Origin of the sequence: Streptomyces sp. CC0208 (assembly GCF_003443735.1) — a bacterium.
GTDB lineage: Bacteria > Actinomycetota > Actinomycetes > Streptomycetales > Streptomycetaceae > Streptomyces > Streptomyces sviceus.
The window spans coordinates 2,516,839-2,574,509 of record NZ_CP031969.1; the positions used below are offsets into that span (position 1 = coordinate 2,516,839).

Below are 57,671 nucleotides of genomic sequence, written 5' to 3' on the forward strand. Positions count from 1 at the left end.
GCGCTCGTAGGCCGCGCGGTGCAGGGCGGTGTGCCTGTCGAGGAGCCGGGCGAACGCGTCGGACGCGGACTCCGCCTCGGTGTCGGACTCGGGGACCAGATCACGCAGGGCCTCGGCGTGCGGTGCGGTGTCCAGTTCGCCGGTGTGGCGTACGACGCGGGTCAGCAGCAGGACCGACTCGGCGCCGGTGACGCGGGCGCCGGGCGGGACGAGCGCGGTGCGGCCGCCCGTGGGGACGACCAGGGTGATGCCGGTGTAGCGGCGGTCGCTGTCGGGGTAGCGGACGCGGAGGGTGAGCAAGGCCCCCTCGGCGGCGCGGACGATGCTCTGGCCGACCATCAGGCCGTGGGGGGCGCCGGGAAGCCGGTGGTCCAGCGAGACGACCAGGTCCGCCGCCCGGACGTGCTGGACGATGACGTCGTCCGCGCGGGAGACGAAGACCTGGCCGCGCCACTCCTCGCACTCGGTGCGCAGGACACCGGTGGTGAAGTCGACGGACCGGCGGTAGCCGGAGGTGGGCGCGCTCGGGCGGCGCAGCCGGATCTGGAAGGCGGGGTGGAAGGGCTGCACCCACTGGAGCGGCCGGCCGTCCGTGAAGCGCTCGGCGGCGTCGAGCTCACCGGCGAGCAACCGGTCCTGGAGTGCGGGGAGTTCGGCGGCCAGGCGGGGCGGGCGGGCGTGTTCGGAGCCGTTGGGACGGACGAGGGTGTGGTGGGTGACGACGACCCGCTCGTCGTCCGGCGCGCCGAACAGGAGGGCGCCGTGGTGGCCGTTGCCGCTGAGGAAGCCGTCCTCCCAGCGGGTGGCGGGCGCGGGTTCCCAGGTGCCGTGGATCACGTTCATGAGCGCAACACCACCACGTCGCGACGCCCGAGCACGACTTCGTCCCGAAAGGTGGTCCCGGTGAGCAGATCGTGGTGCGTGCCCGGTACCGGGACGGTGACCGCGTCCCGGCCGTGGTTGAGGACGAAGAGCAGGTCACCCCGGCGTACCGCCTCGACGAGGTCGGGCAGGCCGTCGAGCACCGGGCGCGCCCCGGCGTCGTACGCGATACGGCCGAGGAGGTCGCGCAGGGCGCCCGGTTCGGGGAGCGTCGAGAGGTACCAGGCGCGGCCCCGGCGGAGGACGGCGGGGAGTCCGTCCAGCTCACCGCCCTTGTAGACGGCCTCCGTCGTGGAGTCGTCGGCCTTCTCGATCTCCTCCGACCACAGCGTGCCCCGGAATCCGTCGCAGTCAGCCGTCTCCCCCTCCTCCAGCGGCCACCACTCGTGCAGGGTGCGGATGCCGAACAGCTCGCGCAGCCGGGCGTCCATGCCGCCGGGACGCACCCGGTCGTCCTGGTCGGCGACGCCGGTGAGGAAGCCGGAGACGAGGGTGCCGCCCTGGCGGACGTAGGCGAGGAGGTTGTCGACGGCCGCGTCGGTGAGGGCGTAGAGCTGGGGGACGACGACCAGCTTGTAGGCGGTGAGGTCGTGGTCGGGGTGGGCGAAGTCGGTGGCGAGGTGGGCCTCCCAGAGGGCGCGGTGCCAGGCCTTGAGCACGTCGGCGTGATCGACCCGGGTGGAGGGGCGACCGTCCTGGGCACCGGCCCACCAGGCGTGCCAGTCATGGAGGACGGCGATGTCGCTGAGGGAGTGACTGCCGGTCACCTCACCCGATATCCGGGCCAGTTCGGCACCGAGCCGCTTGACCTCCTGGTAGGTGCGCCCCTCCTCCCCCGCGTGGCTGACCATCCCCGAGTGGAACTTCTCCGCGCCCTGCCGGGACTGGCGCCACTGGAAGAAGCAGACGGCGTCGGCCCCGCGGGCGACGGACTGGAGGGACCAGAGGCGGTTCAGGCCACGGGGCTTGGGGTGGTTCACGCCCCGCCAGTTGACCGGCCCCGCGGCCTGTTCCATGAGCATCCAGGGGCCCCGCGCCTGCGAGCGGGTCATGTCCTGCACGAGGGCGCCTTGTTGGGCCCCCAGGGGATCGCGCGGGTCGGGATAGAGGTCGACGGAGACGACGTCCTCCTCCTCGGCCCAGCGCCAGGCGTCCTGGCCGACCCACAGCGGCATGAAGTTGCTGGTCACGGGGATGTGCGGGGTGGCCAGGCGCAGGATGTCCCGCTCGGCGAGGCAGCACTCCAGGAGCATGTCGGAGGTGAAGCGCTTGAAGTCCAGCACCTGGGTGGGGTTCTTCATGTAGTGGGCCTGGCGGGGTGTGTGGATCTCCGCCCAGTCGCCGTAGCCCTGGCTCCAGAAGGCGGTGCCCCAGGCGGAGTTGAGGGCGTCGAGGGAGCCGTAGCGATCCCGCAGCCAGGTGCGGAAGCGGGCGGCGGCCTCGTCGCTCCAGTCGTAGGTGCAGTACTCGTTGTTGATGTGCCACAGGGTGAGGGCCGGGTGGCCGCCGTAGCGGGCGGCGAGGTCCTCGGTGATGGCGGCGGCGTACCGGCGGTAGGTGGCGCTGGAGTGCGAGAAGTGCTGGCGCCCGCCCCAGTACTCGGTGCGGCCGTCCTCGGTGACGGGCAGGGTGTCGGGGTGGAGGTGGCCCATCCACGGCGGCGGCGAGGCGGTCGGGGTGGCGAGGACGACTCCGACGCCGTTCTCGTGCATGAGGTCCATCAAGCGGTCCAGCCAGCCGAAGTCCCGCTCTCCCGGCCGGGGTTCGAGCTTCGCCCAGGAGAAGACACCGAGGGTGACGGAGTTGACGCCGGCGGCCTTCATCAGCCGGACGTCCTCGTGCCAGGTCTCCTTGGGCCACTGCTCGGGGTTGTAGTCGCCGCCGTAGAGGATGCGGCCGCGGGTGGCGTCGCCCAGCGACGGCCTCTTCTCGGCGGCCATCAGACGGGCTCCCCGTACTGGATGCCCCGGCCGTTGGTGGCGATGTAGACACGGCCGTACAGCCTCGGGTCGGCGGCGATGGTCGCGCCGATCCAGCCCCACTGGTGCCGGTCGTCGTTGACGCGCACCCAGGTCTTCGCGCCGTCGTCGGAGCGGTACACGCCGGTGACCGCCTCCGTGGCGCCGACCTGGTAGACCGCCGGGTAGTCGGCGCCCTTGGCGGCCTTGCCGAAGGCGAGGGTGTGCGAGGCCCAGCAACTGGTGAGCTTGGTGAAGGTCGCTCCCCCGTCGGTGGACCGGTACAGCCCGTTCGTCTTGGCGCTCAGCCACAGGTCGCCTGAGCGCCCCGGGGCCGCGGCCAGCTGGAACTGACTGTCGCCGGAGGGCAGCCCGCTCGCCCGCCCGCTGAAGGTGCGGCCGCCGTCCGTGCTGGCGAACAGGGTGCCGGTGTCGGTGTCGTACGCGTAGAAGCGCGCCGGGTCGGCCGGGTCGGCGAGCGGGGTGGCGCCCTTGGGGCAGGTGGCGACCTCGGACCAGGTCGCGCCGTTGTCCGTGGAGCGCTGGGCCGGGTACTTGGTGCCGTCCCAGTGCACGAAGGTCCACAGCAGCACGCTGCCGTCCGCGTTGGTGGCGATCGGTCCCGGCGCGTCCTTGGCCGGGGCGGGCTGGGTCGCGAAGGGCGCCCAGGTCTTGCCGCCGTCGTTCGAGAAGGCGCCGTTGCCGTGGTCGCCGAAGCCCGTGCGGACGACGTACGACGGTCTGGCCGCCGCCTGGGCGAGTCCCGTCGCCGACCCGAACACCGGGTTCGAAGCCATTCCCCGCGAAGGCGAGGCGGTCAGCCGCTCGTGGTACATCACCCCGATGTCCCCGAGGCCGCTGAGCAGGTGCGCCTCGCCGGTCGGGGGCGAGATGAGCAGACGTACGGAGGTCTCCTCCAGGCCGCGGATCTGCGGGGCCCAGTGCTTGAGGTCCCGGGTGCCGTAGAGGGTGGCGCCGGTGCCGTAGACGACGTGCTTCGAGTCGTACGGGTCGACGGCGACGGCCTGGATCCACCAGCCGAACTTGGGCTTGTCGGCGCCGAAGGTGAGGAACGGGGTCTCGGAGACGTCGAGGACCGCGGAGTCCTTCAGGGACGTCCAGGTGCGGCCGCCGTTCGTGGTCCGGTACAGGGTGTCCACCGCCGCCCAGCGGTTGTTGGTGGAGACGACCACCGTGCCGGGGCGGCGGGCGTCCACGGAGACCCCGCCGTACCCGAAGGTGTCGGCGGAACCGTCGCTCGTCGTCCCGCCCGGCTTCACGGGCGTGACGTCGGTCCACCTGCCGCTCGCCGTGGCCAGCTTGTGCACGCTGCCGTCGGACTGCCCGTTGGGCCCGGGGGCGTTGGCGTAGGTGACGTACAGCTCGCGGGTGTGGCAGTCGTAGGCGGCCCGGATCGGCACCTTGGCGTTCGTGCCGGAGGGCTGTCCGGCGACGGCTTCCCAGGTGGTTCCGTCGGAGGTGCGGTACAGGTTGGCCGACGTCCCGTCGGAGTCGCCCCAGCCGGCGTACAGCGTGCGTCCGGCGGCGACGAGGAGGGTGACGCCCTGGCCGCCGGCGGTGGGCGCCCCCGGGAAGGTGTTCGCGGTAACCCAGGTGGCGCCCCGGTCGGTGGACTTGAGCAGCCCGTCGTGCCGGGTCCCGAGCCACAGCGTGTCGCTGTCCCGGGGGTCGACGAGCAGCCGCTCCCCGGTTCCCCGCCCGTCCTCGTTCCCGCCGAGCTTCACGGAGAGGTCGGTCCGGGCCCAGGTGGCACCGCGGTTCTCGGAGCGCAGTACGGCGCCGTTGCCGGCCCACGACTGGGCGTAGGTGCCGAGCGCGAGGTAGACCCGGTCGGGGTGGGCGGGGTCGACGGCCATGGCCTCGACACCGAGGAGGTTCCAGTCGTCCCACCCGAGGTCGTCGTTGAGCGGGGTCCAGCGCGCGCTCCGGTCGTCCCACCGGTAGGCCCCGCCGATGTCGGTCCGGGCGTAGGCGAGCCCGCGGACGGAGGGGTGGAAGAGGACGCCGGTGACGAAGCCGGTACCGCCGATGGCGACTTGGCGCCAGCGGTAGGAGGGGGTGGCGGCCGCGGCGGCTCCCGGGAAGGCCGGAACCGCGGTGATCGCAGCGGCGGCCACGGTCCCCGCAAGAACGGCACGCCGACTGATCCTGGACGAAAGCATGACAAACCTCGCTCTGAACTAAGGGGAAGCGAACGCCCCTCAGGGGCGCGGGGAACTGCGCGACAGGCCAGGACGGACCAGCGGCCGCCAAACGATCGGAAACCCCCGTTGACTAGGCGCCGGTCACCCCTTCACCGCACCGGTCAACATGCCCTTCTTGAAGTGCCGCTGGACGAACGGAGAGGCCACCGCCACCGGGATCAACGCCAGCACCATCACGGCCATCTGCAGCCCCAGCGCCGACAACTGGCCGGTACGCACCGCTTGTTGCAGCCCGGTCGGCGCTTCCGTGTTCTTCTGCACGAGCTGAATGAGCACGTTCTGCAGCGGCATCATCGACTGGTCACTCAGATAGATGGACGCGTTGAACCACGCACTCCAGTACCCCACGGCGTAGAACAGCGAGATCACCGCCAGCACTGCCCGCGACAGCGGCATGACGATGGTCAGCAGGATCCGCATGTCACCGGCCCCGTCGATCCGCGCGGACTCGGTGAGTTCCGGCGAGATCCCCATGAAGAAGGCCCGCAGCACCAGGATGTTGAAGACGCTCACCGCGCTCGGCAGGATCAGCGACAGATAGGTGTCGGTGAGCCCCAGCGACTGCACCAGCAGGTAGGTCGGGATGAGCCCGGCCCCGAAGAACATCGTCGCCATCATGGTCATCAGGAAGAATCGGTGCCCCAGGCTCCCCGGCCGCGACAGGCCGTATGCGGCCAGCACCGACACCGCCATCGAGAACAGCGTGCCGACGAGGGTGACCCCGATCGACACCATGATGGCCCGGCTGACCTGCCCTCCGCTGAGCAGTTCCTTGTAGTTGACGAAGGTGATGCCCTGCGGGATTACGACGAGTCCGCCGACCCGGTCGATCACCGGCTTCGGGGAGAGGCTGGTGACGATGACGATCCACAGCGGACCGAGCACACCCAGGCAGCACAGGAGGAGAAGGCCGCCCTTCGCGGTGAGTCCGGCCTTGTTCGGGGCCTCCTCCCACGCGGGCCGTGCGGGCGCCTTGAGGCTGCGGACGAGCGTCGTGTTCAGGCTCACTTCTGGTACACCCCCTGCTCGCCCAGCAGGTGCGCGAACTTGTTCGCGCCCAGGACGAGACACACTCCGATGACTCCCTTGACGAGGCCGACCGCGGCCGCGTAGCTGAAGTCGCCGTTCTGGATACCCATGTTCCACACGTAGGTGTCGAGGACCTCGCTGGCCCCGGCCCCGACGGCGTATCGCTGGAGCAGGAACTGCTCGAAGCCGACACTGAGCGCGTCACCGACCCTGAGGACCAGCAGCAGCGCGATCACCGGGCGCAGCGCGGGCAGCGTCACGTGCCACATCCGGCGCCAGCGCCCGGCGCCGTCCATGGCGGCGGCCTCGTACAGGTCGGTGCTGACCGCGGCCAGCGCGGCGAGGAAGACGATGATCCCCCAGCCGGCGTCCTTCCAGACGGCCTGCGCGGTGACCAGGTACTTGAACAGACCCGCGTTGGTCATCAGGTCGAAGCCGCTCCAGCCGTGGTCCTCCAGGGTCTGGGCGATGATGCCCGCGCCGCCGAAGATCTGCTGGAACACGGTGACGACCAGGACCCACGAGAAGAAGTGCGGCAGATACATGATCGCCTGGGCCACGGCCCGGACCCTCGGCCGGATCACGCTGTTGATGAGCAGCGCGAGGGCGATGGGGACCGGGAAGAACAGCACCAACTGGAGCCCGAACAGCACGATCGTGTTCTTCGCGGCGCTCCAGAACAGCGGGTCGTCGATCATCCGCGAGAACTGCTCCACCCCCACCCAGGGGCTGTGGAAGATCGCGGTGACGCCGTTGCTGGAGATGTACGGGTCGTAGTCCTGGAAGGCGACGACGTTGCCGAGCAGCGGGACGTAGTTGAAGAGCAGGAGCAGGAGGATGACGGGCAACGTCATCAGGATGAGTGTGCGGTCGCGGCGCAGCCGGACCATGAAGGGAACCTTGCTCGCCTTGGCCGCCTTGTGCGGCACCCGCTCCTTCGCCACCGCGGCGGCGACCGCGGCCGTCGGTTCCTCGACGGCCGCGGGGGGACGAGTCCCGTCGGGCCTGCTCCCGGCCGTGAGAGACATCAGTGGCCGCTGCCGTTCTTGTCGATGAGCTCCTTGTACCAGTCGCGCAGCTTGTCGCCGCCGGAGGACTTCCAGGTGGAGATGGCGGCCTGGACGTCGGACAGCTTGCGGTTGCCGCGCACGTAGTCGAGTTCCAGCTGCTCGAACTGGCTGGAGAGGTTCGCGTAGCGGGTCGGCTCCACGATGTTCATGCCGAAGGTGGACGTCTTCTTCATGAAGGCACCCATCCGCTGCTGCCACTCGACCTGCTTGCGTGCGGTCTCGGGGAAGTCGGGGTGGGCGTAGTAGGCGGCCGGCGCGGCCAGCATCACCCAGGCGTTGAGCACCTCGGAGTTGCCGAGGTCGTTCTTGACGGGCACGCCGTTCTTGACGGTGTAGTGGGTGCCCTCGACACCGTAGTCGACGAGCATCCGCTCCTTGGTGCCGTAGGGCGCGGCAGCGAAGTCAGCGGCGGCAAGAGCGTTCTCGATGGTCGCCTTGGAGGCGCCCTTGCGGATCATCGACCAGATGCCGGCGGGCTGTGCCGCCCACAGCTTCGGGTCACCGCCGTCGGCGCCGAAGATGTCCATGCCCTCGATCTCGAAGTCCGGGTTGGAGGCGGCCTGTTCGGCGGTCTTGCCGTACCAGCTGGCGATGTTGTCGTTGTAGACGAGAACCTGCCCGGCGGTGAAGCGCTGACCCTGGTCTCCGGTGCGCGCCTTGTCGTCGGGGTGGACCACTCCCGCGTCGAAGAGCTTGCGGACCCACTCCAGGGCTTCGAGGTACTCGGGCTGCTCGACACGATAGGTCAGCTTGCCGTCGTCGCCGATGTTCCAGCCGACCGTCCCGGAACCGCGGACGCCGAAGATGTTCCACGCGGTCCAGCTCATGTCGGCGCAGGCCCAGACCTTGGCCTTGGCGCTGGTGGCTTCCTTCGCCCAACTGAGGAACTCGTCGGGCGACTTGGGGACCGAGTAGCCCTTCTTGTCAAAGATGTCCTTGCGATAGAAGGGGGTGATGAAGCCGGCGGTGGCCGAGGGCATCGGGATACCGCGCAGCGCGCCGCCGAAGATGCCCATGCGCCAGGCGTCGGAGGGGATCGCGGCCAGGTTCGGGTACTTCTTGACCTTGTCGCCCGCCAGGTAGGGGCCGAGGTCCATGAACTTCGCGGTGACGGCGTTGGCGATCTTGCCCACCAGTTCCCAGCCGGGCACGACCACCATGTCCGGTATGGAGCTGGAGGCGAGGACCGCGCCCAGCTTCTCTCCGTAGGTGTTGCCGTCCTGGTTCTGCCACGTGATCTTGGTGCCCGCGGCCGCGTCGAGCGCCTTGTAGTAGGCGCAGCCGGCCTTCGGCGGGGAGCCCCAGAACGGGGACATGATCTTGAAGGGGGCGCCGGTGCCGAGCTTCTCCGGGACCGAGGCCTTGAGAGCGGCGAGGTCTACCTTGCCGGTGTAGCCGGCGGCCGAGCCGTTCTTCGACGGCAGGTCCGGGTTCGCGACCGTGCTGGCGACGAACGCCGGGAGCAGCTTGTCCGCGGCCTTGCCCGACGTGGTCCCCTCGCGCTCGCCACCGCCCGAATCCCCGCAGGCGGCAAGCAGCGGCATCCCGCCCGCCACCGCGGCGGTGGCGACCGCCGTCGAGGCGAGGAAGCTTCTCCGGCTGGGCCCGGACGGACCGGAGGAGGGGGAAGCGGCGTTCGGCGTCATTGCGTCAACCCTTCATGGCGCACCAGGACACCCGGCGGTGGAGCCGTCGGCTGCGGTGTCTTGAGTGGAACTGGCTGAGCTGAAGCGATGCTTCGACCGTGTGACGGAATCCGTAGTCGAAGCGCTTCGATGTTGCTGTGAGGTTAAGTGAACACCCAGGGGTACACAAGGGTCGATCCCAAGATTCCTGCGCGGTAGGAGAGGTGACCTTTTCTTATGCACCGCTTGAAGTGACGGTGTCGATCTCTTGACACCCACCCGGGTGCCGAATGAGCATCGAAGCGCTTCGAAAGCATCGAATCGATCCATCGCAAGGGGATCCCCACGTGACCGCACACCCGCCGCACACTCCGCCGTTTCGCGATCCGCACCTGTCGTTCGCGAAGCGCATCGACGATCTGCTGTCGCGGCTGACCCTCGACGAGAAGATCGGATTCCTGCACCAGTTCGTCCCGGCCGTCGAACGGCTCGGCATCGCCGCGTTCCGCACCGGCCAGGAGGCGCTGCACGGCGTCGCGTGGATGGGCCCGGCGACGGTCTTCCCGCAGGCGGTGGGCCTCGGCGCGACCTGGAACACCGATCTCGTACGGCGGGTCGGCGAGGCGGTGTCCAAGGAGGTCCGGGCGATGCGCGCCCGCGACGACAGGGTCGGCCTCAACATCTGGGCCCCGACCGTCAATCTGCTCCGGCACCCGCTGTGGGGCCGCAACGAGGAGGGCTATTCGGAGGACCCGAAGCTCACCTCGGCCATCGCCACCGCCTACACCCACGGGCTGCGCGGCGACCACCCCACCTACTGGCGCACGGCCCCGGTGCTCAAGCACTGGCTGGCCCACAACAACGAGACGGACCGGGCCACTTCGTCGAGCTCGGTGCGTCCGCGCGTGCTGCACGAGTACGACCTGCGTGCCTTCCGCGAGACGGTCGAAGCGGGCGCGGTGGCCGGTGTGATGCCGGCGTACAACCTCGTCAACGGCCGCCCCAACCACGTCTCGCCGTATCTGCGTGAGCACCTGCGTGCCTGGACGCAGGAGGAGCTGCTGGTCTGCTCGGACGCGGGCGCACCCTCCAACCTGGTCGATCACGAGCACTACTTCGACACCCACGAGGAGGCCACCGCGGCCTCCCTCAGGGCCGGCGTCGACAGCTTCACCGACCACGGCACGGACAGCTCGCAGATCATCGCGCGCATCCAGGGGGCCCTCGACCAGGGCCTGTTGACCGAGGCCGAGATCGACACCGCGGTCCGCCGGCAGCTCTCGGTCCGCTTCCGCCTCGGCGAGTTCGACCCGGAGCACGACCCGCACGCCGACGTCCGGGACTTCGACACCCCGGCGCACCGGGCGCTCGCCCAGGAGGCCGCCGAGCAGGCGATCGTGCTGCTCAGGAACGACGGCGTGCTCCCGCTCGCCCCCGACACCCGGCTCGCCGTCGTCGGCCTGCTCGCCGACGAGTGCAAGCTGGACTGGTACAGCGGCACGCTCATCCACCGCTCCACCCCGCTTGAGGGGCTGTACGAGCGGTTCGGCGCCGAGCGGGTGGAGTTCGCGGAGGGCGTGGACCGGGTCCGGCTCAAGACCTCCGCCGGGACGTTTCTGCACGTCCTGGCCGCCGAGAACGCCTCCGAGAACGACGAGGACGCGACGCGCGGCGCCCAGGGCGCCCTGGACCCGGCGCTGCTCGCGGGGCGCACGGACCTGCCCCCGCTGACGACCGACGCGACCGGTACCGAGTTCGCCCTGATCGACTGGGACGAGGGCGTCCTCACGCTGCGCGCCCCCGACGGCCGCTATCTCTCCGTCGCCGAGGACGGCTACCTGCGCGCCTCCGCCGACCAGCCCGGAGGCTGGGTCGTCCAGGAGACCTTCCGCCTGGAACCGCACGGCAGCGGTCACCTCCTCAGGCACCTCGGTACGGGCCGCCACGTCACTGTCGCCGCGGACGGAGTGAAGGTTGCCGCCGAAAACGACGGGAACGACGGGAACGCGGAAACCTTCACGCTGATCATCGCCGAACGCGGCGAGGACGCAGTGACCCGGGTCACGTCCGAGGCGGACGTCGTCCTGGTCGTCGCGGGCAACGACCCGCACATCAACGGCCGCGAGACCGAGGACCGCGCCTCCCTGCGGCTGCCGGCCCACCAGGAGCGCCTGCTGCGGGCGGCCCGCGCCGCGAACCCCCGGACCGTGCTGGCCCTGGTCTCGGCCTACCCGTACGCCGTCGACACGTCGGACCTGGCCGCGGCCCTGTGGACGGCCCACGGCGGCCAGGCGGCCGGTACCGCCCTGGCCCGCGTCCTGGCCGGTGACGTCTCCCCCGCCGGCCGCCTCCCGCAGACCTGGTACGAGAGCGACGCGGACCTGCCGGGCCTGCTCGACTACGACGTCATCGGCAGCCGCCAGACCTACCTGTACTTCGAGGGCACACCCCTGTTCCCGTTCGGGCACGGGCTGTCGTACACGTCCTTCTCGTACGGTGACCTGGACGTGCGGATCGACGACGGGACCGCGCACGTCTCGTTCACGATCACGAACACCGGTGACGTCACCGCCGACGAGGTCGCCCAGCTCTACACCCGGGCGATCGACCCGGCCCTCCCCCGCCCGCGCCGTGAGCTGGTGGCCCACCGGCGGGTGACGCTCGCCCCGGGCGCCGAGGAGGAGCTGTCCTTCGAAGCCCCGCTGCGCGCCTTCGAGTTCTGGGACGTGGCGCAGGGCCGGTGGCGACGGGAGCCGGGCCCGTACGAACTCCTGGCCGGTGCCTCCAGCGAGGACATCCGGCTGCGCACGACGGTGCTGCTCGACGGCGAGCCCGCCGCACCACGGCCCGTGCTCCAACGGAGCCTGGAAGGAGCGGACTTCGACGAAGGGAGCGGTGTCGAGATCGTCGACCGGACGAGGACGGCGGGCGACGCGGTGACGGCCGGCGACGGCGGTCACGGCGAACTGGTCTACCGGGACTGCGACTTCGGCGACGGCGTCACCGAGGTGCGGGTGACCGTGTCCGGCAAGGGCTCCATCGAGCTGTCACTGGACGGGGGCGCGGTGCTCGCCACCTGGGAGGTGGCGGAGTCCGACTCCGGACCGTACGACTACACCACCCTCGGCGCCGGGATCGCCGCCGAGGGCGTGCACGACGTGCACCTCGGGCTGCGCGGCCCGCTGCGGCTCGCGCACGTCGGCTTCTCCGGTTGAGGGACCGGAACGGCTGACGGCAAGAAGAGGCCCGGCACCGGAAGGCATCGGTGCCGGGCCTCTTCGGGGACCCTATATGAAAATGATTCCCGTTAGCTAGAGGGCGAGCCCCGTCAGCACCAGCACCCGCTCGTACGTGTAGTCGTCCATCGCGAACCGCACGCCCTCGCGGCCCACACCGGACTGCTTGACACCGCCGTACGGCATCTGGTCGGCACGGTAGGAGGGCACGTCACCGATGACCACGCCGCCGACCTCAAGAGCGCGATGGGCGCGGAAGGCGGCCTGCAGGTCGTGGGTGAACACCCCTGCCTGGAGGCCGTACTTGGAGGCGTTGACAGCGGCGAAGGCAGCAGCCTCGCCGTCCGCCTTCTGCACGGTGAGGACGGGTCCGAAGACCTCCTCGCAGGAGATCGTCGTGTCGGCCGGGACGTCGGTGAGGACGGTCGGCGCGTAGGAGGCGCCGTCGCGGTCGCCGCCGGTGAGCAGGGTGGCGCCCGCCTCGACGGCCTCCTTCACCCACGCCTCGACGCGCACCGCCGCGTCCTCGCTGACCAGCGGGCCGACATCGGTCCTGTCGTCGCCCGGGTCGCCGGTGACCTGGGCCTCGACGGCGGCGACGATCCGCGGCAGCAGCCGGTCGTACACCGACGCGTCGGCGATCACCCGCTGCACGGAGATGCAGGACTGGCCGCCCTGGTAGTTGGAGAAGGTCGCGATGCGGCTCGCGGCCCAGTCGAGGTCCTCGTCGCTCGCCCAGTCGCCGAGGACGACCGCGGCGCCGTTGCCGCCCAGCTCCAGGGTGCAGTGCTTGCGGGGCACCGAGTCCATGATCGCGTAACCGACCTTCTCGGAACCGGTGAAGGAGATCACCGGCAGCCGCTCGTCCTGGACCAGGGCGGGCATCCGGTCGTTCGGGACGGGCAGGATGCTCCACGCGCCGGCGGGCAGCTCGGTCTCGGCCAGGAGGTCGCCGATGATCAGCCCGGACAGCGGGGTCGCCGGGGCCGGCTTCAGGATGATCGGCGCGCCGGCCGCGATCGCCGGGGCGATCTTGTGGGCGCAGAGGTTGAGCGGGAAGTTGAAGGGCGCGATCCCGAGCACGACCCCCTTCGGGAAGCGCCGGGTCAGCGCGAGCCGGCCCTGGCCGCCGAGGTCGGTGTCCAGGCGCTGGGCCTCACCCCCGTTGAACCGCCGGGCCTCCTCCGCGGCGAAGCGGAACACCGATACGGCACGGCCGACCTCCCCCCGGGCCCACTTGACCGGCTTGCCGTTCTCGGCGGAGATCAGCCGCGCGATCTCCTCGGTGCGCTCGACGAGCCTGCGGCTGACGTGGTCGAGGGCGGCGGCGCGGACGTGGGCGGGAGTGGCGGCGAACTCGTCCCGTACGGCGTACGCGGCGGCCACGGCCTCCTCGATCTGCTCGTCGTCCGGCACGGCGACCTTGCCGACGAGCCGGCCGTCCCACGGGGAGGTGACGTCGAAGGTGTCCTCGCCGGTGACCTGGCGGCCGGCGAGCCAGAAGGCGTGGGTGGAAGTCATGTCCCCACGGTAGGGCCGGGAGGGCGGGATCGAATTTGTCCGGGGTGTAGCAGTGAGGCACCTGGACACTCCGGTTCGGCACTCCCGGTGAGGCCTACTCCGCCGAGGCCGTCTTCAGCGCCAGCCACAGCTCCATGCGTACGTCCGGATCGTCCAGGGAGCGGCCCAGGATCTCCTCGACCCGGCGCATCCGGTATCGCAGGGTGTGCCGGTGAACGCCCAGGTCGGCGGCGGCCGCGTCCCACTGGCCATGCCGGGAGAGCCAGGCCCGCAGCGAGGCGGCCAGGTCGCCCCGGCCGGTCGCGTCGTGCTCGTACAGCGGCCGCAGCAGCCCGTCCGCGAAGGCCCGCACCGCGTCGTCGGCCAGCAGCGGCAGCACCGATCCGGAGGCCAGCTGTTCGTGCTCGACGTACACCCGGCCCCGCCGCCGGGCCACCGAGAGTGCCTGCTCGGCCTGCTTGTAGGCGGCCGCTGCGGCGATCGGTCCGGCGGGGGCCGAGACGCCGACGACCAGTTCGTCCTCGTCCCCGGCGCCGGCCTGCTCGCGCGTCCGCGCCGCCTCCAGCGCCACCGCGTACTCCGCGCACGCGGTGACGGCGGCCCCGCCGTCCGCGGCCAGCACCACCAGCCGCTCCCCCTCGGGCACCACGAGCACGCTCTCCCCGGAGCGGGCCGCCGCGGACTCCACGATCTCGGTGAGCGCCCCGAGCGGATCGCCGTTCGTGTCGGCGGCCGCGGCGAGCGCGGCGGCGGACGGGACCCGGGCGGGGGTGTCGGCGGCGATCCGCACCGACGACACGACCGCCGTCTCCGCCACGACAAGCCGGAAGGGCGCGTCCAGGAGCCCGCCGTACAGGTCGCCCGCGACGGTGCGCGCGTGCTCCGGCTCACCCGCCAGCAGCATCCGCAGTACGGCCGTCCCGATCCGTTGCTCGGCGGCCTGCAGCGAGCGGGAGCGCTCGGTGGTGAGCGTCAGCAGTGCGATCGCCGAGTGCACCGCGTAGCGCTCCGCCGTACCGAGCGCGGCGGCCGTCCCCACCGCCAGCGCGGCCCGCGGCCGCCGACCGGTGCCCAGGGAGTGCAGCTCCACACGGTCGTCGTTGTCACCGGTGCCGGACCCCCCGACCACGGAGGAGGCGGGCGCGGGCCGCTCCCGCAGGCGTTCCACGTCGGCGGTGAGGCGCGCGGCCCGGCGCCCTGCCCACTCCGGCGCGGCGGCGACGACGGCGCCCGAGGCGTCGTAGAGCGCCGCCCAGCCGTCCACCTGGGAGGCGAGCGCGGCGAGCAGCCCTTCCGGGCCGTCGGTCAGCGCCTGCCTGGTCAGTTCGCGCTGGGCGGCGAAGCCAGCGGTGACGGACCGGTACTGGTCGGCCGCGATCGCCGCGGACACGGCCTTGCTGATGGCGAGGAAGGGGGTGCGGCGCGGCACTTCGAGCAGGGGGAGCCCCTCGTCGCGGGCCGCGTCGAGCAGGGCCTCGGGGATCTCGTCGTAGTTGACCCCGACGGCGAACCCGAGTCCCACCACACCGGCCCCGGCCAGCCGCTTCACATACCGCCGCATCGCCTCCGGGTCCTCCGCGTCCAGCTTCAGGGCGGTGATCAGCAGCAGCTCCCCGCCCTCCATGTAGGGGACGGGATCGGCGAGCTCGCTCACGTGCGCCCAGCGGACGGGGACGTCCAGCCGGTCCTCGCCCGCGCGCACGGTCAGCTTGAGCGCGGAGTGGTGGACCAGCGAGGCGAGGGTGGGTGGCATGGGGCCCTGGGCCTTCGAAGAGGTGTGCGGAGGAGCGAGCGGAGGAACGTGCGGAGGCGAGTGATCTTTTGGCCGCCGTGTATGAACGACCTGTGACGATTCTGCCTCACCGTACGGTCCTCAGGTCACGTCATCCCCGCAGATCCACCAGCAGTGGCGGCGCGTGCTCACCCGTCACGGTGGTCAGCGACAGCACCGCGTGCCCGGGGGGCACCGCGTGCGCCAGCTCGGAGGCGGACCACCGTTCCCGCTCGACCTGCCGTACGGTCACCGCCCGCGCGGTCGGCGCCTTGCCGGTGATGACCTGGCGCACCGCGTGCAGCACCTTGCCGGCCGGGGTCTCGGCGATGATCTGCCGGTCGGTGACGTCCCGCGCCTCGATCCACTCCTTGCCCCACACCTCGGCGAAGTCCTGCCCGTCCCACGGGGTGAGCCCGGACAGCGCCATGCGGCACCCGATGGCGCCGAGCAGGGGCCCGCGCAGCGGTCGCGGTACGTCGTCCAGCGTCCGCAGCGTCAGCACCACTCCCGCGTTGCCGGACCGCAGCCGCTGCACTCCGCGTACCGCTTCGGGGGTCACGATCCCCGTGGCGTCGTCGACGACCAGGCAGGCGAACAGCGAGCGGTCCTCGCGCACCGCGACGCTCGCCGTGAACTGCGCGAGCACCAGCCGCGCCAGAATCCGGGAGGCGTCGGCGTGTCCGCGCTGGGGCAGGTCGATCCGGACCCGGACGGGGTGGTCGAGGGCCTTCAGCGAGAACGGCCGCGACTGCCCGGACGGGTCGGAGCCCGCACTGTGGAAGAACGACGCGAACGCGGGCCGGTCGAGCAGCGCGATCCGGTCCGCGAGGATGCCCCCCACATCCCCCGGATTCCCCATCTGCCGCTCCCGCGCGTCGAGTTCCCGCAGCAGCGACTCCTGCCCGGAGTCCTCGAGCCCCTTCCGCAGCGCGGCCATCGGCCCGGGCGCCCCGTCGAGCAGCTGCCGCAGCTCCGGTACGGAGGGGAAGCGGCCGTGGACCGCCCGGAACGGCCCGAGGAGCTGGGCGAGCACGGTGGTGGACCGCCGGGTGTCGCCCCCCTGGTGCGGCTCGGCGAGGTCCCCGACCAGCGCCTCGGCGAGCACGGCCGCGGCCTCGTCCGGATCGGTCGTGCCCCCGTACAGGTCGAGGTCGTACACCGAGTCCGGATTCCCGATCTGTACGACGACGTCGTAGGCGTCGGCCGGTCCGAGCCCCGCGCCCGCGGCACCGACCACCACGACGGCGGCCCGCCCGGCGAGCGCGTGCAGACACAACGACTCGGCGATCGGCCTGATGACGGTCCCGGTCTTCCCGGACCCGGCCGGCCCGACGGCGAGCAGCGAGGTCCCGAGCAGCTCGGGGCCGAGCCCGAGCCCGGCCCCCCGGTAGGCGTACGGGTTGCGGGCGTCGTCTGCGGTGGTCCCCAGCCGCACCTGGCCGGTGAGGAGATCATGCCGGGCGAGCCGGGCGGGCAGGTCCCGCTCCCCGGACGGGTGCAGACAGGCGGCGGCGCCCTCCTGGAGCACGGCACCGGTGAACGTGGCGAGGCTGAACCGACCACTGCGCACGCCCTGCCAGGCCCGCGCGATCCGGGCATGGTCCACGTCCCGCATCAACCCGGCCCTGGCCTCGGCGGCAAGCCGCTCGGCGGCATCGACGGCACCGGCGGCCCGGAGCTGGGGCCATTCGGCGGGGTCCTGCTCGGGGGCGGGCGGCGACTCTTGAGCGGGAGCGGCCGGACGCCAGGCGGGGGGGCCGTAGCGACGCCAGACCTCGCCCCAGCGGCTGATCTTCCCGAAGACCATGAAGATCGCGGTGAAGAAGAGTCCTTCATAGACATACGAGAGGGAGCTCAGCCACCCGGCGCGCCCCAGTGTCCACGAGTCCGGAGCCATCACGAACCAGGGCCACAGCCAGAATCCGCCCAGGTATCCGTTGTACAGCAGGGAGCAGAGAAGCCATCCGCAGAGGAACCCGATCACGGCACCGCTGAGCAGCTGCCGCGTCGGGATTTGCTCCGGCTCCTTCTCAGGCCTGGGACGATGACCGAACCGCCACACACCGGGCGCGGCCTCAGGGCGCGGGGCCCGAAGCCAGCTCAGAAACGCCGAACCGTCCGGCAGCGGGGGCACTCCGGGCGCCTGGGACGGCATCGGCGGCATCCCCGACCGTGCCCGCGGCACAGGATTCGCATGCGTACCCCGCGCGTCCTGCGTCCCGTCGCTGTCCATCGCCCCTGCTCCCTGACCAGCCGTTCCGTCCACCGTCAGCGGCCAATCTAACGCCCCCGCCAGGGGAGTTCACTGCTTACGTGGCCGGGCGTCGTGGCCGGCGCCATGTCCACCGCGGACAACCCGTTCTCCGGACAACGCCCACATGGAGCATGCCCACCCCCCCGTCCCCGGCCTAGCCTGCGAGAAGAGAAGTAAGCGCCCGCACCACCCCAGGAGCCCCTCATGACCGCACTTCCGCAGGAGCGCCGCGTCGTCACCGCCATCCCCGGACCCAAGTCGCAGGAGCTGCAGGCCCGCCGGGTCGCCGCGGTCGCGCAGGGTGTGGGGTCCGTACTGCCCGTCTTCACGGCGCGCGCGGGCGGCGGGATCATCGAGGACGTCGACGGGAACCGGCTGATCGACTTCGGTTCGGGCATCGCCGTGACGTCCGTCGGCGCCTCCTCCGAGGCCGTCGTGCGCAGGGCCTCCGCCCAGCTCGCCGACTTCACCCACACCTGTTTCATGGTCACCCCGTACGAGGGCTACGTGGAGGTCGCCGAGGCCCTCGCCGAGCTCACCCCGGGTGACCACGCCAAGAAGTCGGCCCTGTTCAACAGCGGCGCCGAGGCCGTCGAGAACGCCGTCAAGATCGCGCGGGCGTACACCAAGCGGCAGGCCGTCGTCGTGTTCGACCACGGCTACCACGGCCGCACCAACCTCACCATGGCGCTGACCGCGAAGAACATGCCGTACAAGCACGGCTTCGGACCCTTCGCCCCCGAGGTCTACCGCGTGCCCGTCGCGTACGGCTACCGCTGGCCCACCGGCCCCGAGAACGCCGGCCCCGAGGCCGCCGCCCAGGCCATCGACCAGATCACCAAGCAGGTCGGCCCGGATAACGTCGCCGCGATCATCATCGAGCCCGTTCTCGGCGAGGGCGGCTTCATCGAACCGGCGAAGGGCTTCCTGCCGGCGATCAGCAAGTTCGCCGAGGACAACGGCATCGTCTTCGTCGCCGACGAGATCCAGTCCGGCTTCTGCCGCACCGGCCAGTGGTTCGCCTGCGAGGACGAGGGCATCGTCCCGGACCTGATCACCACCGCCAAGGGCATCGCCGGCGGTCTTCCGCTCGCCGCGGTCACCGGGCGCGCCGAGATCATGGACGCCGCCCACGCGGGCGGCCTCGGCGGCACGTACGGCGGCAACCCGGTCGCGTGCGCCGGCGCGCTCGGCGCCATCGAGACGATGAAGGAGCTCGACCTCAACGCGCGTGCGAAGGCGATCGAGGCCACGATGAAGGCCCGGCTGACCGCGATGGCCGAGAAGTTCGACATCGTCGGCGACATCCGCGGCCGCGGCGCCATGATCGCCATCGAGCTCGTCAAGGACCGTACGACCAAGGAGCCGAACCCGGAGGCGACCGCCGCGCTCGCCAAGGCCTGCCACCAGGAGGGCCTGCTGGTCCTGACCTGTGGCACCTACGGCAACGTGCTGCGCTTCCTGCCCCCGCTCGTCATCGGCGAGGACCTGCTGAACGAGGGCCTCGACATCATCGAGCAGGCCTTCACCCGCATCTGACGTCACAGGCAGGCCTCGCATCCGTTGGGATTCCGGGGCTGCGGTGGCGAGAGGCAGAGGGTGTGAAGAAGGTGTGCGAGGTGGTCGTGAGGACGGGATTCTGCCTGTCGTACGCCGTCGCCCTGCCGTAGGTTCTACCCAGATGAGAGATACACCCCGCCCACAGGGGACTGTGGGTGACATCAGGACGGGGCCTCCCCAGCTTCGACCTGGTCGTGCCCTCGCGCACACAACTGGAGCTTCCGGCTCCGGATCTCCTCACCGATCGGACAGTCGCCCGCCCCAAACCCCCCGGGGCGGCCGACGAACCGATCTGATCGGCCGCCCCGGAACCACCCCCCCTGTTCCGGGGCGGCCGGCCTTCCTCATCCTCCTTCTCGGAATTCCGGCCCTCCTCTTCGCCCTGATCACCTGGCAGGTCGTCGAGGACGGGCCGCTTCTGCGTGTCGACGAGCGGATCAGCCGCGCCCTGATCCATCCGGACCGTGTCTCGGCGGGACTCGCCGACCTGGGCAATGTCGAGGTCGCGCTCCCGGTCCTGGTCGTGGCTCTGCTCTGGTCGGCCCGGCAGGCCCGCCGCGCCGGAACGGACCGCTGGTGGCTGCCGTCCACCGCGGCGGCCGCCTTGATGGCCCTGGTCCCGGCCCTGGTGGTCCCCCTGAAGGAACTCACCGACCGCCCGGGCACGGTCGTGTCGCCCGGGACCGGCTACTACCCCTCGGGCCACACCGCCACGGCGGCCGTCGCGTACGGCGCCGCCACCCTCCTGGTCCTGCCCTGGCTCCGGTCCGCCCGGACCCGCCGCGCACTCGTCATCGGCTACGGCCTTCTCGTCCTCGGCGTCTCCTTCGGCCTGGTCCGCCGCGGCTGGCACTGGCCCCTGGACGTGGTGGGCAGCTGGTGCCTGTGCACAGTGCTGCTTCAGCTCCTGGCGATGGCCTTCAGGCGCTACGGTCGAAAGCCGGCACAGGACGAGAGCACATAGCCGGTCGCGAGACGGCGGCCGGGACCGGGGGGAAGCACCATGCCCGACGAGCAGCACAAGGTGACGGTCACCTTCGAGAACCACGACTTCGCACTGACGCCGTCACCGGGCGAGGTCGTCCTCCCCCTCTACGGCAGCAAGATCCACCACGATCCACAGTGCGGCCATCTCACCGACGGCGACGCGCTTCCCCGTTTCCCGGACCCGGACCGCCTGCTGTGGCGGCGACTCATCGACTCGGCACCGTCCCACGACACGGCTGCCCGCACCGCGTTCGCCAAGTCCATCGGCCTCCTCGGCGGCTCGGGACAGCCCCTCACCAGCGCGTGCAGCTGCGTGCTGCGCCCCATCTCGCCGCACCAGGCCGCGACGATGCGGCCGTGGCCCCTGGACGAAGCGGTCCGCGCCTTCGACAGTGACCGCTTCGCGGGGGAACTGCGCGCAATGAAGGAGGCGGCCGAGGACGTACGCCGTGACTTCCCCTGGGAGGACTGGCCGACCCTGCCGCTGGAGCGGTACGCCCTCGGGCAGGGGGACAGCGCGAACACCCGGCCGTACTGCTATCTGCTGGAGTTCGGCAGCAAGGCACTCGGCAGCATCGCAGGCGGCTCCTCGACCAAGCACCTCATCTACCAACGCAGCCAGGACGGTTCCTGGTGGCACGACTCGCGCTACGCCGACGAGCAGGAGGCCTGGCAGGCCGTACGGTCCGGGATCGTCGCGGCCGTGACCGCCGCCCGCGACGGCCGGATCGCCGACATCGACACCATCGACGCGGTGCGCTCGGGCCCCGCCCTGGTCGCCAAGACGCTGCGGATCTACGCGCCAGAGGTCTCCCTCGCGGTCTACGGCCACGATGTCGTACGGCACTTCGTCCACCATCTCACCGGCGAGCCCGTGCCCAAACTGGACCGGTTCGCGCTTCACGCGCGGCTGAGGGAGGTCATCGACGCCGATCAGCGGTTCGCGGACTGGTCGTACGACCTGGTGGTGCTGTTTCTGTACTGGTGGACCAACCCGGTCCGGACGCAGCAGATCGTCAAAGTCGCGCCCGGCACGAACGGCTCGTTGTGGGACGAGTGCCGGGACGGCGGTTTCATCGCGGTCGGCTGGGACGAGGTGGCGGACCTGCGCTCGTTCGCCGACAAGGACGAGTTCCTGGCAGCGTTCGCCACCGCCTACGCGGACGAGTACAACGGCTACCAGTCGAAGATCTCCGCGAAGGCCAACGAGCTCTGGAAACTCCAGAGCCTCAGGCCCGGTGACCTTGTGGTCGCCAACAGGGGCACGAGCGAGATCCTCGCCGTGGGCCGGGTGGGGGGAGACGGCTACAGCTGGCGGGAGGACCGCCCGCACTACCGGCACACCGTCGAGGTCGAATGGGACGAGAGCTTCGCGGGACGGCTGGAGGAGCCCGAGAGGTCCTGGGCGACCGTCACCGTCAGGGACGTCTCGGCCCAGGTGTGGAGCAGGATCCGGCGGGCCAAGTCGGTGCCGTCCGTCGAGGACGACCCGGTCTCCGACCCCGCCGACGCCGCTCTGACCGCCCGCCCTCTGGACGCCGGGCTGACCCCGCTCGCCGAGGCGCTCGACCGGCGGGGACAGGCGGTGCTCTACGGTCCTCCGGGCACGGGCAAGACGTACACCGCCCTGCGTTTCGCGGTCCGTTGGCTCGGTGAGCTCTGCGGCGACCTGCCGGGGGTGGACCCGTACGCCGAGCCCGGCGCCCCGGCCTTCCGGCGCACGCTCGACGCGTTGACCGCGGCGGGTCGGCTGACCACGGTCGCCTTCCACCCCGGCTACGGCTACGAGGACTTCGTGGAGGGCTTCCGCCCGGTTAAGGGCGGGTCCGGCGGTCTCATGCTGGACCGGGTCGACGGGGTGTTCAAGCGGGTGTGCCAGGCGGCCGCCGCCGATCCCGGCCACCCGTACCTGGTCGTCGTGGACGAACTGAACCGCGGCAACCTGCCGAAGATCTTCGGCGAGTTGATCACCCTGCTGGAGAAGGACAAGCGGGGCTGCCAGGTGCTGCTGCCGCTCAGCCAGGAGCAGTTCACTGTGCCGGACAACGTGTACCTGGTCGGCACCATGAACACCGCCGACCGCTCCATCCGGATGCTGGACGCGGCCATCCGCCGTCGCTTCGCCTTCCTGGAGCAACTCCCCGATTCCGCGCCCCTCCAGGGGTGTCATGTGGAACAACTACACCTCGCCGACCTGCTCGACGCCCTCAACCAGCGCATACGAGCCCACCTCGACCGCGAGAAGCAGATCGGGCAGGCCTTCTTCCTGCCGAACGGCGCTCCGGTCGACACCGTGTCCGGGCTGGCCGCGATCGTCCGCGACGAGATCCTGCCCCTCCTCCAGGAGTACGCCTACGACGACTACTCCCTGCTCGCCGCCTTCCTCGGCGAAGCGCTGGTCGATCTTGAGGCGCACACCGTGCGAGATCTCAGCGACGAGGGGCTGGTCACCGCCCTCTACACCGAACTCCAGCTCAAAGCGGGGGCGGTGGAGTAGTCCCGTGGCGACACTGCGGGATAGCGGACCGCTCCGGATCGATCTGCGGGAGTACGAGACCACGGTCGTCGAGGGGGTCCGGCTCGGCCCGGCCGACCGCTCCCTGTGCGCGAGCGAGCAGCTCGCCTCGCGCCTCACGGTCCGGGAACTCGCGGGCGGGAGGCTGGAGGTGACCGCGGGCCCCTGTGTCGGGGTCGTCCGGTTCGACGCCTGCGAGATACGGATCCTGCCCAAGTACCTCGGCGGCGAACTCGACGTGCTGCGTATGCTGGAGTACACGGCGGGCCGTGGGTTCCCGCCGCTCGACGCCACCCGCACGGTGCGCGAGGGCGCCCCGCATCTGCGGGATCTGGTCGCCCTTCTGCTGACCGAGGAGTGCGAACGTCTGCTGTCCCGCGGAGTGCGCCAGGACTACGTCACCACCGAGGACGACCTGCCGGCCGTACGCGGCCGAATCCTCCCGAGCCGTCAACTCCTACGGCACTACGGTCGGCTGGACCGGCTCGCCTGCCGGTTCGACGAGCACGACACCGACATCGTGGACAACCGTCTCTGCGCCGCCGCGGTGGATCTCGCAGCGCGCACAGCCCGCAGTCCTGCCGTACGCGCACGGGCCCGCCGCGCAGCGACCAGCTTCGCGCGAGTCGCTCCCACACGACTGGGTGACCTCCGGACCGCGCTGGCCGGGCTCGACTACCACCGGCACAACACCCACTACCGGAGCGCCCACCGCTGGGCTGCCCTGCTGTTGTCCGGCGGCGGTATCGCCGACCTCCTGGCCCCGGGCCCGCTCGCTTCACGGGCCTTCCTCGTGGACATGAACGTCCTGTTCGAGGTGTTCCTCACGCATCTGCTGCGCGAGGCGGCCACCGGCACCGGACTCACCGTGCGCGACCAGACCCGGCACCGGGGAGTGCTGTACGACGAGCGAACGGAACGTCCCTACGGGGAGGTCCGCCCCGACGTCCTGGTCACGGGGACCCTCGACGGTGAGCCGCTGCGCCGTCCGGTGGACCTGAAGTACAAGCTCTACGACAGCAGGAAGCTGAGCCCCTCCGACCTCTACCAGGCGTTCCTGTACGCGCACGCGCTGGCCCGGCAGCCCGCCGGCGGCCCGCCGACGTGCGTGCTGATCCACCCCGGGAGCGGCTCGGCGACACGGGGGAACATCGCCGTACGACGCTGGGACGGCACCACGTCGGCCCGGGTGCGCTCGGTGTCCCTGCATCTTCCTTCGGTGCTCGGCGCCCTCGGGGACGCCGAGCGGGCGTCGACGCTCGCGAATTTGTGGGCGGCGGTCCTGGAGTGACCGTCAGCCGAAGTAGCCGTCGAAGGTCTTCCGGAACTCCCCGCCGGAGTAGCGGTCCCAGTTGACCGACCAGGTCATCAGGCCGCGCAGGGTGGGCCATGTGCCGTGGGTGGGGTAGGAGCCGCAGTTCGTTCTTTTCGTCAGGCAGTCCAGGGTCTTGGTGACCTCCGTCGGGGAGATGTAGCCGTTGCCGGCGTTCACAGAGGCGGGCATGCCGATGGCCACCTGGTCGGGGCGCAGGGGCGGGAAGACGTTCTCGGGGTCGCCGGCGACCGGGAAGCCGGTGAGGAGCATGTCGGTCATGGCGATGTGGAAGTCGGCACCGCCCATGGAGTGGTACTGGTGGTCCAGGCCCATGATCGGACCCGAGTTGTAGTCCTGGACGTGCAGCAGGGTCAGGTCGTCGCGCAGGGCGTGGATCACAGGGAGGTATGCGCCGCAGCGCGGGTCCTGGCCGCCCCACTTGCCGGTGCCGTAGTACTGGTAACCCATTTGGACGAAGAAGGTCTCCGGGGCCATCGTCAGCACGAAGCGGGCCCCGTACTTCGCCTTCAGCGTCTTCAGCGCCGAGATCAGGTTCACGATCACCGGGGTCTTCGGGTTCCTGAAGTCCGTGTCGTCGGCGTTCAGCAAGAGCGAGTGGCCCTCGAAGTCGATGTCCAGGCCGTCCAGGCCGTAGGTGTCGATGATCGAGGAGACCGAGGAGACGAAGGCGTCCCGGGCCGCGGTCGTGGTCAGCTGGACCTGGCCGTTCTGGCCGCCGATCGAGATCAGCACCTTCTTCCCGGCAGCCTGTTTCGCCCTGATCGCCGCCTTGAAGTCGGCGTCGGACTCGACGTTCGGGCATTCCGTGACAGGGCAGCGGGTGAAGCGGATGTCCCCGGAGGTGACCGAGGTGGGTTCGCCGAAGGCCAGGTCGATGACGTCCCAGCTGTCGGGGACGTCGGCCAGGCGCGTGTAGCCGGCGCCGTTGGCGAAGCTCGCGTGAAGGTAGCCGACCAGGGCGTGGGCGGGGAGGTCCGGGGAACTCCCGGCCGTCGTGGTCACGTTGAGGGGGCCAGACCTTGCCGACTCCCCCGCCTCGTTGACCGCCGCGACCTGGAAGCCGTACGCCGTCGAGGGCGCGAGGCCGCTCACCGTAGCCGAAGTCCCGCTCGCGGTCTGGACCTTGACTCCGTCCCGGTAGAGGGCGTAGCCGGTGGCGCCCGTGACCGCCGTCCAGGACAGGGTCACGCTGGAGGACGTGATCGTGCCCGCCTTCAGCCCCGCGGGCGTGGCCGGCGGCTGCCCGACCTCGACGCCCGGCCCGGTGAGGGACACGTCGTCCGCGCCGTACGCGCCCGTCCCGTACCACCCGTGCGTGTAGATGGTGACCTTGGTGGTGGACGGGCCGGTGCGGAAGGTGGTGGTGAGCCGCTGCCAGTCGGGGGCGGACTGGGTCCAGGTGGAGACGTCGGTGGTGCCGGTGCCGCTCGTGCCCAGGTAGACGTAGGCGCCGCGGACGTATCCGGACAGTGTGTACTGCGCGTCGGGCCGCACGGTCACCGTCTGGGCGCACTGGGCGTAGTCGCTGCCGGCCGGGGTCGCCTGCAGCGCCGAACTCCCACTGTGCACAGGACTGTTGACCGTCGTACCCGAGGAGCAGGCCCAGCCGTCGAGTCCCGCCTCGAAGCCTCCGTTCTTCGCCAGGTCCGCGTCGGCCGCACGGGCGGCCGACGAGAGCGCGGCGACGCCGGGCAGGGCCAGCAACGTGGCCGTCAGCGCGGCGAGGACAGGTCTGATGGGTCCGGTGCGTTCCACAAGGGCCTCCGGGCATGGGGGATTTGGAGGGTGAAGCGCGCCCAACTTGGTCCAGACCAATTCGAGTTGTCAAGACCTCCCGTCAGCGTTTCGGGCCCGTCAGCTCAGCCGTCGCCCTCCGTCGCCAGGCCCGCCGCCGCCTCGTGCATCGCGAGTTCCAGCAGCGCCGGATCGACGAGGATGCCGGAACCGTCCGGCGGGACCAGCCAGCGCACCCCTCCCCCGGCCACCCGGCCCGGATACGGCACGACGATCCAGGTGCCGGCGCCGGCCGTACGGATACCGGTGCCCAGCCAGCGGGCCGCGGTGCCCGGCGGCACGAAGAACCCCATGCGCGCGTCGCCGAAGTCGACGAGCACCGGGCCGAGCCGGTCGAGGATGCGGGTCAGGACGTCGAGCGTCGGATAGCCGAGCTCGCCCGGCAGGATCAGTACGTCCCAGGCCTTGCCCGCCGGAAGCAGCGCCACCCCGAGGGGGTTGCGCTCCCACTCCCAGCGGCAGGCCTCGGGATCCGGTGCGACGGATGCCAGCCACTCGACCGCCGTCTTCGCCCCAGTCATGAGAAGACCTCCCTTTCTCTCGTCGGCGCTTGTCGCGTCCCGAGGGAGAGGAAGGTCTCCTGGCAAGCATTACGCGGGTTCTGACCACCCGTTGGAGTGAACCAGATCACATACGATCGTTCAGCTGTCGAATCCCAGACCGAACCTGTCCATGGTCCGCAGCCACAGGTTGCGCCGCCCACCGTGCGCGTCGGCCCGGGCCAGGGACCATTTGGTGAGGGCGATACCGGTCCAGGCGAAGGGTTCCGGCGGGAACGGCAGCGGCTTCTTGCGGACCATCTCCAGCGAGGTCCGCTCGGTGCTCTCCCCGGCCAGCAGGTCCAGCATCACGTCCGCCCCGAACCGGGTCGCCCCGACGCCGAGCCCGGTGTACCCGGCCGCGTACGCCACCTTGCCGTGGTGGGCGGTGCCGTAGAACGCGGAGAACCGCGAGCAGGTGTCGATCGCGCCGCCCCACGCGTGCGTGAAGCGGACGCCCTCCAGCTGCGGGAAGCAGGTGAAGAAGTGCCCGGCGAGCTTGGCGTAGGTCTCCGGCCGGTCGTCGTACTCGGCCCGCACCCGGCCGCCGTACGGGTAGACCGCGTCGTAACCGCCCCACAGGACGCGGTTGTCGGCGGAGAGCCGGAAGTAGTGGAACTGGTTGGCCGAGTCCCCGAGCCCCTGGCGGTTCTTCCAGCCGATCGACGCGAGCTGCTGCTCGCTCAGCGGCTCGGTCATCAGGGCGTAGTCGTAGACCGGCACGGTGTACGCCCGCACCCGCTTGACCAGGTTCGGGAAGATGTTCGTGCCGAGCGCTACCTTCCGTGCCCGGACCGAGCCGTACGGCGTGCGTACGGCCATGCCGGCGCCGTACGCCTTCAGGGTGAGCGCGGGTGTGTGCTCGTAGATCCGCACCCCGAGTCTCAGGCACGCCCGCTTCAGGCCCCAGACGAGCTTGGCCGGGTTGAGCATGGCCACGCCCCGGCGGTCCCACAGTCCGGCCTCGAAGGTCGGTGAGGCGACCTGTTCGCGCACCGCGTCGGCGTCCAGGAATTCGACGCCGTCGGCCAGGCCCTTCTCCTGGAGCTCCTCGTACCAGTCACGCAGTTCCCGGGCCTGGTACGGCTCGGTCGCCACGTCGATCTCGCCGGTGCGCTCGAACTCGCAGTCGAGGTCGTGCCGGGCGACCGCCTTCTCGATCTCGTCGAGGTTGCGGGCGCCCAGCTCCTGAAGCCGATGGATCTCGTCCGGCCAGCGGGTCAGCCCGTTGGGCAGGCCGTGGGTGAGGGAGGCGGCGCAGAAGCCGCCGTTGCGACCGGAGGCCGCCCAGCCCACCTCGCGGCCTTCCAGCAGGACGACATCCCGCCCGGGATCGCGCTCCTTCGCGTTGAGCGCGGTCCACAGCCCGCTGTAGCCGCCGCCGACGACCAGCAGGTCGCAGGTCTCGGCGCCGGTGAGGGCGGGCTCGGGGTGGGGCCTGTTCGGGTCGTCCAGCCAGTACGGGACGGGCTGAGCCTCGGAAAGGGCCTTTGTCCAGCGGCTCATGCCTTACGCCTTTTGCTTGTTGCGGCGATTGCTGATGACCATGGAGGTCAGGACCAGAAGCACGGCGACGAGGAACATGGTCGTGCCGATGACATTGATCTGAACGGGAGTTCCGCGCTGTGCCGAACCCCAGACGAACATGGGGAAGGTGACGGTCGAGCCCGCGTTGAAGTTGGTGATGATGAAATCGTCGAAGGAGAGCGCGAAGGACAGCAACGCGCCCGCGGCGATTCCGGGGGCCGCGATGGGCAGGGTCACCCGGAGGAAGGTCTGGACGGGACTCGCGTACAGATCCCGGGCTGCCTCCTCAAGGCGCGGGTCCATCGACATCACGCGCGCCTTGACGGCGACGACGACAAAGCTGAGGCAGAACATGATGTGGGCGATCAGGATCGTCCAGAAACCCAGCTGAGCACCCAGGTTGAGGAACAGGGTGAGCAGCGAGGCCGCCATGACGACCTCGGGCATCGCCATCGGCAGGAAGATCAGCGAGTTCACGGTGCCCCGCGCGCGGAACCGGTAACGGACCAGTGCGAAGGCGATCATGCTGCCGAGGACGGTCGCGCCGACCGTCGCCCAGAAGGCGATCTGGAGGCTGATCGACAGCGAGCCGCACATGTCGGCGACGCCGCAGGGGTCCTTCCAGGCGTCCGTGGAGAACTGCTGCCACTGGTAGTTGAAGCGCCCCTTCGGTTTGTTGAAGGAGAACACCGTGACGACGATGTTCGGCAGCAGGAGATATCCGAGAGTAAGCAGTCCCGCGATGACGACGAAATGACGCTTGAGCCAGTTGACGAGGGCCATTTAAACCAGATCCTCCGTCCCGGACTTGCGGATGTAGAAGGTGACCATGAGGAGAATCGCGGCCATGAGGATGAAGGAGAGCGCTGCCGCCGTCGGATAGTCCAGAATCCGCAGGAACTGGGTCTGGATGACGTTTCCGATCATGCGCGTGTCGGTCGAGCCGAGGAGTTCGGCGTTCACGTAGTCGCCGGCCGCCGGGATGAAGGTCAGCAGCGTCCCGGAGACCACGCCCGGCATCGACAGCGGGAAGGTCACCTTGCGGAAGGTGGTGACCGGCTTGGCGTACAGATCGCCCGCCGCCTCGTGCAGCCGCCCGTCGATGCGCTCCAGCGAGGTGTACAGCGGAAGGATCATGAAGGGCAGGAAGTTGTACGTCAGACCGCACACCACCGCGAGCGGCGTGGCCAGGACGCGGTCGCCGGTGGTCCAGCCGAGCCAGTTGGTGACGTCCAGGACGTGCAGCGTGTTGAGGGCGCCGACCACAGGGCCGCTGTCCGAGAGGATCGTCTTCCAGGCGAGGGTGCGGATCAGGAAGCTGGTGAAGAACGGCGCGATCACCAGGACCATGATCAGGTTCCGCCAGCGCCCCGCACGGAAGGCGATGAGATAGGCGAGCGGGTAGCCGAGCACCAGGCAGAGGACCGTCGCGGCACCGGCGTACAGGATCGAGCGCAGGAACTGCGGCCAGTAGTTGGCCAGCGCGTCCCAGTAGGTCGCGAAGTGCCAGGTGACCTTGTAGCCCGTCTCCAGGGAGCCCGTCTGCACGGACGTGGAGGCCTGGTAGATCATCGGCAGCGCGAAGAAGACCAGCAGCCACAGGATGCCGGGCAGCAGCAGCCAGTACGGCGTGAGGCGGCCCCTCCTGCGCGGGGGCTTCTTCTCGGGCGTGGTCGGGGTCAGAGGCGGTGGCGCCTCGGTGAGCGTCGCCATCAGACCGTCGCCTCTTCCTGAATGCCGGCGTCGATGTCCTGGTCGGCGTCCAGACCGAAGGTGTGCGCCGGGTTCCAGTGCAGGACGACCTCGGCGCCGGGCACGAGCCGGTCGTCGCGGTCGATGTTCTGGGCGTAGACCTCGAACTCGGGGCAGACGGGGCTGTCGATGACGTACTGGGTCGAGACGCCGATGAAGGAGGAGTCGGCGATCGTCCCGGTGATCCGGTTGCGGCCCACGGGGATCTCCCCGGCCTCGTCGGCGTGGGTGAGGGAGATCTTCTCGGGCCGGACGCCGACCAGCACCTTGCCGCCGGTCGTGGTCGGCCCGGCGTACCGCGCCTCGGGCAGCACCAGCTTGCCGCCGCCCGCCTTCAGCACGATCTCGCCGCCGCTCGTGGAGTCGACCTCGGCCTCGATGAGGTTGGAGGTGCCGAGGAAGTTGGCGACGAAGGTGGTGTTCGGGTTCTCGTACAGGTCGGTCGGCGAGCCGAGCTGCTCGACGCGGCCCGCGTTCATCACGGCGACCGTGTCGGCCATGGTCATGGCCTCCTCCTGGTCGTGCGTGACGTGCACGAAGGTGATGCCGACCTCGGTCTGGATGCGCTTGAGCTCCAGCTGCATCTGGCGGCGCAGCTTGAGGTCGAGGGCGCCCAGCGGCTCGTCGAGGAGCAGCACCTTGGGCGTGTTGATCAGCGCCCGCGCCACGGCGACCCGCTGCTGCTGGCCACCGGACAGCTGGTGCGGCTTCTTCCGCGCCTGCTCCCCGAGCTGCACGAGCTCCAGCATGTCCTCGACCTGCTTCTTCACCGACTTGATGCCACGCCGGCGCAGACCGAAGGCGACGTTCTCGAAGATGTCGAGGTGCGGGAAGAGGGCGTACGACTGGAAGACGGTGTTCACCGGCCGCTTGTAGGGCGGCAGCCGGGTGACCTCCTGGTCGCCGAGGTGCACGGTGCCCGTCGTGGGCTCCTCAAGACCGGCGATCATGCGCAGGGTGGTCGTCTTGCCGCAGCCGGAGGCGCCGAGCAGGGCGAAGAAGGAGCCCTGCGGGACGGTCAGGTCGAGCGGCTGTACGGCGGTGAAGCCGTTGTCGTACGTCTTGCTGATGCCGGAGAGGCGGACGTCGCCGCTGTTGTCGGTGTTCTTGTTCGTCACGGTGATCACGCCCCAGTCAGCTTCGCGAACTTCTCTTCAAAGGCCGTCTCTTCCTTCGCGCTCAGGGAGCGGAAGGCGTGGGACTTCGCGGCCATGGCCTTGTCGGGGATGATCAGCGGGTTGTTCGCCGCATCCGGGTCGATCATCGCCAGCTCGGGCTTCACACCGTCGACGGGCGACACGTAGTTGATGTACGCGGCGAGCTCGGCGGCGGGCTTCGGCTGGTAGTAGAAGTCGATGAGCCGCTCGGCGTTCGTCTTGTGACGGGCCTTGTTGGGGATCAGCATGTTGTCGGTCGACGTCATGTATCCGCTGTCCGGGATGATGAAGTCGATGTCCGGGCTGTCGGCCTTCAGCTGGACGACGTCACCGGCCCAGGCGACACAGGCGGCGAAGTCGCCGCTGGTCAGGTCGGAGGTGTAGTCGTTGCCGGTGAAGCGGCGGATCTGCCCCTTGTCGACGGCCTTCTGGAGGCGCGCGATGGCCGCGTCGTAGTCGTCGGCGGTGAAGTTCGCCGGGTCCTTGCCCATGTCGAGGAGGGTCATCCCGATGCTGTCGCGCATCTCCGACAGGAAGCCGACCCGGCCCTTGAGCTTGGTGTTGTCGAGCAGATCGGAGATCGACTTCACCTCTTGGCCGTCGAGGGCCTTCTTGTTGTAGGCGATGACGGTCGAGATGCCCTGCCACACATAGGAGTACGCCCGCCCCGGGTCCCAGTCGGGTTCGCGGAACTGCTGGGACAGGTTCGCGTACGCGTGCGGCAGGTTGGACGCGTCCAGTTTCTGGACCCACCCGAGCCGGATGAGCCGCGCGGCGAGCCAGTCCGTCAGCACGATGATGTCGCGCCCGGTGTCCTGCCCCGCCGCCAGCTGCGGCTTGATCTTGCCGAAGAACTCGACGTTGTCGTTGATGTCCTCGGTGTACTTCACCGAGATACCGGTCTGCTTCTTGAACTGGTCGAGCGTGGGGTGGTGCTTCTCGCTCTCGTCCACGTCGATGTACTCGGTCCAGTTGGAGAAGTTGACGGTCTTCTCCTTGGCCGAGTGGTCCTCCGCGGAGACGCCGCCCTGGGTGTTGCCGGCCGCGGGGATGCCGCAGGCGCTCAGCGTGCCGAGGCCGCCGACCGCGAGGGCGCCGCCCGCGGAGGCGCGCAACAGGGACCGCCGGGTCATGGCGGCCCGGCCGCTTCGGAAGCTGCGCCGCATGGCGGCCACTTGGGCCGGCGACAGGCGGTCGGGCTCGTACTGCTCCATGCGCTGGTGCCCTTTCGGGAAGGTGGGCGGCCGCGGGTCGGGCGGCCTGAATTCGGCTAACGGTCCCCGAAGATCGTGCGGTGCCAGTCCTTTGCCGCAACCGCCGTATTGTCGAACATAACGTGCTTGATCTGGGTGTACTCCTCGAACGAGTACGAGGACATGTCCTTGCCGAAGCCGGACGCCTTGTACCCGCCGTGTGGCATCTCGCTGATGATCGGGATGTGGTCGTTGACCCACACGCACCCGGCCTTGATCTCCCGCGTGGCCCGGTTCGCCCGGTAGACGTCCCGGCTCCAGGCGGAGGCCGCGAGTCCGTAAGGGGTGTCGTTGGCGAGCCGGATGCCCTCGTCGTCACTGTCGAAGGGCAGCACGACCAGGACCGGCCCGAAGATCTCGGACTGGACGATCTCGCTGTCCTGAGCGGCGTCGGCCACCAGCGTCGGCTTGTAGTACGCCCCCTTGGCGAGCTCCCCGCCCGGCGCCTGTCCACCGGTCACCACACGCGCGTAACCCCGCGCACGGTCGACGAACCCGGCGACCCGGTCCCGCTGGACATGCGAGATCAGCGGCCCCAGATCGGTACCGGCGGCGAAGGGATCGCCGAGCCGGACGGTCTCCATCAGGGCGGCGGTTCGCTCCACGAACGCCTCGTAGAGGGGCCGCTGCACGTACGCGCGCGTGGCGGCCGTGCAGTCCTGCCCGGTGTTGATGAGCGCGCCCGCGACCGCCCCGTTGACGGCGGCCTCCAGGTCGGCGTCGTCGAAGACCACAAAGGGAGCCTTGCCGCCGAGTTCCAGGTGCAGCCGTTTGACGGTGGCGGTGGCGACCTCGGCGACCCGCTTGCCGACGGCCGTCGACCCGGTGAAGGAGGTCATGGCCACGTCGGGATGCCCGACCAGCCGCTCCCCCGCCTCCTTCCCGGTCCCGGTGACGATGTTGATGACCCCGTCGGGAATCCCGGCGTCGGTGGCGGCCTGGGCGAAGAGAAGGGAGGTCAGCGGAGTGATCTCGGCAGGCTTCAGAACGATGGTGTTGCCCGCGGCGACGGCAGGAAGGATTTTCCAGGCGGCCATCTGGAGCGGGTAGTTCCAGGGCGCGATGGACCCGACGACACCGATGGGCTCACGCCGGACGTACGACGTGTGGTCCCCGGAGTACTCACCGGCGGACTGCCCCTGAAGATGCCGAGCGGCCCCGGCGAAGAACGAAGTGTTGTCGATGGTGCCCGGGACGTCGAACTCCCGGGTCAGCTTCAGCGGCTTCCCGCACTGGAGCGACTCCGCGCGGGCGAAGTCCTCGGCCCGCTCGGCGAGCACGGCGGCGAACCGGTGCAGGGCGTCGGACCGGTCACCGGGAGTGGTGGCCGCCCACCCCGGGAAGGCGGCGTGAGCCGCGGCGACGGCGGCGTCCACGTCCTCGACGCCCGCCAGCTCATAGGTGAAGACCTCCTCACCGCTCGCGGGATCCACGACCGCGTGCGTACGACCGGAGGTCCCCTTGGTGAGGCGCCCTCCGATGAACTGCGCGCCGTCGGCGAACCGCTCCTGGGCCGCGAACCGGTCCGGGGTGGCACTGCCCGGGTTGTGCATGTCGCTCTCCTCCGCCGTGACCCCGCGGCTACCGCGGGCGGGTGGCGTAGCTCCAGCTCGATTTGAGTGCCGATCCTGACAGAGCAATGGCACTCCTACAAGTGATTCCGTTGTTGCCTTTCGGTTACGCGACGGAATCTGTCGACCAGGTGTCGAGTCGCCCCGGAAAAGGAAGGACGGAGTGTCAGTGGTTCCTGCCAGACTCGCGTGCATGGGGAAGATCGATTCACAGGATGCCCTGGTCAAGCAGGTCCGGGCCGGAGCGAAGGTCAGGTATCTGCACTTCTGGGGCCACCGCCCGCGCGCGGACGGCCAGGTGGGCGCGAGCTGTCTGAGCCAGTGGTGGCCGTCACCGTTCGTCGTCGACGGAGTGACCTATGCGACCGCCGAGCACTGGATGATGGCGGGCAAGGCGCGACTTTTCGAAGATCAGGAGGCCGAGCGGCGCGTGCTGGCCGCAGGGCACCCCTCCCAGGCCAAGAGCGCGGGCCGCCTGGTCCGGGGCTTCGACGAGCAGACCTGGCAGCGCGAGCGCTTCGGACTGGTCGTGGAGGGCAGCGTCCACAAGTTCGCGGCCCACGCAGACCTGCGGGAGTACCTCCTGAACACCGGCGACCGGATCCTGGTGGAGGCCAGTCCGGTGGACCGGGTGTGGGGGATCGGACTCGCTGCGGACGACGAGGCCGCGAGCGCCCCCGAACGCTGGCGAGGCCCCAACCTCCTGGGCTTCGCGCTCATGGAGGCGAGGGACCGCCTCAGAAACGCCTGAAGGGGACCCGCGGCGGGTCCCCTTCGTCCTTCTCCGTCCGGTACTACGCCACCGAGGGCGCCGTCGCCACGACGGCGAGGGACCCGTCGTAGTAGTCGGAGTCGTCCTCCGAGTTGATCGCGGCCGTGATGCCGATGATGAGCAGGACGACCACGGCGACACCGAGGATCGTCCCGATGATCCCCATGATGAACCCGGCCTGCGCCTGCCCACGGTTGGTGGCCTCACCCCGCTCGGCCCGCTTGCGCCCCTTGATGCCGAACACGATGGCGAGAACCCCGAGCACCAGCGAGAGGATGCCGTACATGCAGAACAGGGCGCAGGACAGGATGCCCAGCACCATCGCGGCGACGCCCATGCCGTTCTGCGGGGGCACGGGCGGAGCCCAGCCGCCGTACCCCTGCGGGCTCTGCGGATACGCGGGGTAGCCATAGCCGACGGGAGCGCCGGGCCCCTCGGGCCCGATGGGCGGCGGCGGCACGGAGGCGGGCCCACCGGGTATGCCGGACTGCTCGGGGGCGGGGTAGCCGTATCCCGGGGCGGCCCCGGGAGGCGGGAAGCCGTCGTTGGGCACCGACGTCACGGTGGCCTGATCATGCACGGACGGCGGCTGCCCGGCACCGGGCGACGGGCTCTTCTCCAGCGAAGGCCCACTCTCCGGCGGCGCCCACGGGTCCCGACCGTCCCCGCTCGACTGCGTTCCGTCCGTCATGCTCACGTCCCCCTAGGTCGTTCGTGCGGCCATGCTACGTGAGCGGTGAGCTGCGCTGCTTGGGCCCGGCGCCTATGGGGGTGCCGGGTTCGGTTGTGGGGCGGCTGCGGGCCGGCGGGGGCTGGTCGCGCAGTTCCCCTCGCCCCTGGGTAGGTGCAGTCACGCCGGCCACGACGGGCCGTTCGTCACCTCCCCCGCCGCGACGCGCGCCACGGCCGGCCGGTGGCCGCGTACGGCGGGAAGGGGACGGGGTGGGGGGTGTCCGCCCGCAGCGGCCGGCGTCCGTCACAGAGCCCTGCTCAAAGGGACCGAGCCGCCGGACCGAGGACGGACACCCCCCCACCCCGGCCCCGACCCCAAACCACACCGCACGCGCTACACAAGCCCCCACCGAACCCGCAGCTGCGCCGCAGGCATCAGGGGCGCGGGGAACTGCGCAACAAACACCCGCCCCCACCGAACCCGCACCCGCACAACCCCCCGCCTAACATGTTCCGCATCGATCAGCCGATCACCGCAAGGGGAGGCCCCATGCCACCGACAACCGACCACCTGCACGCCTTCATCGCCGGCCTGCCCAAGGCCGAACTCCACGTCCACCACGTCGGCTCGGCCTCCCCCCGCATCGTCTCCGAACTGGCCGCCCGCCACCCCGACTCCAAGGTCCCCACGGACCCCGAGGCACTGGTCGACTACTTCACCTTCACGGACTTCGCCCACTTCATCGACGTCTACCTCAGCGTCGTGGACCTGATCCGCACCCCCGAGGACGTACGGCTCCTCACCTACGAGGTCGCCAGGGACCTCGCGCGCCAGCAGGTCCGCTACGCGGAGCTCACGATCACCCCGTTCTCCTCGACCCGCCGCGGCATCGACGAGCGCGCGTTCATGGAGGCCATAGAGGACGCCCGCAAGGCGGCGGAGTCGGAGTTCGGCACGGTACTGCGCTGGTGCTTCGACATCCCCGGCGAGGCCGGCCTGGAAGCCGCCGAGGAGACGGTCCGCCTCGCCACCGACGACCGCGTCCGCCCGGAGGGCCTGGTGAGTTTCGGTCTCGGCGGCCCCGAGATCGGCGTGCCCCGCCCCCAGTTCACGCCGTACTTCGACAGGGCGATCGCCGCCGGCCTGCACTCGGTCCCGCACGCCGGCGAGACGACCGGCCCGGAGACCGTGTGGGACGCCCTCACCCACCTGCGCGCCGAGCGCATCGGTCACGGCACGAGTTCCTTCCGGGACCCGGAGCTCCTCGCGCACCTCGCGGAACACCGCATCCCGCTGGAGGTGTGCCCCACCTCCAACATCGCCACCCGAGCCGTCCGCACCCTCGACGAGCACCCGATCAAGGAGTTCGTGAAGGCGGGGATCGTCGTCACGATCAACTCCGACGACCCCCCGATGTTCGGCACGGACCTGAACAGCGAGTACGCGGTGGCGGCGCGGCTCCTGGAGCTCGACGAAGAGGGCCTGGCCCGACTCGCGAAGAACGCGGTCGACGCGTCGTTCCTCGACGAGCCCGGCAAGACCAGGATCAAGGACGAGATCGACACGTACACGGCCACCTGGCTCGCTCCGTGACCCCTCTGACGGCCGTGGCACACCGCGGCGACCCCTACCGCGTCCGGGAGAACACGATCGACTCCCTGCGGGCCGCGCTCGACCGGGGCGCGGACGCGGTGGAGGTCGACGTACGGCTCACCAGGGACGGTGTGCCGGTGCTGCTCCACGACGAGACGCTGAAGCGGCTGTGGGAGCACGACCGCCCCCTCCTCGCCCTGTCGGCGGACGAGGTACGAGGGCTGACGGACGGGAAGGTGCCGACGCTGGCGGAGGCTCTCCGGGCCACCGACGGCCACCGCCTGATGCTCGATCTACCCGGTACGAGAGAGGTTCGCACGGCCCGCCGCGTGGTCGACGTGGTCCGCGAGTGCGGTGCCCTGGACCGCGTGTACTACTGCGCCGGCGCCACCGCCATGCTGGCCGTCCGCGAGGCCGACCCGACCGCGGAGATCGCGCTCACCTGGACGAGCCTCGCTCCCCCGCGGCCCGCCCTCCTGGACGCGGTGAAGCCCCGCTGGCTCAACTACCGTTTCGGCCTGATGGACCGGGACCTCGCGGACCGTATCCACGCCGACGGTTACCTGATCTCCGTGTGGACCCCCGACACCCGCCGCTCGATGCGCCGCCTCGCCGCCCTGGGCGTCGACTCGATCACGACGAACCGGGTCGACGTGCTCTGCGCGCTGAGAGCCCACGCGGACGGGAGTCAGACCCCCGAGTACGCCCGCGGCGGCAAGATCGCCTGAGCGTCCGCCCCTTCCCCCACCCACAACCTGATCAGCAGGGCCGCGGTCGCCTCGACCAGGCCCGCCCGGTCCAGTCCCCCGGCGTTCAACGGCTCGCAGCCCAGGTCGCGCACGAGTCGTCGTACGACGGTCAGGGCCTCCTCGTCGTCCCCGCACAGCGGCACCGCGAGGGGGCGGCCGTCGAAGACGGGCGGGGTCAGCCGCCAGACGTCGACATGGCACAGGTTGAAGGCCTTCACGACGTGCGCCGAAGGTGCGGCGGACGCGATGCGTTCGGCGGCCGAGGGCCCACCGGAGGTGAGCAGGCCGAAACCGGGCCCCACGGGATTGGTGCAGTCGATCAGCACCTTGCCGCGCAGTGCGTCCCCCAGCCCACCGACGACCTCGACGACCGCCTCGTACGGCACCGCGAGCAGTACCGCGTCCGTCCCGGATTCCGCCGCCTCGCGCAGCCCGCCCGAGCGGCTGCCGGTGACCACCTCGTGACCGGCCCGCCGCCACTGCGTACCCAGCGCGTCCGCCATACCGCCCCGGCCGATGATTCCCACCCGCATGACGTCTCCTCCTGCTTCGCCGGAGCCTCGGTTTCTCCGGATCCGGCACGACACTAGAAAGCCGCTCGGGCACCATTCGGTACGTGACCACCGACCTCGACTTCCTCGCCGACTGCCGCACCCGCCTCGCCTTCGACCTCGTCTCCCACACCTGGAACCCGGTGGTGATCTGGGCCCTCAAGGACGGCCCCGGGCGCCCCGGTGAACTCCGGGCGCGCATCGGCGGGATCAGCCAGAAGGTGCTGACGCAGACGCTGCGCCGACTGGAGTTCAACGGGCTCGTGGCACGTCGGGCCTACGGCGGCTCCCCGCCCCGCGTGGAGTACGAACTGACCGCCCTGGGGCGGACTTTGGTCGCACCGATCGAGGCGTTCGGCGTCTGGGCACACGATCACGGTGACGAGGTGATGGACGCCCAGGAGCGCCACGGCGGCACTGCACCCGGGGCCGCTGAACAGCCGTCGCCGCGTTGGCCGGAGTCGACCGGGTGAGGTACTGGGGCCGTCCCGTGGCGCGGACCAGGCCGTAGCGAGTGACGCCCTGGTCGGGGCCGGTGGTGATGTCTTTCTGCGGGCGAGGCACCGTGGAGGGCACGGACGACGCCGCGGGAGGTCTCCAGGCGCTCCTTCATCCGCTGGACGCGCTGCTGTCGGCTGATGCCGACGGCGGCGGCCAGTTCGCGCCGGGTGAGTTGGTCCGCGACCTCCAGCCACCACAGGCCAGCGCACGGCCTCCGCGACCTCGCGCCGCCGCGCCTCCAACCGCAGCCGCGGGACGGTGAGTTCGGCGAAGTCGGTGGCCTCGGCTGCCGAGGTTGTCGACGGCCCGCAGCACGGTCTCCTGGACGACGTCGTCGACATCGGCGTGGCCGTTCAGGGCGCGGCCCACGATGTTGCACACCAGCGGCAGCCCGCCCTCGACGAGCTCGTCCAGCGCACGCCGGCGCCCCCTTCCGCCCCCTAGGGGTTCTCCCCCTTCAACTCCCCCAGAGACAGCAGGAGTTGCTCAGGGTTCCACCAGGGGCGGGGCCCTTCTCGCCGACGATCCCGCCGCCTCAGCAGGCCCGCAGGATGATCACACACGTCCCACACCCCCAGGAGCCCACTCGTGCGTGACCTTCGCCGCAGAAGCATCCTCGCCGTCGCCCTCTCCGTGCCCCTGACCGCCGGCCTGCCGGCCTCACCGGCGATCGCCCGTACCGCCTCCGCCCCGGACGCGAAGGCGTTGCGCGCCGCGCTCGCGGGGCTCCCCGACGCGAACGCCACCGCGGCCCTGGTCCGGGTCGGCGGCACCGACGGCACCTGGCGCGGGAGCTCGGGCGTGCACGATCTGGCAAGCGGGCGGCCCGCCGATCCGGACGCCCGGTTCCGGGCCGGTTCGACGACGAAGGTGGTCACGGCGGCGGCCGTACTGCGGTTGGTGGCGGAGGGGCGGATCGACCTGGACACACCGGTCCAGCACTATCTGCCCGGCCTCCTCGGCAGGCGGTTCCGGCCGGTCACCGTGCGGAACCTGCTCAACCACACCAGCGGCATCCCGGCCGGCGACGGCCTCGGCACCACCTTCGAGGAGGTGTACTCCCACCGCTTCGATACGCTCAGCCCCCAGCGCGTCGCCGCGTCCGCGGGTGCGAAGAAGCCGGAGTTCTGCCCGGGGAAGCAGCAGCACTACCTCAACATCAACTACACGTTCCTCGGCCTGCTGATCGAGCGGGTGACCGGGCGGTCGTACGCCTCCGAGGCCGGCCGGCTGGTGCTGACGCCGGCCGGGATGCGGGACACGTACTTCCCGGGCACCGACCCGCGCATCCTCGGCCCGCACAACCGGGGCTACGAGGCGGTGAAGAAGGCCGACGGGACGACGGAGCTACTGGACGTCACGGAGTGGAACCAGGCGGACCGGTTCGCGGCCGGGGACATGATCTCCACGACCGCGGACCTGGAACGGCTGCTCACCGGCCTGTTCCGGGGGCGGATCGTCCCGCGGCCGCAACTGAGGGAGGTCTTCTCGGTCCCCTCGGACATCACCGGCGCGAGTTACAGCGCGGGCGGGCTCCAGCGCTTCGAGTCCGAGGGGAAGGTCTACTGGGTCAAGTCCGGTGGCCGGTACGGCTACAACTCGGCGCTCGCCGGCACCTGCGATCTGAGCCGTACGCTCGTGTACTCGGTCAACTCCACCGACGCCAAGAGCGAGGACGCGAACCCGGTCGTCGTCCGGATCATCACGGCCGCGCTCAAGTAGCGGGCACGGCAGGGGTGCTGGGCACGGGCTGGTACGGGAAGAGAGCCTCCAGCCGCTTGATCTTCCTCCGGACGACATACAGGGGGAGCACCCCGAACACCCCGAACGCCATGTCGATCACGCTCCACCAGAACGGGATGCCCCGGATGGGCCCGCAGATCAGGGCGAGCGGGACGATCCCGGCGCAGGCGATCATCGCGAACTCGACGACCCAGATGTTGCGGACCGGGTCGCGGTAGGGGCCGTAGAAGGCGACCGCGATGACGAGGTGGGCGAAGGCGAGCCAGTCCGTTCCGTAGAGGAGGAAGGGGTAGTCGGAGTCGGCGGTGTCGAGCCCGCGCCGGACGCGCGCGATCCAGTCCATCAGGGCATCCGGCGCGGGAAGGTGCCGCAACACGTCCTCGGTCCAGCGCAGTTCGTGGACCAGCGGGAAGGCCGTGGCCCCGCTGAGCACCAGACAGACGACGAAGAAGACCAGCCATGCGCGGATGCCCCTGAGGTGGGCGGCTCTGTCGCTCATGGCAGCAGCGTACGCCTGGAATTGAACATGTTCAAAAGGGTTGGTCAGGACGACGCGGCGGTCTCCGCCAGCTTCTGGAACTCGCCGAGGTCGTAGTTGGCGAGTGCGGAGTCGAGGTTGGTCAGCGCGCCGAGGTGCTCGACGAACCCCTTCGGGTCGTACTCGATCTGCAGGGTCACCCGGCTCGTCGTGTCACTGAGCCGGTGGAAGGTGACCACGCCGGCGTGGTGCACCCCCTCCACCGTGCGCCAGGCGATGCGGTCCTCGGGGACGACCTCGGTGAGCTCGGCGACGAAGTTCTTGTCGGCACCGGGCAGTTGGAGCTGCCAGGCGAAACGGCGCTCGTCCAGCCGCTCCACCAGGCGTACGTGGCTCAGAAAGGTGGGCCACCGGGTCACATCGCTCCACAGGGCCCAGGCAACAGCGACGGGAGCCTCGACATCGACGGTTTCCACGAGGGACGCGGACATGCTGCACCTCTCCTTCCGACGGGCCGGGACGGACCCGGCGGTTGCGGTGCGAAGCGGATACCCCCGCCGGGGCGGCACACACGGCAGGGCCGACAGACCGGCGCACCGCCCAATGCCGTTCTTCGCCCTGCGCTTCGTGGGCGGGTGGCCGGCGGCCCTGACCGCGCTCGGGTACACCGTCGCCACGCTGGTGCGCGTCCGGTCACTGGACCGGGTGCGAAGCGACGGACACCCGGCCGTACGGCTCCTGGTGCCGACGCCCGCCTACCGGGACGGTCCACCCCGGCATGGTGGATCGGGTCGTTCGACACGTACCACCACTGACCAGGGCCGACGCGGGGGCGCGGGGAACCGGGCGACCGGCCCCCGCACCCCCGCGACGGCGGAAACTACGCGTCCAACGAGGTCATCACGTGCTTGATCCGCGTGTAGTCCTCGAATCCGTAACCCGACAGGTCCTTGCCGTACCCCGACTTCTTGAACCCGCCGTGCGGCATCTCGGCGACCAGCGGGATGTGCGTGTTGATCCACACACAGCCGAAGTCGAGCTTCTTGGACATCCGCATCGCGCGGCCGTGGTCCTTGGTCCACACCGAGGACGCGAGCGCGTACTCGACGCCGTTGGCCCACGACACGGCCTGCTCCTCGTCGGAGAAGGACTGCACGGTGATGACCGGTCCGAACACCTCGTTCTGGATGATCTCGTCGTCCTGCTTGAGCCCGGACACGACGGTCGGAGCGTAGAAGTACCCCTTCTCGCCGACCTGGTGACCGCCCGCCTCGACCTTGGCGTGCGCGGGAAGCCGCTCGATGAACCCGGAGACCTGCTTGAGCTGGTTCGGGTTGTTCAGGGGACCGAAGAGCACGTCCTCGTCGTCCGGCTGCCCGGTCTTCGTGTCGGCGGCGGCCTTCGCCAGCGCCGCGACGAACTCGTCGTGGATCGAGGACTGCACCAGCACGCGCGTGGCCGCCGTGCAGTCCTGCCCGGCGTTGAAGAAGCCCGCCACCGAGATGTCCTCGACGGCCTTCGGGATGTCGGTGTCCTCGAAGACGACGACCGGGGCCTTGCCGCCCAGCTCCAGGTGCACCCGCTTCAGGTCCCTGGACGCGGACTCGGCGACGGACATACCGGCTCGCACCGAACCGGTGATGGACGCCATCGCCGGCGTCGGGTGCTCGACCATCAGCCGCCCGGTGTCGCGGTCGCCGGTGATGACGTTGAAGACACCCTTCGGCAGGATCCCGCCGATGATCTCGGCGATCAGGACGGTCGACGCGGGGGTGGTGTCCGACGGCTTCAGCACGACCGTGTTGCCGGCCGCGATCGCCGGAGCGAACTTCCACACGGCCATCATCATCGGGTAGTTCCACGGCGCGACCTGCGCGCAGACCCCGACCGGCTCGCGCCGAACGATGGAGGTCAGGCCCTCCATGTACTCACCGGCCGACCGCCCCTCCAGCATCCGCGCCGCACCCGCGAAGAAGCGGATCTGGTCGACCATCGGCGGGATCTCCTCGGACCGCGTGAGCCCGATCGGCTTGCCGGTGTTCTCCACCTCCGCCGCGATGAGCTCTTCGGCCCGCTCCTCGAACGCGTCCGCGATCTTCAGCAGGGCCTTCTGCCGCTCGGCGGGCGTGGTGTCGCGCCAGGCCGGGAATGCGGCGGCAGCGGCGGCCATCGCCGCGTCCACGTCCGCCTGTCCGGACAGCGGCGCGGTCGCGTACGCCTCACCGGTCGCGGGGTTGACCACCTCGGTGGTGCGCCCGTCGGCGGCGTCCCGGAACTCACCGTCGATGTAGTTGCGCAGACGACGCAGCTCGGTGCTCACTGCCGGCCTCCTGGGAAGGGTTGAAACTGTCCACTGACTGAGACACCCACCCTAATCGCCAGGCCCACGTTTTCAACACCCCCGATCCCGCCAAGGCTGCGAAATCCGCAAGTCTCAGTCGCGTAAACAACGAATTTCATCGCCCCGACCTTGCGAAACCGACGAGACGTCGTGCACAGTGAGCTCGTGGCCAGTCGAAGCGCAGACCCCAGGGACTCCCGCGAGCCCAGGAGCGGGTCCCGGAGCGAGTCCAAGGGCGAGTCCAGGAACGGCAGCAGCCCGAACCTGGACGCCGTCTCCCTCGCCATCATCGAGCAGCTCCAGGAGGACGGCCGCCGTCCGTACGCCGCGATCGGCAAGGCCGTGGGCCTGTCCGAGGCGGCCGTGCGCCAGCGCGTCCAGAAGCTGCTCGACCAGGGCGTGATGCAGATCGTCGCCGTCACCGACCCGCTCACTGTGGGGTTCCGGCGCCAGGCGATGGTCGGCATTCACGTCGAGGGTGATGTCGAGTCCGTGGCCGACGCGCTGACCTCCATGTCCGAGTGCGAGTACGTGGTGATGACGGCCGGCTCCTTCGACCTGATGGTGGAGATCGTCTGCGAGGACGACGACCACCTCCTGGAGGTCATCAACCGCCGTATCCGGGCCATCCCCGGAGTGCGCTCCACCGAGAGCTTCGTCTATCTGAAGCTCAAGAAGCAGACCTACATGTGGGGAACCCGATAACCGTGAGGACCCGATAACCGTGAGCTCCAAGGACCTCAGCCGCACCGCGTACGACCACCTGTGGATGCACTTCACCCGCATGTCCTCGTACGAGAACTCCCCGGTCCCGACCATCGTCCGGGGCGAGGGCACCTACATCTACGACGACAAGGGCAAGCGCTACCTCGACGGTCTCGCGGGCCTGTTCGTGGTCCAGGCCGGCCACGGACGGGTCGAGCTGGCCGAGGCGGCGTTCAAGCAGGCGCAGGAACTGGCGTTCTTCCCGGTGTGGTCCTACGCCCACCCGAAGGCCGTCGAACTCGCGGAGCGCCTCGCGCAGCACGCGCCCGGCGACCTCAACAAGGTCTTCTTCACGACCGGTGGCGGCGAGGCGGTCGAGACCGCCTGGAAGCTCGCCAAGCAGTACTTCAAGCTCACCGGCAAGCCGACCAAGTACAAGGTCATCTCCCGAGCGGTCGCCTACCACGGCACCCCGCAGGGCGCCCTGTCCATCACCGGTCTGCCGGCCCTGAAGGCCCCGTTCGAGCCGCTGGTCCCGGGCGCCCACAAGGTCCCGAACACCAACATCTACCGCGCCCCGATCCACGGCGACGACCCCGAGGCCTACGGCCGCTGGGCCGCCGACCAGATCGAGCAGCAGATCCTCTTCGAGGGCCCGGACACCGTCGCCGCGGTCTTCCTGGAGCCGGTCCAGAACGCGGGCGGCTGCTTCCCGCCCCCGCCCGGCTACTTCCAGCGGGTGCGCGAGATCTGCGACCAGTACGACGTGCTGCTCGTCTCCGACGAGGTCATCTGCGCCTTCGGCCGCCTCGGCACCATGTTCGCCTGCGACAAGTTCGACTACGTCCCGGACATGATCACCTGCGCCAAGGGCATGACCTCGGGCTACTCCCCCATCGGCGCCTGCATCATCTCCGACCGCCTGGCCGAGCCGTTCTACAAGGAGGACAACGTCTTCCTGCACGGCTACACCTTCGGCGGCCACCCCGTGTCGGCCGCAGTGGGCCTCGCCAACCTCGACCTGTTCGAGCGCGAGAACCTCAACCAGCACGTCCTGGACAACGAGGGCGCGTTCCGCTCGACCCTGGAGAAGCTGCACGACCTGCCGATCGTCGGCGACGTCCGCGGCAACGGCTTCTTCTACGGCATCGAACTCGTCAAGGACAAGGCGACGAAGGAGTCCTTCAACGACGAGGAGACCGAGCGCGTCCTGTACGGCTTCCTCTCCAAGGCCCTGTACGACAACGGCCTGTACTGCCGTGCCGACGACCGCGGCGACCCGGTCGTCCAGCTCGCCCCGCCGCTGATCTCCGACCAGGGGACCTTCGACGAGATCGAGCAGATCCTGCGCGCGACCCTCACCGAGGCCTGGACCAAGCTCTAGCCCCCGGCGCCGGACCCCGGCGATTGAGCGGCTCATACGGCCCGGAGTGCGCCCGTCCGAGTGACAGGCACGCACCCCGGGCCGTGTGCTGTACGGCGTCCCGCCCCCGCCTCCTTAGCGTGCCTGGTAACCGATCGGCCCTGCTTTCGTTCCCCCGCTCGGGGGATTGCAAGGCACAACGGACCAGAACGAGGTGTACGCCCATGGAGGCCCCGCCGGACAACGATGTGCTCTGGGCACGCTCCCTGCACTTCACCCACCGCGACGGCTCGCCGGCGCTCCAGGGTGTGTCCCTCGGAGTGCGCGAGGGAGAGATCCTCGCTGTCAGCGGGCCGCGCGGCAGCGGCAAGACCGCACTGCTCAGATGCCTGTCGGGACTCACCCCAGCCCAGCGCGGCGAGGTCTGGTTCAACAGCGTGCCCGTGCACACCATGGGCCCGATGCCCCGTGAGCGCCTGCGCCGTGACCGCTTCGGCTGGATCGACCCGGCCCCGGTGCTCGTCCCGGAGCTCAACGCCTGGGAGAACGCCGCCCTCCCCCTCATGCTGCGGGGCACCGGCCGCCGGCGCGCCAGAACGGCCGCCGTGGAGTGGCTGGAGCGCCTCGACATCGGCGACCGGACCCGCTGCCGCCCGCACGAGCTGACCCAGTCCGAACGCCAGCGCGTGTGCGTCGCCCGCGCCCTGGCCCCGGCCCCGTCGGTCCTGTTCGCGGACGAACCGACGGCCCCGTTGCACCGGGCGGACCGCGCGCACGTCCTGCGCACCCTCACGACGGCCGCCCGCTCCCACGGCATCACCGTCGTCCTGGCGACGCACGACCCCGACACCGCAGCCCTGGCGGACCGCACGGTCACCCTCCTGGACGGACGCCGGGTGAACACCGTGCACCTGCCCCCGATGGCCGACTCGGAAGGCCGTACCGCGTGCTCGCTCTCCGTCTGACCCGGGGCGCCCGTCCCGCCGTACAGCTGCGCCGCCTCCTGGTGGCCCTCGCCTCGGCGGGCACGGGCTTCCTCCTCCTGTGCACCCTCGGCCACGCGATCAGCCACCCCGAGGACGCGTCGGGCGCCGTCCTGCGCCTGGCGTGGTGCCTGACCCCTCTGGCGGCGACGGTCCACTTCGCCCTGGCGGTCGCCCGCACCGACCCGGGCACCCGCCCCCGCCCCGGTCTCGCGGCGATCGGCCTCGGTCCGGCCCGCCTGATGGCCGTCACGGCCGCGACGACGGCCCTGTCGTGCACCCTCGGCTCGATGCTGGCGCTGCTCGTCTTCCTCCACCTGCGGGGCGATCTGACGGGCATGCCCTTCGACGGAGCGGCGGCGGACTTCCTGGCAGCGGGCGCCCCTCTTCCGTTGCCGGCGGCCCTGACCCTGCTGGGCCTGGTCCCGGCGCTCGCGTCGGTGACGGTGGGACTCGTCCTGCGGCCACGGGACGACAGGTCGTCGGCGGCGAAGAGGGAGGCACGGTCGTACGGCCGCTTCGGGGCGTACGGCAGGACGGCGGCCAGGGAGCCCTTCGGGGCGTACGGCCGCTTCCGCGCGCGCCGGACGGCGGGTGAGCCCGCCGAGGACCGTACCGCCGCTGAGGTGGCTCACCAGCCGAAGCGGGCCGGCACCCCGCCGGCTCGGGACGGCGAGGACATGGCCGCAGCACTGCCCGCCGAGGACAGCCGGACCGACGACCTCGACCCAGCAGTCCTTCCCTCCCCCAAGGAAGCGCCCAAGGGCCTCCCCTGGGGCGTCGCGGTCCTCGCCGCGGGTCTGGCCGTGGAGGCCTACGCCAACCGTCAGGGCACCACCCCCGCCGCCCCTCTCCCCGGCGGTCTCGCAGGCACCCCCTCCGTCCTCGTCGGCTGGCTCCTGACCGCCGTCGGCCTGGCGATCGCCGGCCCCGGTCTCACCCACCTCTGCGGCCGTCTCCTCCAGTCCACCCGGCCCGGCGCCCTCCGCCTCCTCGCCGGAAGGGTCCTCATGGCGGAGGCGACCCGTATCGGCCGCCCGTTGGGCATCGTCTGCGCGGTGGCCTCCGGGGCCTACGCGATGACCACCCTGTACGACCGCACGGGCCCCGAGGTGGGCCCCCTCACCACCCTGGGCCTGGCCCTCGTGACGAGCTGCACCCTCGCCACGCTGCTCACCGCCGCCGTGGAGGCGAAGCACGCGAGGTCGGACACCACGGCCGCGCTGGTCCGCCTCGGCGCTCCCGCGACGATGCTCCGCAGCGCGGCGGCCCTCCGCGCCGGCGCCCTGCTGGCCCTCTTCGGCCCGCTGACCCTGGTCGTGGCCGAGCTGGCGGCCCTGCCTCTGACCGGCTGAGAAAAAAGCCCGCCGCAGCGATGAGTTCCGCCGGGCCCGCCCGTCTACCCCTGCGTACAGCACGCACCCGATGGGAGAGACTCCGATGACCTCGCCGACCTACCAGCAGATGATCTTCGTCAACCTGCCCGTGAACGACCTCGACGCCTCGAAGAAGTTCTTCACGGAACTCGGCTACTCGATCAACCCGCAGTTCAGCGACGACAACGCGGCCTCCGTGGTGATCAGCGACACCATCGTCGCGATGCTGCTCACGAAGCCGTTCTACGCGACCTTCACCAAGAAGGAGATCGCGGACGCGACGAAGACCAGCGAGGTGCTGGTCGCGCTGAGCGCGGAGAGCCGCGCCAAGGTCGACGAGCTGGTCGACAAGGCGCTGGCCGTGGGCGGCACCCCGGCAGGCGAGACCCAGGACCACGGCTTCATGTACGGCCGCTCCTTCGACGACCCCGACGGCCACACCTGGGAGGTCGTCTGGATGGACCCGGCGGCGATCCAGAGCTGATCCCCCGGCCGCCAACCGGCGTGCGAGCATGGGCGGGTGCAGACGAGCCCCGCCCACGCGGCACACCACGACGACCGTGAGATCGAGACGCTGGAGGAGTTCGACGCGGTCGTACCGGCCCGCGGCACCCTCACCGGCTTCCGGGTCCAGTCCGTCGACCTGACGGACCGGACACGAGAGTTGCTGGCCACCGACACCTCGGGCGCCGTGTTCCTCGGCTGCCCGATGCGGGAGAACGCCGCGGAGAAACTCCGCGCGGACGGCGCGCTGGTCTTCCCGCCCGTCCCGCACCTGCCCTTCGATCCGTACCGCGGGCTGCTCTACTCCCCCGACGAGTTGTTCGACGGGCTGGAGAAGGGCTACGAGCAGACTCCCGACGCCCTGGCCTACGCCTGGTTCCAGCGGACCAGGGCCGACGGCGACATATACGCGTCGATGCTCCGCTCCATCCACGACGACGCCGTCTCCGACGCCCTCGACGAACTCCTGCGCGGCGCACGGGTCGTGGGCGTGATGGGCGGTCACGCGATGGCCCGCGGCACCCGCGAATACGCCGGTGCCGCCCGCCTCGGCCGTGAACTGGCCCGCGCCGGGTTCACCCTGGCCACCGGTGGCGGTCCGGGCGCGATGGAGGCGGCCAACCTCGGCGCCTACGCGGCCCCCTTCGAGGACACCATGCTCGACGAGGCGTGCGAACTCCTCGCCGGGACACCGTCGTTCACGCCCTCGATCACCGACTGGGCGCGCGCCGCCTTCGAGGTCCGCGCCCGCCGGCCCCGGGGCGGGAACTCCGTCGGCATCCCGACCTGGTTCTACGGGCACGAGCCGCCGAACGCCTTCGCCTCGCACATCGCCAAGTACTTCGCCAACGCCACCCGCGAGGACGGTCTGCTCGCCCGCTCGAACGCGGGCGTGGTCTTCCTGCCGGGCGCCGCCGGCACCGTGCAGGAGATCTTCGACAACGCGACGCCCAACTACTACGAGTCGCGCGGCGAACCCACGCCGATGGTCCTCGTCGACCGCGCCCACTGGACGGAGAAGCTGCCGACCTGGCCGCTGCTCCAGGCACTCGCGCGAGAGCGGTCGATGGAGTCCCGAATCGCCCTGGTTGACCGGATCGAGGACGCTCCGGCGGCACTGAAACGTCTCGCTGTGTAATAAGCAGGTAAAGTCAACGGTGGCGGGGGGCCTACGCGTTGACACTTCTTATGCAGCGCTTATAGACCTGTGAGACTCGTGGGGACGGTGATGACACATCACCGTCCTTTCCACCCCCCGCATTTGCGCACCCCGTGAAGGATGAACGTGGCATTCACGCCCATATCCCGCCGCACCTCCCGCGCCGCGCGCTTCCTCGGTGTCGCCGCCGCGTCGACCGCGATCGTGCTCGGCAGCTCCGGCAACGCCCTTGCCTGCAACATCAAGGAGTTCTCCGCCGAAGCCAAGTGCGACGGCGACAAGGGCATCATCACCGTGACTGACGTGGACAAGTCCGGTGTCGAGGCCACCGTCTCGGTGTACCTGCAGAACAACGGCGCCGACGCCAAGAAGGTCGGCGAGCAGACGGTGAAGGGCTCCAAGGACGGCACCACCATCACCTTCCAGGAGGACTGGGCGCCCAACGCCGAGTACCGCATCCATGTGGAGGCCCTGCCCTACATCAAGGGCGAGGACATCAAGAACAACCTGATCACCCCGGCGACCGCCTGCAAGACCGAGGACACGCCGACCCCGACGCCCACGTCCACCCCGTCGGACTCCGCCAGCACCCCGGCCGAGGAGTCCCCGACCCCGACCTCGACCCCGTCGGCCTCCGAGGGCACCACCGCCCCGGCGACCGTCGAGAGCAACGCCCCGTCGCCGGCGGCCGGCGACTCCAACCTCGCCGAGACCGGTGCGAACTCCAACACCGGCCTGATCGCGGGGATCGCCATCGCCCTGGTCGCCCTCGGCGGCGGCGCGGTGTTCTTCGGCCTGCGCCGTCGTGGCGCCGGCAGCCGCTGACGCCGTAGCCGAACGACCGTTGTGGCCCGTCCCCGGTGTGGGGGCGGGCCACAGCCACGACCTCACCCGAACGTGGCCCGCTCCAGCCAGAACTCCAGCAGCTCCCGCTCCCCGATCACTTCCAACTCCGGGCTGTCCAGGGGCAGTCGACGGTAGAAGGCGAGCATGACGGAGGTGAGCGGCCCCCGGAGTGCGACGGTCGCCTTGTCGTGCGGCATGGCCCGCTGCACGAACTCCACGATCTGGAGCCACTCGTCGATTGCGTCGACGGCGCTCTCGGGGCGACCTCGTACGGCTGCCGGGCGGCGAGCGCGGCCTCGATGCCGTCGACGGCGAGCTCCTCGGGCATTCGCCGGGCCCAGAAGCCCGAGGTGGGAAACCCGCCGTTGACCGGGTGGGCGCTGGTGCGACGACACTCCCGTGGCTCCGGCCGGCCACAACCCGTCACCGCGTCCGCGCGCAGCTGCGGGCAGTCGTGCCGCTGGGGCGGCACGGGTGAGCCCAGCGGCACCCCGCAAGCGCGGGCAGGCGAAAAGCTCCCCCCGCCCAGCACCCGCGCCGGGCCCTGTGGATCTACGTGAGCCGTCCGCTCAGCGCCGGGCGCCGCATCCGTAGCGCTCGCGCGAACGCGGGGACAGGCCCCGCACTGCAGGTCCGCCCCCGTCAGCCCAGCACGACAATTTCGGCCGCGTCGAACTCCACCCCGACCGCGTCCCCCACCTCCGGCGCCTCGCGCAGCGCACACGCGGCCTCCAACCGCGGCCCGCCGCCTTCCGAGGGGTGCAGTTGTACGGCGACATGCGTGCCCTTGAAGGTGCGTGCGCCGACCGTGCAGCGCAACCCCTCGTCGGCCGCCACGAGCCGCACTCCCGCGGGCCGCACCAGCACGCTCCGGGCCCCCTGCCCGGCTCCCGGAGACACCGGTACCTTGCCCCACGCGGTGTCCGCCGCCTCGCCGGTCACCGTTCCCTCGACCACGTTCTGGAAGCCGAGGAAGCGGGCCACGAACTCGTCCGCGGGACGCTGCCACACCTCAAGAGGCGTGCCGGACTGGGCGATCCGTCCGTCCCGCATCACCACGACCCGGTCGGCGAGCGCGAAGGCCTCGCCCTGGTCGTGGGTGACCGCGAGCACAGTGGTGCCCAACCGCCCGAACAGCTCGCGCAGTTCGACGACCAGCCGCTCACGCAGAGACCGGTCCAGCTGCCCGAGCGGCTCGTCGAGCATCAGCAGCCGGGGCCGCGGGGCGAGCGCCCGGGCCAGGGCGACCCGCTGCTGTTCACCGCCGGAGAGCGCGGCCACGGCCCGGCGGCCGGCGCCCGGAAGGCCGACGAGGTCGAGCAACTCCCGTACCCGCTCGCCCTGTTGGCCCTTGCCGACTCCGTGCATGCGCAGCCCGAAGGCCACGTTGGCGCCCACGTCACGCTGCGGGAACAGCTGGTGGTCCTGGAACATCAGCCCGACCCCGCGTCGGTGCGCGGGCACCCCGCCCTGGTCACGCCCGTCGAGCAACACCCGCCCGGAGTCGAGGGGTTGGAGCCCGGCCACCGCCCGCAACAGGGTCGACTTCCCACTGCCACTGGGCCCGAGCACGCACACGATCTCGTGCTCGGCGACATCGAGGCCCACCCCGTCGAGCACGGCCCGCCCGCCGAACCGTACGGTCGCGTCCTGAAGGCTCAGCAGCATCTAGAACTCCCCGGTCCGGTCGGTCCGCAGCCGTTCGAGGATCAGCAGCGCCACCGCGCACACCACCATCAGGATCGTCGAAAGGGCCATCGCCTGGCCGTAGTTGAGGTCCCCCGCCCGCCCGAGCAGCCGGGCCACGGCGACCGGCAGCGTCGGGTTGTCGGGCCGTGCGATGAACACGGTCGCCCCGAACTCGCCCAGCGACACGGCGAACGCGAAACCCGCCGCGATCAGCAACGCCCGCCGCACCATGGGCAGATCGATCTCCCGCCACACCCGCCACGGCGAGGCCCCGAGCACGGCCGCGGCCTCCCGCAGCCGGTGGTCCACGGCCCGCAGCACGGGCAGCATGGTCCGTACGACGAACGGCACCCCGACCAGCGCCTGCGCGAGCGGCACCAGGATCCAGGACTGTCTGAGGTCCAGCGGCGGCTCGTCGAGGGAGATCAGGAACCCGAAGCCCACGGTCACCGCGGACACCCCGAGCGGCAGCATCAGCAGCGCGTCGAAGCCCCGCACGAACCGCCCCGCGTCCCGCCGTGTCAACGCGGTCGCCGCGAGCCCCCCGACCGCCACCGCGATGGCGGTCGCGGCGAGGGCGTACTCCAGCGAGTTCCCGACCGCCTCGATGGGCGCGACGAGGAAGACCCCGCCGTCGCCACGGGTCAGCGCCCGGTAGTAGCCGAAGCCGGGGGCGTCGAGCGAACGCTGCACCAGCACGGCGAGCGGCAGGAACAGCAGTACGGCGATGCTGCCGACGACCCCGGCCAGCAGCCCCCACTCCCCCGCGCCGCGCGGCCGCCGGGCGGTCATGGACGCGTCCACGAGCCGCAGCGCGGTCTCCCGGCGCCGTACGGTCCAGGCGTGCAGGGCGAGGACCGCGCCCACCGCGACGAACTGGATCAGCGTCAGCACGGCGGCCGTGGACAGGTCGAAGATCTCGGAGGTCTGCCGGTAGATCTCCACCTCGAGGGTCGAGAAGGTCGGCCCGCCGAGGATCTGCACGACGCCGAAGGAGGTGAAGGTGAAGAGGAAGACCATCAGCGCGGCGGCGGCCACGGCGGGCGCGAGCGCGGGCAGGGTGACGGTCCGCCAGGCCTTGCGCCGGGACGCGCCCAGCATCCGCGCGGCCTCCTCCTGACGCGGGTCCAGCTGGGCCCACAGTCCGCCGACGGTCCGTACGACGACCGCGTAGTTGAAGAAGACGTGCGCGAGCAGGATCGCCCACACGGTGGTGTCCAGCCGTACGCCCCACAGGTCGTCCGTGAGGCCGCCCCTTCCGACGAGCGCCAGGAAGGCCGTACCGACGACGACGGTCGGCAGCACGAAGGGGACGGTGACCACGGCCCGCAGGACCTGCTTGCCGGGGAAGTCGAAGCGCGCGAAAACATACGCGCCGGGGAGTGCGACCAGGAGCGTGAGCGCGGTGGAGACGAGCGCCTGCCAGGTGGTGAACCACAGGACGTGCCGGATGTCCGGCTGGGCGAGGACATCGGTGATCCTGCCGAGCTGCCAGGTCCCGCCGGCCCTCAGTCCGCGCGTGACGATCGCGGCGACGGGATAGGCGAAGAAGACGGCGAAGAACGCGACGGGCACGGCCACAAGCCCGAGCCGGGCCGCCGCGTTCCTGACGCCCTGGCGGGGCCTTACTTCAGTACGAGCGAGGTCCATGACTTGACCCAGTCGTCACGGTTGTCGGCGATCTTCTCCGGGTCCATGGTCTCGGGATCCTTGGCCTGCGGACCGTACTCGGTGAACTCGGCCGGCACCGGGGCGCCGTCCACGACCGGGTAGACGAACATGTTGAGCGGCATGTCCTGCTGGAACTCCTTGGTGAGCAGGAAGTCCAGGAACGCCTTGCCGCCCTTGGTGTTTTTCGCGTTGCTCAGCAGCCCGGCGTACTCGATCTGCCGGAAGCAGGTGCCCTGCGCGACCCCGGTGGGCGCGGTCTTCGGCTTGGGGTCGGCGTAGATCACCTCGGCGGGCGGCGAGGAGGCGTACGACACGACGAGCGGCCGGTCGGCCTTGGCCTTCTTGCCGCCGGCGGAACCGGAGAACTCCTCGTTGTAGGCCTGCTCCCAGCCGTCGACGACCTTGACGCCGTTGGCCTTGAGCTTCTTCCAGTAGCCCTGCCAGCCGTCGTCGCCGTACTTCGCGGCGCTCCCGAGAAGGAAGCCGAGCCCCGGCGAGGAGATGGAGGCGTTCTCGGTGACGAGGAGGTTCTTGTAGGCGGGCTTGACCAGATCGTCGTACGACGTCGGCGGCTGGAGCTTGTGCTCGGCGAACCAGGCCTTGTCGTAGTTGACGCAGATGTCGCCGCTGTCGATGGGCGTCACCCGGTGCTTGTCCTGGTCGACCCGGTACTCGGCCTTGATCCGGTCGGCGCCCTTGGCCTCGTACGACTGGAAGAGCCCGTTGTCGAGCGCGCGGGAGAGGAGGGTGTTGTCGACGCCGAAGAAGACGTCGCCCTGCGGGTTGTCCTTGGTGAGGATGGCCTTGTTGACGGCCTGCCCGGCGTCGCCGTCCTCCAGGACCTTGACCTGGTAGCCGGACTTCTTCTCGAAGTCGGCGAGGACGCTCTTGGAGACGGCCCAGGAGTCGTGGCTGACGAGGGTGACGGTCTTGGAGCCGGAGCTTTTGGAGTCGTCGGACGACGAGCCGCACGCGGACAGCGTGACCAGGCCCAGGCCGACGACGACAGCACAGAACTTCTTGTTGTTCACGGTGATGACCGAACTTCCTACCCAGAATGACCTGGGCGAGGTTCAGAGGGTCTGCGGCCCGATTGCCGCACTCTCAGCGCTGTGGCGCTCCCCTGTCGGATATGAAGATGTACGTACGTACGGTCGTCAGACTACCGCTCGGTGGCCGCGAGCTGGCCACAGGCCCCGTCGATCTCCTGTCCACGGGTGTCCCGGATGGTCACCGCCACACCATGGGCGGCGATGGCCTCGACGAACGCCTTCTCGTCCTCGGGCCGGGAGGCGGTCCACTTGGACCCGGGGGTCGGGTTCAGCGGGATGAGGTTGACGTGCACGGGCTTGCCCTTGAGTAGCCGTCCGAGTCGGTCCCCCCGCCACGCCTGGTCGTTGATGTCCCGGATCAGCGCGTATTCGATGGACAGCCGACGCCCGCTCTTCTCGACGTACTCGAACCCGGCGTCGAGGACCTCGCGCACCTTCCACCGGGTGTTCACGGGGACGAGGGTGTCGCGCAGCTCGTCGTCCGGGGCGTGCAGGGAGATCGCGAGCCGGCACTTGAAGCCCTCGTCGGAGAACCGGTGAATGGCCGGCACGAGGCCCACGGTCGACACGGTGATGCCCCGCTGCGAGAGCCCGAGCCCATCAGGAGCGGGATCGGTGAGCGCGCGAATGGACTGCGTCACCCGCTTGTAGTTGGCGAGCGGTTCACCCATCCCCATGAAGACGATGTTGGAGAGCCGCGCGGGCCCGCCCGGCACCTCCCCGTCCCGCAGCGCCCGCATCCCGTCCACGATCTGGTGGACGATCTCAGCGGTGGACAGATTGCGATCCAGCCCCGCCTGCCCGGTGGCACAGAAGGGACAGTTCATCCCGCACCCGGCCTGCGAGCTGATGCACATGGTCACCCGGTCCGGGTACCGCATCAGCACCGACTCCACGAGCGTCCCGTCGAACAGCCGCCACAGCGTCTTGCGCGTGGTCCCCTGGTCGGTCGACAGATGCCGTACGACGGTCATGAGCTCCGGAAGCAGCGCCTCCTGGAGCTTGCCGCGCGCCCCGGCCGGGATGTCCGTCCACTCCGCCGGGTCGTGCGCGTACCGCGCGAAGTAGTGCTGCGAGAGCTGCTTGGCACGAAACGGCTTCTCCCCGATCTCCGCCACGACCTCCTTGCGCTCGGCAGGCGTGAGGTCGGCGAGATGCCGCGGCGGCTTCTTGGCTCCGCGGGGGGCGACGAAAGTGAGTTCTCCGGGCTTAGGCATGGCTGTACCAGTGTCGCAGATCATCCGCGAACCGCGTTCAGAGGATCCACACGCCCAGCGCCGCGACCGCGAGGCCGATGGCCACGAAGAAGAAGCAGGTGAGGGTGACCGGGAGTGCCTGTCCTCGACGGCGGGCGGGGTCCAGGCCGCGGTAGGTGCTGACCGCCGCGTAGACGCCGATGAGGGCGAGCGCGCAGCCGATGACGAGGGCGACGAAGCCGAGGAAGCCGGACCAGGTGGAGGGGTGGTCCGGGTTGGGGGTGACCACGGCCGCGAGGGCCGCTCCGCCGAGGGGGCTCACTTGTCGTTCTCGTCCTTCGTCAGGTTCTGGATGTCGGACTCGATACCGGACGCGGCGGCGTAGACGCCGGTGTTGAGTGTGGTGCCCACGGTGTTCCTGAACGCTCCGTCCGCGAGCTTTCCCCGGTCGCTCAGATGTTCGCCGCCGAGGCTGCCGTGCTCCTCCAGGGCATGGTTGACGCCGTGGTTCTGGGCATTTCCGGCGGCGCCGGCGACGGCGTTGGTCAGCGCGTCCTGACCCATGGTCGAGGCGTCCTGGCCGTTCGCGTAGTCGGCCGTCACCCCGCCCGTCACGTTGCCGAGCGCTCCGTTGGCCGCGGTGCCGAGCAGGCCCTCCCCCCTCAGGAGGTCTCCGGCCACCCCCGTGACCCGGGCCCCGATCGCGCCGGCGCCCGCGGTGAACCCGGCCGTGCCGCCCGCGAGCAGCGCGCCGTTCCTGAGGTCGGCGCCCACGGTCACCGGCTGCCCGTTGACGGCCTGGGTCACCATCAGGCTTCCCGAGTCCGCCACGAAGTTCGTCGCGAAGCTCTCCAGCCCCGTCCTGGCGAAGCTCGCGCTGACCCTGGCGACGGCCGTGAGCATCCGCTCCAACGTGGCGACCGTCTCCGCGCTGAGCCCCGAGAACCGCTCCAGGAGGCCCGCCACCCGCTCGGCCGCCGACGTGAACAGCCGGACCAGGTCCACGATCTTGGCGACCCGCTCCGCCACCGCCGTGTTCGCGACGAGGTCGGAGATGAAGCCGGTGAAGAACGACAGCGCGACCCCGGCGATCTCCATCTCGGCGATCTCGACACAGATGTCGATGATCTCCTTGTTGATCCCGTCGATCTCGTCGGCATAGGAGCGCAGTCCGTCGGCGACGTGATGGAAGTGGGCGGCGACGTTCTGGACGATCTTCTTCTGCTCGGCCCAGTGCTGCTCGAAGGCGTCCCGTGCGGCCCCGTGCCACCCGTGCCGGTCGACCCCGGCGATCGCGGCGTCGAGGGCCCGTACGACATCGGTCAGTTCCGTGCCCATGGCGTCCCAGGCACGGGCGATGGCCCGGAGCGTGTCGCCGTCGCCGCCCGGCAGTTCCACACCGGCCGCCTGGAGGATCTCCAGGACCTTGCCGTCGATCCAGCCGTTGATGCTCACGGACGGTCTCCCGAGGCCGCGGTGTGCAGATAGCCGAGGGCCGTGCGGTCCGAGTCGGCGTAGTGGGTGGCGTTCAGCCTGAGCCGGTCACCGTCGGTCCTGAGCACCTCCGGAAGACGCCCGAGCGCCTTGACCGTGTTCTCCAGCAACCGCCGGTACTTCTCGGTCGCCCCGTCGCAGATCCCCAGCAACCCGAACGCCTGCCCGATCTCCGCCGCGCTCCCCGAGAACGCCCCGATCGGCCCGGCGAGCCCCGTCGCCTCCCGGTCGAACCTGCCCGCCAGATCCGTCAACGTCTCGGGGTCCACCCCGAACTGCTCGCTCATCCCGCTCCCCCGTTCGAAAACCGACGCGACGGTCAGCATCCCGGACGAGATCCCGCGGAAACGGGTCCTTTTACGTAGGCGAAGCAAGGTCTGACCCACAATTTGCGCCAACCCGGTCTGAGCCATGCCGAGCTCGGCGCAACGCAAAGGGGCGGCAGCCGTCGCTGCCGCCCCTCGCCCGTCCTCGTGCGTCAGCCGCTGCCCACGAACAGCACCAGCAGCAGCCACACCACCGGCGCCGTCGGCAACAGGGAGTCCAGGCGGTCCATGATGCCGCCGTGGCCCGGCAGCAGCGTGCCCATGTCCTTGATGCCGAGGTCCCGCTTGATCATCGACTCGCCGAGGTCACCCAGCGTCGCGCTGGCCGCGACCGCGAGCCC

At 70.4% G+C, this 57,671-nt stretch carries 47 protein-coding genes, 2 pseudogenes and 1 riboswitch (2 of these 50 only partly in view); of the genes and pseudogenes, 17 read left to right on the top strand and 32 right to left on the bottom strand.

What is annotated here, in order from left to right:
* From D1369_RS11240 to D1369_RS11265, 6 genes are all read right to left on the bottom strand, one after another.
* Positions 1 to 843, bottom strand: partial view of a glycoside hydrolase N-terminal domain-containing protein gene (locus tag D1369_RS11240; RefSeq protein WP_007385033.1) — the 5' end (the start) only. It extends 1,365 nt beyond the left edge of the window; the window shows 843 of its 2,208 coding nt (coding positions 1-843); the start codon lies at positions 841 to 843; its stop codon lies off the left edge, out of view.
* On the bottom strand, positions 840 to 2,822 hold the full coding sequence (locus D1369_RS11245) for a beta-galactosidase (RefSeq protein ID WP_007385032.1): 1,983 nt from the start codon (positions 2,820 to 2,822) through the stop codon (positions 840 to 842). Before D1369_RS11245 ends, D1369_RS11240 begins: the two co-directional genes overlap by 4 nt.
* Positions 2,822 to 5,023, bottom strand: a complete 2,202-nt coding sequence (locus D1369_RS11250; RefSeq protein ID WP_037901570.1) for a 1,4-beta-glucanase — start codon at positions 5,021 to 5,023, stop codon at positions 2,822 to 2,824. Before D1369_RS11250 ends, D1369_RS11245 begins: the two co-directional genes overlap by 1 nt.
* 123 nt (positions 5,024 to 5,146) lie before the next feature.
* Complete coding sequence (locus D1369_RS11255) at positions 5,147 to 6,073, bottom strand: carbohydrate ABC transporter permease (protein WP_007385030.1); 927 nt, start codon at positions 6,071 to 6,073, stop codon at positions 5,147 to 5,149.
* Entirely contained in the window at positions 6,070 to 7,122 is a 1,053-nt protein-coding gene (locus D1369_RS11260; RefSeq protein ID WP_037901569.1) for an ABC transporter permease subunit, read from the bottom strand. The genes D1369_RS11255 and D1369_RS11260 overlap by 4 nt, the downstream gene beginning before the upstream one ends.
* Complete coding sequence (locus D1369_RS11265) at positions 7,122 to 8,810, bottom strand: extracellular solute-binding protein (RefSeq protein ID WP_007385028.1); 1,689 nt, start codon at positions 8,808 to 8,810, stop codon at positions 7,122 to 7,124. The genes D1369_RS11260 and D1369_RS11265 overlap by 1 nt, the downstream gene beginning before the upstream one ends.
* Positions 8,811 to 9,136: 326 nt before the next feature.
* On the opposite strand from D1369_RS11265, the gene D1369_RS11275 reads away from it, so the two are divergent.
* Positions 9,137 to 12,004, top strand: coding sequence for a glycoside hydrolase family 3 C-terminal domain-containing protein (locus D1369_RS11275; protein ID WP_118082437.1), 2,868 nt, complete (start codon positions 9,137 to 9,139; stop codon positions 12,002 to 12,004).
* A gap of 96 nt (positions 12,005 to 12,100) precedes the next feature.
* Here the strand turns inward: D1369_RS11275 and D1369_RS11280 are convergent, their stop codons facing one another.
* From D1369_RS11280 to D1369_RS11290, 3 genes are all read right to left on the bottom strand, one after another.
* Positions 12,101 to 13,546, bottom strand: coding sequence for an aldehyde dehydrogenase family protein (locus D1369_RS11280; RefSeq protein WP_007385025.1), 1,446 nt, complete (start codon positions 13,544 to 13,546; stop codon positions 12,101 to 12,103).
* A gap of 94 nt (positions 13,547 to 13,640) precedes the next feature.
* Positions 13,641 to 15,299 carry a PucR family transcriptional regulator gene (locus tag D1369_RS11285; protein WP_118082438.1) on the bottom strand — a complete coding sequence of 553 codons (1,659 nt, stop codon included), beginning with the start codon at positions 15,297 to 15,299 and terminating at the stop codon, positions 13,641 to 13,643.
* A gap of 130 nt (positions 15,300 to 15,429) precedes the next feature.
* Positions 15,430 to 17,553 (bottom strand): ATP-binding protein, encoded by a 2,124-nt coding sequence (locus D1369_RS11290; protein WP_118082439.1) that lies wholly within the window; start codon positions 17,551 to 17,553, stop codon positions 15,430 to 15,432.
* Positions 17,554 to 17,778: 225 nt separating this feature from the next.
* Between D1369_RS11290 and gabT the strand changes: the two genes are divergently transcribed.
* The 4 genes from gabT (at position 17,779) to D1369_RS11310 (ending at position 23,927) form a co-directional block, all read left to right on the top strand.
* Positions 17,779 to 19,113 carry a 4-aminobutyrate--2-oxoglutarate transaminase gene (gene gabT, locus D1369_RS11295; protein WP_007385022.1) on the top strand — a complete coding sequence of 445 codons (1,335 nt, stop codon included), beginning with the start codon at positions 17,779 to 17,781 and terminating at the stop codon, positions 19,111 to 19,113.
* A 544-nt stretch (positions 19,114 to 19,657) separates the two neighbouring features.
* Positions 19,658 to 20,098 (top strand): phosphatase PAP2 family protein, encoded by a 441-nt coding sequence (locus D1369_RS44750; RefSeq protein WP_342364925.1) that lies wholly within the window; start codon positions 19,658 to 19,660, stop codon positions 20,096 to 20,098.
* A gap of 39 nt (positions 20,099 to 20,137) precedes the next feature.
* Positions 20,138 to 22,618: an AAA family ATPase gene (locus D1369_RS11305; RefSeq protein ID WP_037901568.1), complete on the top strand. Its 2,481-nt coding sequence runs from the start codon at positions 20,138 to 20,140 to the stop codon at positions 22,616 to 22,618.
* Between the two features lie 4 nt (positions 22,619 to 22,622).
* A complete protein-coding gene (locus tag D1369_RS11310; protein ID WP_007385019.1) occupies positions 22,623 to 23,927 on the top strand; it encodes a hypothetical protein in 1,305 nt (434 codons plus the stop codon).
* Positions 23,928 to 23,930: 3 nt separating this feature from the next.
* Here the strand turns inward: D1369_RS11310 and D1369_RS11315 are convergent, their stop codons facing one another.
* From D1369_RS11315 to D1369_RS11350, 8 genes are all read right to left on the bottom strand, one after another.
* The gene (locus D1369_RS11315; RefSeq protein WP_007385018.1) at positions 23,931 to 25,727 is read right to left on the bottom strand and encodes a glycoside hydrolase family 18 protein; all 1,797 of its coding nucleotides are present in this window, start codon (positions 25,725 to 25,727) and stop codon (positions 23,931 to 23,933) included.
* A gap of 104 nt (positions 25,728 to 25,831) precedes the next feature.
* The gene (locus D1369_RS11320; protein ID WP_007385017.1) at positions 25,832 to 26,287 is read right to left on the bottom strand and encodes a hypothetical protein; all 456 of its coding nucleotides are present in this window, start codon (positions 26,285 to 26,287) and stop codon (positions 25,832 to 25,834) included.
* A 120-nt stretch (positions 26,288 to 26,407) separates the two neighbouring features.
* Complete coding sequence (locus D1369_RS11325; protein WP_007385016.1) at positions 26,408 to 27,811, bottom strand: FAD-dependent oxidoreductase; 1,404 nt, start codon at positions 27,809 to 27,811, stop codon at positions 26,408 to 26,410.
* Between the two features lie 3 nt (positions 27,812 to 27,814).
* On the bottom strand, positions 27,815 to 28,615 hold the full coding sequence (locus D1369_RS11330) for an ABC transporter permease (RefSeq protein ID WP_007385015.1): 801 nt from the start codon (positions 28,613 to 28,615) through the stop codon (positions 27,815 to 27,817).
* Positions 28,616 to 29,545: an ABC transporter permease gene (locus D1369_RS11335; RefSeq protein ID WP_007385014.1), complete on the bottom strand. Its 930-nt coding sequence runs from the start codon at positions 29,543 to 29,545 to the stop codon at positions 28,616 to 28,618. It lies immediately after the preceding gene.
* Positions 29,545 to 30,711 (bottom strand): ABC transporter ATP-binding protein, encoded by a 1,167-nt coding sequence (locus tag D1369_RS11340; protein WP_007385013.1) that lies wholly within the window; start codon positions 30,709 to 30,711, stop codon positions 29,545 to 29,547. The genes D1369_RS11335 and D1369_RS11340 overlap by 1 nt, the downstream gene beginning before the upstream one ends.
* The gene (locus D1369_RS11345; protein WP_007385012.1) at positions 30,708 to 31,955 is read right to left on the bottom strand and encodes a spermidine/putrescine ABC transporter substrate-binding protein; all 1,248 of its coding nucleotides are present in this window, start codon (positions 31,953 to 31,955) and stop codon (positions 30,708 to 30,710) included. The genes D1369_RS11340 and D1369_RS11345 overlap by 4 nt, the downstream gene beginning before the upstream one ends.
* A gap of 56 nt (positions 31,956 to 32,011) precedes the next feature.
* Positions 32,012 to 33,547 (bottom strand): gamma-aminobutyraldehyde dehydrogenase, encoded by a 1,536-nt coding sequence (locus tag D1369_RS11350; protein WP_007385011.1) that lies wholly within the window; start codon positions 33,545 to 33,547, stop codon positions 32,012 to 32,014.
* A gap of 211 nt (positions 33,548 to 33,758) precedes the next feature.
* Here D1369_RS11350 and D1369_RS11355 point away from each other — a divergent pair, with 211 nt between their 5' ends.
* Positions 33,759 to 34,316, top strand: a complete 558-nt coding sequence (locus D1369_RS11355; protein ID WP_037901566.1) for an NADAR family protein — start codon at positions 33,759 to 33,761, stop codon at positions 34,314 to 34,316.
* Positions 34,317 to 34,359: 43 nt separating this feature from the next.
* Here the strand turns inward: D1369_RS11355 and D1369_RS11360 are convergent, their stop codons facing one another.
* Entirely contained in the window at positions 34,360 to 35,028 is a 669-nt protein-coding gene (locus D1369_RS11360; RefSeq protein WP_037903680.1) for a DUF4190 domain-containing protein, read from the bottom strand.
* 531 nt (positions 35,029 to 35,559) lie between these two features.
* Between D1369_RS11360 and D1369_RS11370 the strand changes: the two genes are divergently transcribed.
* Together D1369_RS11370 and D1369_RS11375 are read left to right on the top strand one after the other, a co-directional pair.
* A complete protein-coding gene (locus tag D1369_RS11370) occupies positions 35,560 to 36,603 on the top strand; it encodes an adenosine deaminase (protein ID WP_037901564.1) in 1,044 nt (347 codons plus the stop codon).
* Positions 36,600 to 37,331, top strand: a complete 732-nt coding sequence (locus D1369_RS11375) for a glycerophosphodiester phosphodiesterase (protein WP_037901562.1) — start codon at positions 36,600 to 36,602, stop codon at positions 37,329 to 37,331. The genes D1369_RS11370 and D1369_RS11375 overlap by 4 nt, the downstream gene beginning before the upstream one ends.
* Here D1369_RS11375 and D1369_RS11380 read toward each other — a convergent pair.
* On the bottom strand, positions 37,292 to 37,885 hold the full coding sequence (locus D1369_RS11380; protein WP_037901560.1) for an NAD(P)-binding domain-containing protein: 594 nt from the start codon (positions 37,883 to 37,885) through the stop codon (positions 37,292 to 37,294). The genes D1369_RS11375 and D1369_RS11380 overlap by 40 nt on opposite strands.
* Positions 37,886 to 37,968: 83 nt before the next feature.
* Between D1369_RS11380 and D1369_RS11385 the strand changes: the two genes are divergently transcribed.
* Positions 37,969 to 38,376: a helix-turn-helix domain-containing protein gene (locus D1369_RS11385; RefSeq protein ID WP_007385005.1), complete on the top strand. Its 408-nt coding sequence runs from the start codon at positions 37,969 to 37,971 to the stop codon at positions 38,374 to 38,376.
* 83 nt (positions 38,377 to 38,459) lie between these two features.
* Here D1369_RS11385 and D1369_RS11390 read toward each other — a convergent pair.
* Positions 38,460 to 38,818 (bottom strand): annotated as a pseudogene (locus D1369_RS11390) (sigma factor); the annotation flags it as partial.
* 174 nt (positions 38,819 to 38,992) lie between these two features.
* Between D1369_RS11390 and D1369_RS11395 the strand changes: the two are divergent.
* A complete protein-coding gene (locus D1369_RS11395; protein WP_007385004.1) occupies positions 38,993 to 40,126 on the top strand; it encodes a serine hydrolase domain-containing protein in 1,134 nt (377 codons plus the stop codon).
* Here D1369_RS11395 and D1369_RS11400 read toward each other — a convergent pair.
* The 3 genes from D1369_RS11400 to D1369_RS11415 form a co-directional block, all read right to left on the bottom strand.
* Positions 40,119 to 40,646, bottom strand: a complete 528-nt coding sequence (locus tag D1369_RS11400) for a membrane protein (RefSeq protein WP_037901558.1) — start codon at positions 40,644 to 40,646, stop codon at positions 40,119 to 40,121. The genes D1369_RS11395 and D1369_RS11400 overlap by 8 nt on opposite strands.
* Positions 40,647 to 40,690: 44 nt before the next feature.
* Complete coding sequence (locus D1369_RS11405) at positions 40,691 to 41,116, bottom strand: SRPBCC family protein (protein WP_007385002.1); 426 nt, start codon at positions 41,114 to 41,116, stop codon at positions 40,691 to 40,693.
* 389 nt (positions 41,117 to 41,505) lie between these two features.
* Positions 41,506 to 42,945 (bottom strand): gamma-aminobutyraldehyde dehydrogenase, encoded by a 1,440-nt coding sequence (locus D1369_RS11415; protein ID WP_007385001.1) that lies wholly within the window; start codon positions 42,943 to 42,945, stop codon positions 41,506 to 41,508.
* Between the two features lie 171 nt (positions 42,946 to 43,116).
* On the opposite strand from D1369_RS11415, the gene D1369_RS11420 reads away from it, so the two are divergent.
* The 7 genes from D1369_RS11420 to D1369_RS11450 all read left to right on the top strand — a co-directional run bounded on the left by D1369_RS11420 (position 43,117) and on the right by D1369_RS11450 (position 49,881).
* The gene (locus D1369_RS11420) at positions 43,117 to 43,671 is read left to right on the top strand and encodes an Lrp/AsnC family transcriptional regulator (protein ID WP_037901556.1); all 555 of its coding nucleotides are present in this window, start codon (positions 43,117 to 43,119) and stop codon (positions 43,669 to 43,671) included.
* Positions 43,672 to 43,690: 19 nt separating this feature from the next.
* Positions 43,691 to 45,055 carry an aspartate aminotransferase family protein gene (locus D1369_RS11425; protein ID WP_007384999.1) on the top strand — a complete coding sequence of 455 codons (1,365 nt, stop codon included), beginning with the start codon at positions 43,691 to 43,693 and terminating at the stop codon, positions 45,053 to 45,055.
* A gap of 203 nt (positions 45,056 to 45,258) precedes the next feature.
* A complete protein-coding gene (locus D1369_RS11430; RefSeq protein ID WP_007384998.1) occupies positions 45,259 to 45,999 on the top strand; it encodes an ATP-binding cassette domain-containing protein in 741 nt (246 codons plus the stop codon).
* On the top strand, positions 45,981 to 47,372 hold the full coding sequence (locus tag D1369_RS11435) for a hypothetical protein (RefSeq protein WP_118082440.1): 1,392 nt from the start codon (positions 45,981 to 45,983) through the stop codon (positions 47,370 to 47,372). The genes D1369_RS11430 and D1369_RS11435 overlap by 19 nt, the downstream gene beginning before the upstream one ends.
* 85 nt (positions 47,373 to 47,457) lie before the next feature.
* The gene (locus D1369_RS11440) at positions 47,458 to 47,877 is read left to right on the top strand and encodes a VOC family protein (RefSeq protein WP_007384995.1); all 420 of its coding nucleotides are present in this window, start codon (positions 47,458 to 47,460) and stop codon (positions 47,875 to 47,877) included.
* Positions 47,878 to 47,913: 36 nt separating this feature from the next.
* The gene (locus tag D1369_RS11445) at positions 47,914 to 49,035 is read left to right on the top strand and encodes an LOG family protein (RefSeq protein ID WP_007384994.1); all 1,122 of its coding nucleotides are present in this window, start codon (positions 47,914 to 47,916) and stop codon (positions 49,033 to 49,035) included.
* Between the two features lie 141 nt (positions 49,036 to 49,176).
* Positions 49,177 to 49,881, top strand: coding sequence for an LAETG motif-containing sortase-dependent surface protein (locus D1369_RS11450; RefSeq protein WP_050789757.1), 705 nt, complete (start codon positions 49,177 to 49,179; stop codon positions 49,879 to 49,881).
* Positions 49,882 to 49,943: 62 nt separating this feature from the next.
* On the opposite strand, the pseudogene D1369_RS11455 reads toward D1369_RS11450, so the two are convergent.
* The 9 genes and pseudogenes from D1369_RS11455 to D1369_RS11495 form a co-directional block, all read right to left on the bottom strand.
* Positions 49,944 to 50,254: pseudogene (locus D1369_RS11455) on the bottom strand (hypothetical protein); the annotation flags it as partial.
* Between the two features lie 290 nt (positions 50,255 to 50,544).
* Positions 50,545 to 51,570, bottom strand: a complete 1,026-nt coding sequence (locus D1369_RS11460) for an ABC transporter ATP-binding protein (protein ID WP_007384991.1) — start codon at positions 51,568 to 51,570, stop codon at positions 50,545 to 50,547.
* Complete coding sequence (locus D1369_RS11465; protein ID WP_007384990.1) at positions 51,571 to 53,241, bottom strand: iron ABC transporter permease; 1,671 nt, start codon at positions 53,239 to 53,241, stop codon at positions 51,571 to 51,573.
* Positions 53,217 to 54,293: a thiamine ABC transporter substrate-binding protein gene (locus D1369_RS11470; RefSeq protein WP_007384989.1), complete on the bottom strand. Its 1,077-nt coding sequence runs from the start codon at positions 54,291 to 54,293 to the stop codon at positions 53,217 to 53,219. The genes D1369_RS11465 and D1369_RS11470 overlap by 25 nt, the downstream gene beginning before the upstream one ends.
* A riboswitch (TPP riboswitch) is annotated at positions 54,290 to 54,397 on the bottom strand. It overlaps the preceding gene by 4 nt.
* Before the next feature lie 27 nt (positions 54,398 to 54,424).
* A complete protein-coding gene (rlmN, locus tag D1369_RS11475; protein WP_007384988.1) occupies positions 54,425 to 55,531 on the bottom strand; it encodes a 23S rRNA (adenine(2503)-C(2))-methyltransferase RlmN in 1,107 nt (368 codons plus the stop codon).
* Positions 55,532 to 55,568: 37 nt separating this feature from the next.
* On the bottom strand, positions 55,569 to 55,832 hold the full coding sequence (locus tag D1369_RS11480) for a hypothetical protein (protein WP_007384987.1): 264 nt from the start codon (positions 55,830 to 55,832) through the stop codon (positions 55,569 to 55,571).
* Positions 55,829 to 56,965 carry a WXG100 family type VII secretion target gene (locus D1369_RS11485; protein WP_007384986.1) on the bottom strand — a complete coding sequence of 379 codons (1,137 nt, stop codon included), beginning with the start codon at positions 56,963 to 56,965 and terminating at the stop codon, positions 55,829 to 55,831. The genes D1369_RS11480 and D1369_RS11485 overlap by 4 nt, the downstream gene beginning before the upstream one ends.
* The gene (locus D1369_RS11490) at positions 56,962 to 57,291 is read right to left on the bottom strand and encodes a type VII secretion target (protein WP_237557672.1); all 330 of its coding nucleotides are present in this window, start codon (positions 57,289 to 57,291) and stop codon (positions 56,962 to 56,964) included. The genes D1369_RS11485 and D1369_RS11490 overlap by 4 nt, the downstream gene beginning before the upstream one ends.
* Positions 57,292 to 57,482: 191 nt before the next feature.
* Positions 57,483 to 57,671 carry the final stretch of a phosphatidate cytidylyltransferase gene (locus D1369_RS11495; protein ID WP_037901553.1) on the bottom strand. 981 nt of this gene lie beyond the right edge of the window, so 189 of the gene's 1,170 nt are visible here — the last part of the coding sequence; its start codon lies off the right edge, out of view; it ends in the stop codon at positions 57,483 to 57,485.

What these genes read in the sequence shown, in the direction of transcription:
- D1369_RS11430 (WP_007384998.1), top strand. Translation starts at nt 45,259, where the DNA reads ATGGAGGCCCCGCCGGACAACGATGTGCTCTGGGCACGCTCCCTGCAC.
- D1369_RS11250 (WP_037901570.1), bottom strand. Translation starts at nt 5,023, where the DNA reads ATGCTTTCGTCCAGGATCAGTCGGCGTGCCGTTCTTGCGGGGACCGTG.
- rlmN (WP_007384988.1), bottom strand. Translation starts at nt 55,531, where the DNA reads ATGCCTAAGCCCGGAGAACTCACTTTCGTCGCCCCCCGCGGAGCCAAG.
- D1369_RS11405 (WP_007385002.1), bottom strand. Translation starts at nt 41,116, where the DNA reads ATGTCCGCGTCCCTCGTGGAAACCGTCGATGTCGAGGCTCCCGTCGCT.
- D1369_RS11360 (WP_037903680.1), bottom strand. Translation starts at nt 35,028, where the DNA reads ATGACGGACGGAACGCAGTCGAGCGGGGACGGTCGGGACCCGTGGGCG.
- D1369_RS11460 (WP_007384991.1), bottom strand. Translation starts at nt 51,570, where the DNA reads ATGCTGCTGAGCCTTCAGGACGCGACCGTACGGTTCGGCGGGCGGGCC.
- D1369_RS11335 (WP_007385014.1), bottom strand. Translation starts at nt 29,545, where the DNA reads ATGGCGACGCTCACCGAGGCGCCACCGCCTCTGACCCCGACCACGCCC.
- gabT (WP_007385022.1), top strand. Translation starts at nt 17,779, where the DNA reads ATGACCGCACTTCCGCAGGAGCGCCGCGTCGTCACCGCCATCCCCGGA.
- D1369_RS11320 (WP_007385017.1), bottom strand. Translation starts at nt 26,287, where the DNA reads ATGACTGGGGCGAAGACGGCGGTCGAGTGGCTGGCATCCGTCGCACCG.
- D1369_RS11465 (WP_007384990.1), bottom strand. Translation starts at nt 53,241, where the DNA reads ATGGACCTCGCTCGTACTGAAGTAAGGCCCCGCCAGGGCGTCAGGAAC.
- D1369_RS11440 (WP_007384995.1), top strand. Translation starts at nt 47,458, where the DNA reads ATGACCTCGCCGACCTACCAGCAGATGATCTTCGTCAACCTGCCCGTG.
- D1369_RS11285 (WP_118082438.1), bottom strand. Translation starts at nt 15,299, where the DNA reads ATGCCACCCACCCTCGCCTCGCTGGTCCACCACTCCGCGCTCAAGCTG.
- D1369_RS11350 (WP_007385011.1), bottom strand. Translation starts at nt 33,547, where the DNA reads ATGCACAACCCGGGCAGTGCCACCCCGGACCGGTTCGCGGCCCAGGAG.
- D1369_RS11345 (WP_007385012.1), bottom strand. Translation starts at nt 31,955, where the DNA reads ATGGAGCAGTACGAGCCCGACCGCCTGTCGCCGGCCCAAGTGGCCGCC.
- D1369_RS11325 (WP_007385016.1), bottom strand. Translation starts at nt 27,811, where the DNA reads ATGAGCCGCTGGACAAAGGCCCTTTCCGAGGCTCAGCCCGTCCCGTAC.
- D1369_RS11260 (WP_037901569.1), bottom strand. Translation starts at nt 7,122, where the DNA reads ATGTCTCTCACGGCCGGGAGCAGGCCCGACGGGACTCGTCCCCCCGCG.
- D1369_RS11280 (WP_007385025.1), bottom strand. Translation starts at nt 13,546, where the DNA reads ATGACTTCCACCCACGCCTTCTGGCTCGCCGGCCGCCAGGTCACCGGC.
- D1369_RS11265 (WP_007385028.1), bottom strand. Translation starts at nt 8,810, where the DNA reads ATGACGCCGAACGCCGCTTCCCCCTCCTCCGGTCCGTCCGGGCCCAGC.
- D1369_RS11450 (WP_050789757.1), top strand. Translation starts at nt 49,177, where the DNA reads ATGAACGTGGCATTCACGCCCATATCCCGCCGCACCTCCCGCGCCGCG.
- D1369_RS11400 (WP_037901558.1), bottom strand. Translation starts at nt 40,646, where the DNA reads ATGAGCGACAGAGCCGCCCACCTCAGGGGCATCCGCGCATGGCTGGTC.
- D1369_RS11330 (WP_007385015.1), bottom strand. Translation starts at nt 28,615, where the DNA reads ATGGCCCTCGTCAACTGGCTCAAGCGTCATTTCGTCGTCATCGCGGGA.
- D1369_RS11290 (WP_118082439.1), bottom strand. Translation starts at nt 17,553, where the DNA reads ATGGACAGCGACGGGACGCAGGACGCGCGGGGTACGCATGCGAATCCT.
- D1369_RS11370 (WP_037901564.1), top strand. Translation starts at nt 35,560, where the DNA reads ATGCCACCGACAACCGACCACCTGCACGCCTTCATCGCCGGCCTGCCC.
- D1369_RS11305 (WP_037901568.1), top strand. Translation starts at nt 20,138, where the DNA reads ATGCCCGACGAGCAGCACAAGGTGACGGTCACCTTCGAGAACCACGAC.
- D1369_RS11245 (WP_007385032.1), bottom strand. Translation starts at nt 2,822, where the DNA reads ATGGCCGCCGAGAAGAGGCCGTCGCTGGGCGACGCCACCCGCGGCCGC.
- D1369_RS11490 (WP_237557672.1), bottom strand. Translation starts at nt 57,291, where the DNA reads ATGAGCGAGCAGTTCGGGGTGGACCCCGAGACGTTGACGGATCTGGCG.
- D1369_RS11355 (WP_037901566.1), top strand. Translation starts at nt 33,759, where the DNA reads ATGGGGAAGATCGATTCACAGGATGCCCTGGTCAAGCAGGTCCGGGCC.
- D1369_RS11380 (WP_037901560.1), bottom strand. Translation starts at nt 37,885, where the DNA reads ATGCGGGTGGGAATCATCGGCCGGGGCGGTATGGCGGACGCGCTGGGT.